This window comes from Streptacidiphilus alkalitolerans, assembly GCF_042511045.1.
Taxonomy (GTDB): domain Bacteria; phylum Actinomycetota; class Actinomycetes; order Streptomycetales; family Streptomycetaceae; genus Streptacidiphilus; species Streptacidiphilus alkalitolerans.
Genome location: NZ_JBHEZX010000002.1, coordinates 226,373 through 284,043 on the forward strand (window position 1 = coordinate 226,373; position 57,671 = coordinate 284,043).

43 protein-coding genes (2 of these 43 running past the window's edge) are annotated in these 57,671 nt (G+C 69.8%); 22 read left to right on the forward strand and 21 right to left on the reverse strand.

The features are described from left to right. A protein-coding gene (locus tag ACEZDG_RS04830) for a dihydrofolate reductase family protein (RefSeq protein WP_380502746.1) crosses the window boundary here: on the reverse strand, positions 1–144 show its start. It extends 501 nt beyond the left edge of the window; the window shows 144 of its 645 coding nt (coding positions 1–144); the start codon lies at positions 142–144; its stop codon lies off the left edge, out of view. A 334-nt stretch (positions 145–478) separates the two neighbouring features. Here ACEZDG_RS04830 and ACEZDG_RS04835 point away from each other — a divergent pair, with 334 nt between their 5' ends. From ACEZDG_RS04835 to ACEZDG_RS04845, 3 genes are all read left to right on the forward strand, one after another. Then, positions 479–955, forward strand: coding sequence for a hypothetical protein (locus tag ACEZDG_RS04835; protein ID WP_380502749.1), 477 nt, complete (start codon positions 479–481; stop codon positions 953–955). 137 nt (positions 956–1,092) lie between these two features. Then, positions 1,093–1,794, forward strand: a complete 702-nt coding sequence (locus ACEZDG_RS04840; RefSeq protein ID WP_380502752.1) for a DUF2625 family protein — start codon at positions 1,093–1,095, stop codon at positions 1,792–1,794. A gap of 96 nt (positions 1,795–1,890) precedes the next feature. Further along, positions 1,891–2,604 (forward strand): DUF6193 family natural product biosynthesis protein, encoded by a 714-nt coding sequence (locus ACEZDG_RS04845; RefSeq protein WP_380502755.1) that lies wholly within the window; start codon positions 1,891–1,893, stop codon positions 2,602–2,604. Positions 2,605–2,737: 133 nt separating this feature from the next. On the opposite strand, the gene ACEZDG_RS04850 is transcribed toward ACEZDG_RS04845, so the two are convergent. Then, positions 2,738–3,358 (reverse strand): dihydrofolate reductase family protein, encoded by a 621-nt coding sequence (locus tag ACEZDG_RS04850; RefSeq protein WP_380502758.1) that lies wholly within the window; start codon positions 3,356–3,358, stop codon positions 2,738–2,740. Positions 3,359–3,584: 226 nt separating this feature from the next. On the opposite strand from ACEZDG_RS04850, the gene ACEZDG_RS04855 reads away from it, so the two are divergent. Further along, a complete protein-coding gene (locus tag ACEZDG_RS04855) occupies positions 3,585–4,775 on the forward strand; it encodes a serine hydrolase domain-containing protein (protein WP_380502761.1) in 1,191 nt (396 codons plus the stop codon). A 48-nt stretch (positions 4,776–4,823) separates the two neighbouring features. Here ACEZDG_RS04855 and ACEZDG_RS04860 read toward each other — a convergent pair whose 3' ends face one another. Further along, complete coding sequence (locus tag ACEZDG_RS04860; protein WP_380502764.1) at positions 4,824–5,984, reverse strand: DNA gyrase subunit B; 1,161 nt, start codon at positions 5,982–5,984, stop codon at positions 4,824–4,826. A 333-nt stretch (positions 5,985–6,317) separates the two neighbouring features. Then, positions 6,318–7,520 carry a glycoside hydrolase family 75 protein gene (locus ACEZDG_RS04865; RefSeq protein ID WP_380502767.1) on the reverse strand — a complete coding sequence of 401 codons (1,203 nt, stop codon included), beginning with the start codon at positions 7,518–7,520 and terminating at the stop codon, positions 6,318–6,320. Between the two features lie 497 nt (positions 7,521–8,017). Between ACEZDG_RS04865 and ACEZDG_RS04870 the strand changes: the two genes are divergently transcribed. Further along, a complete protein-coding gene (locus ACEZDG_RS04870; protein WP_380502770.1) occupies positions 8,018–10,471 on the forward strand; it encodes a hypothetical protein in 2,454 nt (817 codons plus the stop codon). 119 nt (positions 10,472–10,590) lie between these two features. Here the strand turns inward: ACEZDG_RS04870 and ACEZDG_RS04875 are convergent, their stop codons facing one another. Beyond that, complete coding sequence (locus ACEZDG_RS04875; protein WP_380502773.1) at positions 10,591–10,833, reverse strand: WhiB family transcriptional regulator; 243 nt, start codon at positions 10,831–10,833, stop codon at positions 10,591–10,593. Positions 10,834–11,098: 265 nt separating this feature from the next. On the opposite strand from ACEZDG_RS04875, the gene ACEZDG_RS04880 reads away from it, so the two are divergent. After that, positions 11,099–12,403 carry a serine hydrolase domain-containing protein gene (locus ACEZDG_RS04880; RefSeq protein ID WP_380502776.1) on the forward strand — a complete coding sequence of 435 codons (1,305 nt, stop codon included), beginning with the start codon at positions 11,099–11,101 and terminating at the stop codon, positions 12,401–12,403. A gap of 101 nt (positions 12,404–12,504) precedes the next feature. On the opposite strand, the gene ACEZDG_RS04885 is transcribed toward ACEZDG_RS04880, so the two are convergent. Continuing rightward, positions 12,505–13,251 (reverse strand): hypothetical protein, encoded by a 747-nt coding sequence (locus ACEZDG_RS04885; RefSeq protein WP_380502779.1) that lies wholly within the window; start codon positions 13,249–13,251, stop codon positions 12,505–12,507. A 242-nt stretch (positions 13,252–13,493) separates the two neighbouring features. Between ACEZDG_RS04885 and ACEZDG_RS04890 the strand changes: the two genes are divergently transcribed. The 6 genes from ACEZDG_RS04890 (at position 13,494) to ACEZDG_RS04915 (ending at position 23,140) form a co-directional block, all read left to right on the forward strand. Then, a complete protein-coding gene (locus ACEZDG_RS04890; RefSeq protein WP_380502782.1) occupies positions 13,494–14,360 on the forward strand; it encodes a helix-turn-helix domain-containing protein in 867 nt (288 codons plus the stop codon). Next, positions 14,357–15,292 (forward strand): XRE family transcriptional regulator, encoded by a 936-nt coding sequence (locus ACEZDG_RS04895; RefSeq protein ID WP_380502785.1) that lies wholly within the window; start codon positions 14,357–14,359, stop codon positions 15,290–15,292. The genes ACEZDG_RS04890 and ACEZDG_RS04895 overlap by 4 nt, the downstream gene beginning before the upstream one ends. A 213-nt stretch (positions 15,293–15,505) precedes the next feature. Beyond that, positions 15,506–15,931, forward strand: coding sequence for a hypothetical protein (locus ACEZDG_RS04900; protein ID WP_380502787.1), 426 nt, complete (start codon positions 15,506–15,508; stop codon positions 15,929–15,931). A 258-nt stretch (positions 15,932–16,189) separates the two neighbouring features. After that, complete coding sequence (locus ACEZDG_RS04905; RefSeq protein ID WP_380502790.1) at positions 16,190–20,281, forward strand: discoidin domain-containing protein; 4,092 nt, start codon at positions 16,190–16,192, stop codon at positions 20,279–20,281. Positions 20,282–20,435: 154 nt separating this feature from the next. After that, the gene (locus tag ACEZDG_RS04910; RefSeq protein ID WP_380502793.1) at positions 20,436–21,968 is read left to right on the forward strand and encodes an FMN-binding glutamate synthase family protein; all 1,533 of its coding nucleotides are present in this window, start codon (positions 20,436–20,438) and stop codon (positions 21,966–21,968) included. A 356-nt stretch (positions 21,969–22,324) separates the two neighbouring features. Then, complete coding sequence (locus ACEZDG_RS04915) at positions 22,325–23,140, forward strand: alpha/beta hydrolase family protein (protein ID WP_380502796.1); 816 nt, start codon at positions 22,325–22,327, stop codon at positions 23,138–23,140. A 145-nt stretch (positions 23,141–23,285) separates the two neighbouring features. Here the strand turns inward: ACEZDG_RS04915 and ACEZDG_RS04920 are convergent, their stop codons facing one another. The 10 genes from ACEZDG_RS04920 to ACEZDG_RS04965 form a co-directional block, all read right to left on the reverse strand. Further along, complete coding sequence (locus ACEZDG_RS04920) at positions 23,286–25,538, reverse strand: hypothetical protein (protein WP_380502799.1); 2,253 nt, start codon at positions 25,536–25,538, stop codon at positions 23,286–23,288. Continuing rightward, complete coding sequence (locus ACEZDG_RS04925; RefSeq protein ID WP_380502802.1) at positions 25,523–26,206, reverse strand: hypothetical protein; 684 nt, start codon at positions 26,204–26,206, stop codon at positions 25,523–25,525. The genes ACEZDG_RS04920 and ACEZDG_RS04925 overlap by 16 nt, the downstream gene beginning before the upstream one ends. Positions 26,207–26,453: 247 nt before the next feature. Continuing rightward, complete coding sequence (locus ACEZDG_RS04930) at positions 26,454–26,678, reverse strand: hypothetical protein (protein WP_380502805.1); 225 nt, start codon at positions 26,676–26,678, stop codon at positions 26,454–26,456. 276 nt (positions 26,679–26,954) lie between these two features. Next, on the reverse strand, positions 26,955–27,248 hold the full coding sequence (locus ACEZDG_RS04935) for a hypothetical protein (protein ID WP_380502808.1): 294 nt from the start codon (positions 27,246–27,248) through the stop codon (positions 26,955–26,957). 113 nt (positions 27,249–27,361) lie between these two features. After that, a complete protein-coding gene (locus tag ACEZDG_RS04940) occupies positions 27,362–27,928 on the reverse strand; it encodes a hypothetical protein (protein WP_380502811.1) in 567 nt (188 codons plus the stop codon). Between the two features lie 280 nt (positions 27,929–28,208). After that, positions 28,209–28,550 (reverse strand): ferrous iron transport protein A, encoded by a 342-nt coding sequence (locus ACEZDG_RS04945; RefSeq protein WP_380502814.1) that lies wholly within the window; start codon positions 28,548–28,550, stop codon positions 28,209–28,211. A gap of 225 nt (positions 28,551–28,775) precedes the next feature. Then, positions 28,776–29,498: a MerR family transcriptional regulator gene (locus tag ACEZDG_RS04950; RefSeq protein WP_380503834.1), complete on the reverse strand. Its 723-nt coding sequence runs from the start codon at positions 29,496–29,498 to the stop codon at positions 28,776–28,778. A 122-nt stretch (positions 29,499–29,620) separates the two neighbouring features. Continuing rightward, positions 29,621–30,562 (reverse strand): SDR family NAD(P)-dependent oxidoreductase, encoded by a 942-nt coding sequence (locus ACEZDG_RS04955; RefSeq protein WP_380502817.1) that lies wholly within the window; start codon positions 30,560–30,562, stop codon positions 29,621–29,623. Positions 30,563–30,644: 82 nt separating this feature from the next. After that, positions 30,645–31,256, reverse strand: a complete 612-nt coding sequence (locus tag ACEZDG_RS04960; RefSeq protein ID WP_380502821.1) for a TetR/AcrR family transcriptional regulator — start codon at positions 31,254–31,256, stop codon at positions 30,645–30,647. A gap of 153 nt (positions 31,257–31,409) precedes the next feature. Continuing rightward, entirely contained in the window at positions 31,410–34,451 is a 3,042-nt protein-coding gene (locus ACEZDG_RS04965; protein ID WP_380502824.1) for an alpha-L-rhamnosidase-related protein, read from the reverse strand. Between the two features lie 331 nt (positions 34,452–34,782). Here ACEZDG_RS04965 and ACEZDG_RS04970 point away from each other — a divergent pair, with 331 nt between their 5' ends. The 3 genes from ACEZDG_RS04970 (at position 34,783) to ACEZDG_RS04980 (ending at position 37,816) form a co-directional block, all read left to right on the forward strand. Beyond that, positions 34,783–35,973, forward strand: a complete 1,191-nt coding sequence (locus ACEZDG_RS04970; RefSeq protein WP_380502827.1) for an FAD-dependent oxidoreductase — start codon at positions 34,783–34,785, stop codon at positions 35,971–35,973. Positions 35,974–36,089: 116 nt separating this feature from the next. Continuing rightward, positions 36,090–36,677, forward strand: coding sequence for a TIGR03086 family metal-binding protein (locus ACEZDG_RS04975; protein ID WP_380502830.1), 588 nt, complete (start codon positions 36,090–36,092; stop codon positions 36,675–36,677). 89 nt (positions 36,678–36,766) lie between these two features. Then, entirely contained in the window at positions 36,767–37,816 is a 1,050-nt protein-coding gene (locus tag ACEZDG_RS04980; protein ID WP_380502832.1) for a sigma-70 family RNA polymerase sigma factor, read from the forward strand. A gap of 13 nt (positions 37,817–37,829) precedes the next feature. On the opposite strand, the gene ACEZDG_RS04985 is transcribed toward ACEZDG_RS04980, so the two are convergent. After that, entirely contained in the window at positions 37,830–39,212 is a 1,383-nt protein-coding gene (locus tag ACEZDG_RS04985) for a glycoside hydrolase family 6 protein (protein ID WP_380502835.1), read from the reverse strand. A 341-nt stretch (positions 39,213–39,553) separates the two neighbouring features. Between ACEZDG_RS04985 and ACEZDG_RS04990 the strand changes: the two genes are divergently transcribed. Next, positions 39,554–40,612 (forward strand): LacI family DNA-binding transcriptional regulator, encoded by a 1,059-nt coding sequence (locus ACEZDG_RS04990; RefSeq protein ID WP_380502838.1) that lies wholly within the window; start codon positions 39,554–39,556, stop codon positions 40,610–40,612. A gap of 81 nt (positions 40,613–40,693) precedes the next feature. Here the strand turns inward: ACEZDG_RS04990 and ACEZDG_RS04995 are convergent, their stop codons facing one another. Continuing rightward, positions 40,694–41,422 (reverse strand): glycoside hydrolase family 16 protein, encoded by a 729-nt coding sequence (locus tag ACEZDG_RS04995; protein WP_380502841.1) that lies wholly within the window; start codon positions 41,420–41,422, stop codon positions 40,694–40,696. Between the two features lie 484 nt (positions 41,423–41,906). Here ACEZDG_RS04995 and ACEZDG_RS05000 point away from each other — a divergent pair, with 484 nt between their 5' ends. Then, complete coding sequence (locus ACEZDG_RS05000) at positions 41,907–42,740, forward strand: S1 RNA-binding domain-containing protein (protein ID WP_380502844.1); 834 nt, start codon at positions 41,907–41,909, stop codon at positions 42,738–42,740. 36 nt (positions 42,741–42,776) lie between these two features. On the opposite strand, the gene ACEZDG_RS05005 is transcribed toward ACEZDG_RS05000, so the two are convergent. Next, entirely contained in the window at positions 42,777–44,375 is a 1,599-nt protein-coding gene (locus ACEZDG_RS05005) for an MFS transporter (protein ID WP_380502847.1), read from the reverse strand. A gap of 253 nt (positions 44,376–44,628) precedes the next feature. Here ACEZDG_RS05005 and ACEZDG_RS05010 point away from each other — a divergent pair, with 253 nt between their 5' ends. After that, positions 44,629–45,330, forward strand: coding sequence for a TetR/AcrR family transcriptional regulator (locus tag ACEZDG_RS05010; protein ID WP_380502850.1), 702 nt, complete (start codon positions 44,629–44,631; stop codon positions 45,328–45,330). 141 nt (positions 45,331–45,471) lie between these two features. Here the strand turns inward: ACEZDG_RS05010 and ACEZDG_RS05015 are convergent, their stop codons facing one another. Beyond that, positions 45,472–49,653, reverse strand: a complete 4,182-nt coding sequence (locus ACEZDG_RS05015; RefSeq protein WP_380502852.1) for a beta-galactosidase — start codon at positions 49,651–49,653, stop codon at positions 45,472–45,474. Between the two features lie 211 nt (positions 49,654–49,864). Then, positions 49,865–53,278, reverse strand: a complete 3,414-nt coding sequence (locus tag ACEZDG_RS05020) for a lectin (RefSeq protein WP_380502855.1) — start codon at positions 53,276–53,278, stop codon at positions 49,865–49,867. Between the two features lie 291 nt (positions 53,279–53,569). Here ACEZDG_RS05020 and ACEZDG_RS05025 point away from each other — a divergent pair, with 291 nt between their 5' ends. The 4 genes from ACEZDG_RS05025 to ACEZDG_RS05040 form a co-directional block, all read left to right on the forward strand. Next, positions 53,570–54,256, forward strand: a complete 687-nt coding sequence (locus ACEZDG_RS05025; protein WP_380502857.1) for a M15 family metallopeptidase — start codon at positions 53,570–53,572, stop codon at positions 54,254–54,256. After that, a complete protein-coding gene (gene alr, locus ACEZDG_RS05030; RefSeq protein ID WP_380502860.1) occupies positions 54,253–55,425 on the forward strand; it encodes an alanine racemase in 1,173 nt (390 codons plus the stop codon). Before ACEZDG_RS05025 ends, alr begins: the two co-directional genes overlap by 4 nt. Before the next feature lie 72 nt (positions 55,426–55,497). After that, entirely contained in the window at positions 55,498–56,523 is a 1,026-nt protein-coding gene (locus ACEZDG_RS05035; RefSeq protein ID WP_380502863.1) for a D-alanine--D-alanine ligase family protein, read from the forward strand. A 149-nt stretch (positions 56,524–56,672) separates the two neighbouring features. Next, positions 56,673–57,671: the 5' portion of a sensor histidine kinase gene (locus ACEZDG_RS05040; protein ID WP_380502866.1), read on the forward strand. Its footprint extends 249 nt past the window's final position; 999 of the gene's 1,248 nt are visible here — the first part of the coding sequence; it begins with the start codon at positions 56,673–56,675; the stop codon falls past the right edge of the window.

A 57,671-nucleotide genomic window follows, 5' to 3' on the forward strand; every position in this document is an offset into this window, starting at 1 on the left:
CATCTCATTGAAGGCACGGGTGTGCAGGAACCACTCGACCAGCCGGGTCCCTGCATGCCCGAACGGAGCCTCCAGCTCCTGCCCCTCCCCGGCGGCAAACCCGTCCAGCGACACGCTGAGATTGTGCACTCGAACACGCGACACGACACTCACATCCCTACTCGGACTCCATCGTCGAACCGAGCCTAGACGCGCCCACTGACACAGACCCCCTTCCGCGCGCGCGACACAGCCACCGCCCGGGCCGAGGGGAGGCGGGCGGGTGGCCGGGCGAGCGCCGCAGTCTCCGAACCACCCAGCCCCCGAACCCGCCACTTGTCAGATACATGACCGTCACGCGAAATTCACAGGCCCGGGTCTACTCGCATAGACAGCACTGCGCCATCCTGGTTCCGCGCCGCTTTCCGCTTTCTGTTTTCCGCCTTCCGCTTTCCGCGCGGTTCTTCGCGCTGACCTCACACCCCCCACAGGAGAGCAGATGAAGCCCCGCACCGCAGTCACCGTCGTCGCCCTGGCCATGGCCGCACTCGCCGTCTCGGCGCCCACGGCGGGAGCCAGCGGCACCAAGGAGTCGCAGTCGACAGCCGCCAGTCAGTTCAGGAGCGCCGGCATCACCTGGAGCTCCAGTGGCGGCTGCACCACCCGGTCCAACCCCACCTGCACCTCGTTCGACCAGATCAACTCCGGCACGGTGAGCACGATCATCACCCTCAAGCAGGCCAGCGGCTGCGCCATCAACATCACCGGCGGCACCGAAGTGGGCCACGCCTCGGGGACCTACAGCCACTACAACGGCTACAAGGTCGACGTCTCCCGCAACTCCTGCATCGACGGCTACATCCAGAACAGCTTCACCTACATCGGCTACCGCAGCGACGGCTACCCGCAGTGGCAGGCCGCCTCCGGCAACCTGTACTGCAACGAGGGCAACCACTGGGACATCCTGGTCTACTGACCTGGTCTCAGCCGATGCCGGTTACAGAGCAGATGTCCCCAGGGGCCGGACGTCGGCCCCGAGCCCCTGCCGTATTAAGCCTGGCCCGTAGTGGCCCACCGAGTAGGGCACGAACACGTCCGTGGCCTTCCAGCGCTGTGGACGATCCTGCATGGCCAGAGCTGCAGGAGCTGTTCGTGACCAGCGCCGCTCCGTTGGAGGTACTGCCGGTCGACCCAGCAGAAGGCCGCCGTTGTCTGCTTCAGCTGCAGGTCACTGCGCGATCGGCGCTGGGCAGCTTGGTGCTGAACAGCGGTGGCTTGGTCCTGGACGGCGGGTGGGTGCGGGTGTTCGGAGGCGGGACAGCCTCGGATGGCCGCACAATGCCTAGCCTGGCCCACGTCAACGCCTTCCCGGAGCGCTTCGACCCTGCTTGGAGTCCCACCGTCGGCCTTGTCGTTGGGCACGACGTCCTCGGTGGGGTGTTCGCCCTCAACGGCCACAACCCGGCGGCTGCGGGGCGCCCCGGGGCCCCGGGGCAGATGGCCTACTTCGCTCCTGACACCCTTGCTTGGGAGGCATTGGAGATGGGGCACTCGGCTTGGATCTCCTGGCTGCTTTCGGGTCGTCTGGAGACCTTCTACGACGGGCTGCGGTGGCCGGGCTGGACTGAGGACGTCGCTGCGTTGACATTCGCGCAGGGAATCAGCGTGTATCCGTTCCTGTGGACGAAGGAGGCCCACGCGGATCTCGCTGGCACCAGTCGCCGGCCAGTGCCTATGCGCGAGATACTCGGAGTCGCCACCGACTTCGCCCGACAGATGGGCACCGCCGACCCAGGATTCCTCAGCGCCGCGTAGACCTGCAACGGGGCCAGGGCTGTTCACGATCCGGCCGAACTGGACATCCGCTGGTCGCGGCTTCCCTTGATGGCGCTGTGACGGCACACTGCGGAAGTGGATTCGAACCTTTACCCCGACGTGGCCGCTGCGGGCAGCCTGGCCGTCGCTTTGGAGCAGTTGGCGGCCGGACTGGACATCCGCCTGGTGACGGTGCCCGGCCGCCCTCCGTCAGTCCATTCGGCGGGCATCGTGGCCTCGGTTCCCGATCGTGGACCCCTGTTCGTCCACACCGGAAGTCAGCGCCGCTCGTTCGGTGTCTCCGGCTGGAGCCAAGGGGTCCAACTCATCACTGGGGACACGGCGGACCTGGGGGACGTCGTGAAGGCGGGAGTAGCGTGGGGGGAGGGCAGGAGCCTGCGCGAGTTGCACGAGTCGCTGCCGTTCTTGGGCTCCAGTGAATTGGCCCAGGCACACGAACGCGGGCCGGCCGCAGCCGTCGCCGTGCAGTGGGGCCTGATGCGGGAGCAGGCAGCCGGGGCACCGGACTTCCCGGAGTTCGGCCTTCTCGTTGATGCGGCCCATGCCGAACCGCGCCTGCGCGAGTTGTACCCGTTCTCCAGCCACTGGACGCTCGGCTTCCGAGTTGCCACCGTCTATCCGTTCTGCGCCGTGGTTGCCATCGCCCCCTCGCACAACGAGCGCCCCTACCGCGTTGAGGAGTCTCCCCGCGGCGACGTGATCGGTGAATCCGCCACGGCGGAAGGGGCTGTCGCCTTGGCCGTGGCCTACCTGGCTGCCGTCGCGGAGACCGCCGAATCGGATGCATGACGCACGCCGCAGGGCACACGCCGCATGGCGCATGGCGCCGGGTCCGTGGTCGGGCACCGGCCGGGCAGCAGCAGGCCGTGGCCGTCCAACACTGCTGCTGCCACGGCCGGGGACCGTGACGAAGGTCAGGGGCTCACGCCGTTGGGTACTGCGGGCGCCCGGCCGGCCGGTAGACCTGGATCGCCACGCCCTTGGAGTCGACTCGCGACTCGACCAGGTCGAGCGCGAGATCCGGGCCGGCGTCCGGGAACAACCGCGTGCCTTGGCCGAGGACCAAGGGAATGACAATAAGAGTCATCTCGTCGACCAGATCGTTCTCCAGCAGCCAACGGATCAGGGTGCCGCTTCCGTGCACCTGCAGCTCACCCCCCGGCTCGGCCTTCAGAGCGGCGATGGCGGTCGCCAGCTCGTCCGTCAGGACGGTGGTGCCGGACCATGCCGGATCGGCGAGTGTGGCTGACGCCACGTACTTGAGCCGCGTGTTCAACGCCCGCAGGACGGGCTCCCAGCCAGGGACGTCCCGGACCGTCAAGGAGCCCCACGAGCGGGCGAACAGCTCGTAGGTCCGCCGCCCGAGCAGGAAGGCGTCGGCGCGCTGGTAGGTCTGGTTGATGAACGCCACGGTCTCGTGGTCGCCCCTTCCCAGGGCCCATCCGCCGCGCTCGAACCCACCCCTGCGGTCCTCGTCCGACGCGCCGCCGTTTCCCTGCACCACTCCGTCGACGGTGATCTGAGTCATGGTCGTCAGCTTCACGATCCGCCCTTCCCCTTGCCTCGGTGCCGCCCCTTGCGGGAGGCCTCACCCCTCCTACGAACGCCACCACCCCGATCCGACAGCACGACACTCCCTCCGCGACTGTGCCCCGCTGCATGGCTCCGAACGAGTGGACTTGTCGGGGGGTGGGGCGGATGGGGGCGTCCGTCCGGGGCGGGGGTGGTGATGTGGGCGTCTACGTCCCTGACTGGAAGAAGCGCCCGAGATGCAGAGTCCCCTCTCCCGCCGTGCGTTCACCGCTGCCCTGCTCACAGCGCCGTTGCTGGCCCCGATGGCATCGACGTCCGCCGCTGCCGTCGACGGCGAGAGCGAGAGCAGGAGCAAGAGCAGGAGCGCGAGCCTCGATCCCGCGCTGGCCTCGCGGCTGGACACGGCCGTCGAGGACGTCCGCGTGCAGGCCGGGATTCCGGGCGTCGTCGTCGGACTGTGGCTGCCGGGCCAGGGAAGCTACGTCCGTGCGACCGGTGTCGCCGACACCGCCGACCGCAAGCCGATGACCGCCGACCTCTTCACCCGGATCGGCAGCGAGACCAAGACGTTCACCGTCACCGCACTGCTCAAGCTTGTCGACGATCACCGGGTCGGCCTGGACGACCCGATCTGCGCCTACGTCGACGGCGTGCCCAACGGAGACCTGATCACGCTGCGCCAGCTCGCGGAGATGCGCAGCGGCCTGTTCCCGTACAGCGCCGACCCGGACTTCGCGCAGGCGCTGCTCTCCGACCCGAACCGTTCGTTCACCCCGCAGGAGGTGCTCGCGTACGGCTTCAAGCACTGCAACACCTTCGCGCCGGGCGAGGAGTTCCAGTACTGCAACAGCAACCTGATCCTGCTCGGCCTGGTGATCGAGAAGGTCAGCGGCCTCGATCTCATCGACTTCATCCACCAGCGGGTCCTCCGACCGGCCCGGCTGCACCACACGCTGTTCCCGCGCGGGGCCGAGTTCCCCGCGCCGCACCCGCGCGGCTACACCAACCAGACGCTGAGCGGTGAGGTCGAGGACTCCACGCAGTGGAACCCGAGTTGGGCCTGGGCGGCCGGGGCGATGATCTCCAACCTGCGGGACCTGCGCCGCTGGGCCGAGATCCTCGCCACCGGCGCGCTGCTGAGCCCGCAGACCCAGCGGGAGCGGCTCAAGCTGCTTCCGACCGGCTTCCCCGGCACGAGTTACGGCCTCGGGATCTTCGAGACCGGCGGATGGATCGGACACAACGGCTCCATCCCCGGCTACCAGAGCGTGACCGTCTACCTGCCCGCGCGGAAGGCCACCCTGGTGATCCTCACCAACACCGACGTCGGCTTCCAGGGCCAGGAGCCGTCCTCACTGCTCGCGCGGGCGATCACCGGGATCGCGACCCCGGACAACGTCTACGACGGCACGGTCCCCCCGAGCTGACGGCTGCCGCGGTGCACCGCACCGCACCGCACCTGCCCCAACACCTGGTCATCGCCCGATGATCCGGTCGAGGACGGCTGCGGCGTGCTCCGGGTGTGCTTCCAGCCACCCGCCGAGGCGCTCCTGGACGGCTTGTCCGACGCAGGCGCGCACCGCGGTATTGCCCAGCACGCCGCAGGTGGAGCCCAGGAACTCGGGATCGTCCAGCTTCACCGACACCACCGCTGTCAGACCCTCACCGACGCGCTCGGCGACACGCTCGGCGTCGAGGTCGGCGTCGGCCGTGGACAGCAGCTGCCGCTGCCGTGCGTACGCGGTGACCGCTGCCGCCACTCCCTCGCGGAAGCCGCGCTCGTGCGTACCCCCGTCAGTGGGCCGGCTGTTGGCAAAGCTCCGGACCCGCTCCCCTGCGCCGCCGCACCACCGCAGGGCCACCTCCACCGTCCCCGCCATCCGCGGCTCCTCCTGCTCGAAGCCGATCACCTGCGGATGAACAGGCGCCTCCCGCTCGTCGAGGAGGGCTACGAAATCCCGCACGCCGTCCGGGTACCGGAACCTCACCGCCCGCGACTCCCCCGGGCGGCGCCGGTCGGTCAGCGAGACCTGCAAACCCCGGTTCAGCAGGGCCAGTTCCCTGAAGCGCCCGGTCAGCGCCTCGAACGAGAGCTCAGCGGATCCGAAGATCTCGGCATCGGGCCAGAAGGTGACGGTGGTCCCGCTTCCGGTCGACGCACCCGCCTCGGTGAGCGGGGTCAGGGCCACCCCGCGCGCGTACTCCTGAATCCAGCGCACTCCCCCGCGCCGCACCTCGGCTGTCATCCGACTCGACAGGGCATTGACGACAAAGGGCCCCACCCCGCAAAGGTCCATTTCCACGTCACGCCGGCTGCAAGACCACGTCCTCGTCTGCATGCGGGTAAACAGGGCTTCGAGGCCGGGCATACCAGTGCCGCCGACCTCGTCGACGCCGTCGCCCGGCCCGTCGTCGGCGAGGCACACGCCTCCGTCGGGCATGAGCGTGATGTCCACGTGGCTGGCGCGACCGGCCAGAACATCGTTGACAGCCCGGCCTGCGGCCTCGAACACGAGCTGACTCAAGCCGCGTTCACCGGTCGAGCCGATGTACATCCCGGCCCGTTTCCTGATCGCCTCCCACCCCTCCAGCACCTGGATCTGACTGGCGTCATAGTTGGTGGCTTCCTCGCCCACGAGCGTCCCCTCCGGTGCAGTCCAGCAGAACTCCCCAGCGTAGGCGAATCCCTGAAAAACACCAGCTCAGGCAGTGTTTACCGAGGGCTGGACGGGCGACTGACAGCCTCCCCGCAGGCCGCCGCCCCCGAGGTTGCGAACCGGTGCGAAATCGCTGCGGCGGGCCCGGCGAAGCCGTGTACGACACCGTTTCCAGCGGCTCCGAGGTCACCAATTCACATTCCCGCCAGGGGCCGCCCCGTGAGGCTGACGGGGCCTCACCCCGGGAGACACCGGCGCCGGACGGCGGGGGTGGGCCGCCGGCCGGCGCCGGTGCGTATCCGGACGGTGGGTCTACTGGGAGACGGTCACCGAGTCGATGTTGGCCGGGCCGTCCGCGACGGTGCCGGTGACCCGGACGGTGTTGGCGCCCGCGTTCAGGGGCACCGAGATGGTGGCGGTGGACCAGGTGTCCCAGTTGGCGGTGACCGGGAAGTTCAGGGTGCCGCGGGAGGTGCCGTTGACCGTGATGGTCGCGGGCCGCGCCGCGGTGGTGCCGTCGGAGTAACGGAAGCTGAGGGTCTTGGTGCCGGCGGTGGTCGCCGTGACCGGGATCTGGACGTAGGCGCCGACGGCGTTGGCCGGGTTGGCGAAGCCGGTGCCGGTGAAGCCGAGGTGGTTGGAGTCGAAGGTGCCACCGGAGGACAGGGTCCCGGTCTCCGCCTCGAACAGGGTGCCGCTCGGCGGCGGCGGAGTGGTCGTACCCCCCGCCAGGCTCGCACCGAGGGTGTTGAGGGCGTTTTGGACCAGTGCTTGGGCGTTGTCGCTGAGGTTGGCGTTGGTGCCGTTGACGACCCAGGAGGGGCCGGAGAAGATCGCGACGGTGACGCCGTTGTCGACGCCGCCGGTGGTGCCGCTGCTGGGGATGCCGAGCAGGCTGGCGGTTTTGACGGAGGCTTCGCCCAGTTCGCGGGAGTCGTTGTCGGAGGTGGTCTGGGAGTTGCCGGTCTGGGTGTCGCCGAAGATCGCGCCGATGGCCTTGCCGTTGTAGAAGACCAGCGCGAACTGGCGGCCGGAGATGCCGTGTTCCTTGTAGAAGAAGTGGGGGCAGGGGGTCTTGTTGTCCCAGCAGTCGTCGCCCAGGACGTAGAACGGTACGTGGTGTGCGGCGAGTTGTTTGCCGCTGCTGTCCTGGAAGGTGGTCTCGCCCTGGTGGTCGGGGTCCGGGTCCGGGTCGCTGCCGTCGTCGTCGATGGCCATGCTGGAGGTGTAGACGAAGACGCCGGAGGCGGGCTGGTACACGTTGACGTTCTGGGCCCGGGTCATGGTGTTGATGTGGGGCTTGGTGTTGACCTGGGTGGCGGAGGTGGAGTGCTGCTGGATGGCGGCCAGGACCTGGGCGGCCGTGTACGTGGTGGCGGCCGGTGCCGCGGCCGGGTGTGCCGCGAGGACGGTGGGGAGCGTCGTGGCGGCGTCGGCGTTCGCGATGGCCAGTGGGGTGGCGAGCGCGAGGGCCGCGGCGATGCCTATGGCGAGGCGGGTACGGGTCGATGACATGGCGGTGGGGGCCTCCGTCAATCATTGGTAAGATTACTTAACGAATCGAAGCACCTCCGACCCCCGGTGCGCAATCATCTCGTTAATTAGATTTACGAAATCTGCACCTCCAACTCGACGTGCAATTAACGATCTTGACGTGCCGTCCGGAAGCAGTCCGGCGGCGACCGCACCGGTAGGGGTCGATTCTAGTTAGGAAAGTTTCCTTACGAGAACCCTTGACGGTTACAACGGCCGGGGGTTAACTCTCGAACGAGAGGTTAAGCGAGCGTTCTCCGGCCGTTGCGGCTGCTGTGCTGTGAGGCCAACCCCCGCCTGCGGCACGGGCTCGGCACCATCCTGCTCAGCCGCCGAACGCGGCGAATCCCACGTCGGCACGTCGATCTCCGTCTGTCCGCATGGCCTGCCTGCGCTCCCCGCACCGTGACCGGAAGCTCTTTTGCGGTGTCCGCTCCACCACCCCCGCCCCCTTCATGTTGGGACCTCCCATGCCATCGATGAAAAGACGCCGTTTAGCGTTCGGTGCAACCCTCGCCCTGCTGCTGGCCAGTGGCGTCGTGGCGGTCGGTGGTGCCTCCGGGACCGCCGCCACCACCACCGGTGCGTCCGCCGTGCCCCCGGGCGTCACCCCCACGCCCGTGCTGCGGGCACTCGACCTGTCGGCTGCCAACCGCCGCGCCCCGCTGCCCGGGCTGCCCGACTGGAGCAAGGCCGGCTACCGCGGCGGCCAGCCGCTGCCCGACGCCACCGACATCAACCCGTCGGCGTCCTGCCAGATCACCCCGGCCCAACTGGCTTCCACGTACGGGGTGGTGCCGAATGACGGCAAGGACGACACCAACGGCATCCAGGCCGCCATCGACAAGCTCAAGAGCACCTGTTCACCGACCAACTCGTACACCAAGCTGTCGCTGATCACCTTCCCGGCCGGTGTCCTCAACGTCACCCACGAGATCGAGGTCGACGCCAACTACACGATCCTGCGCGGCTCGGGCAGCGATCCGGCGACCGGCACCTCGTTCGAGTACCGCCCGGATGCCAACACCCTGTACGACACCCTGACCCCGGACGGCACCGACTCCGACGGGGACAACATGACCTCGGGCGACGGCACCATGGGCTGGGCCTGGCCCGGTACCGGCCTGTTCCGGGTCAGCTCCCGCACGGTCGACCCGTCCTACCAGTCGGAGTACAACGCCGCGCCGGCCAACCGCAAGGAGATCTTCCTCGGCTCGATCAACCAGCACTGGAAGGCCGGCGTCAAACTGCGGGCCAAGCCGGGCGAGACCACGTACGCCGCCCGGCAGGGCGACACCGTCGTCTACCTGGCGACCAACGCCAACATGACCAACTTCAAGGTCGGCGGCTTCGTCAATATGATGGCCGCCAACTCGCAGAAGTTCTACGCGTCGATGGACGCGGTCAGCACGACGTACCCCGAAGAGAACCTGCAGATGCGGCAGCAGATCTTCACCATCAGCGCGGTCGACACTACCAACCACACGGTCACGATCGACAAGCCGCTCGAGTACGACATGCCGATCGACTCCACCTCGGACGGTTCGGCGCCGATCGACGGCTCGGTCTACGCCAGCCAGGCGTCGCCGATCGTGGAGCCGGTCGTCGGGGTCGGCCTGGAGAACTTCTACATGACCCAGCCGATGTCGAACCTCAACCAGGCCGACTCGGTGCAGAACTACGGCAACATGGACCCGCACGCCGAGATGAACGGCATCGTCCTCAAGTGGGCGGTGAACGACTGGGTGCAGGGGATCCGCAGCTATATGACCGGCTCCCACCCGATCGTCACCGAGGAGGCCAAGAACGTCCAGATCCAGGACAACTTCCTGGACGGCTCCTGGAACAAGGGCGCCGGCGGCCGGGGCTACTTCCGCGGCTCGCGGGTCTGGGACTCGCTCTACGCCGACAACGTCACCCGCAACCTCCGGCACTTCACGTTCCAGTGGTCGGCATCGGACAACGTGGCGATCGGCAACGACATCGACTCCGACTTCAACCTGCACGGCGGCTACGAGCGCCGCAACCTGATCGAGCTCAACACCCAGGCCGTGCCGTACGACCACCGGGCCGGCAACTGCAAGTCCAACTGCGGCGACGACGGTGGCGCCACCACCACGCCCGACACCTCCAACTGGTTCCCGATCTACTGGACCGCGGGCCAGAAGGGCATCAAGTGGTCGGGCGCGGCCGGACCGCAGAACGTCTTCTTCGACAACACCATGACCAAGCAGTTGTCCGCGGGCGGGCCGTACCAGCCGTACTACCCGCTGAAGAACACCATCTACCAGTTCGGCGTGGCCGGCCCGTCCGGCGGCGTCTACCACCCGCTCGACGTGGGCGGCACGCCGATCACCGACTGGGCCAAGAACGAGCAGAACGACTACACCGGCGGGCACGGCGTCGACGCGTCCCGGACCGACACCGGTCAGTCGCTCTTCCTCAAGACGGTGGCCCCGGTGACCAGTGGACCGACCACCTCCCCGACACCCACGCCCACGCCCACCCCGACACCCACCTCGACGCCCACCTCGACACCGACGTCGACTCCGCCGAGCAGTACGCCGCCCACCTCCCCCGGGAAGTCCTACGAGGCGGAGAAGGCGACCCTGGGCACCGGGACCACGGTCACGAGTTGCGCGCACTGCTCCGGCGGCAAGAAGATCAGCTTCCTGGGCAGCGCCACCTTCTCGGTGACCGCACCCACCGCCGGCACCTATCCGATGACCATCTACTTCATGAGCGTCGGCAGCGTCCACACCGCGACCGTGACCGCAGGCGGCGTCACCCAGACCGTGAACTTCCCGGCGACACCGGACTACAACACCGTGGTCACCCTGAAGGTCCAGGTCACCCTCAAGGCCGGCACCAACTCCCTCGCCATCGCCAACACGGCGGGCACCGGCCCCAACCTCGACCGCATCGTCATCTGACCCAGCCAATCAACGACCCAGCGACCCACGACCCACGACCCACCGACGCCCCGGGGCCATCCGCGCCCCGGGGCGTCTTCGGCCACCGCCCGCGGCGGCGCCGCGCCAACGCAGGGCGCCTACGCGGCGGCCGTCGTGCCCGGCTGCTGCGCGTGCTCGGCCTGCGCCGCCTCCAGCAGCGCCCGCCAGGATTTGACGGTCGGGCGGCGGCGCCGCAACTGCCGCCGCTCCCGGGCGGTCAGCCCGCCCCAGACCCCGTGGTCGATCTGCTCGTCGAGGGCGTAGCCCAAGCACGCGGTGCGGACCTGGCAGCCCGTGCACACGGCCTTGACCCGCTGCTGCTCCGCTCCGTCCACGAACATCACGTCAGGATCTTCCAGCTTCCGGCACAACCCCTGCGCCGCCCAGCCCTCTGCGTCCACCAGCGCCGTCCTCTCCCCTGATCCGGCCCTTGACCTCACACTCTACGCAGAACAAGGGACGGCAGGGAATGCTGATGACCGCGGCTCCGTCAGATGCAACCCGGTCACGCCCCGGGACGTGTGTACGAGTAGTGATCGACAGCCGCTGCGGCGGCCGACCCGATCGTCCCGTCAGAATCGTCCCGTCAGAGAACTGGAGCTCGTCTTGCCTTCCCGCTTCCTCGGCTCTCCCCGTCCATCCGCCGGCACCCGGCGCCGCGCCCGTGCCGCCGCCTCCGCGGTGGGCGCGCTGGCGGCCACCGCCTCGGTCCTGCTCGCCGCCGGTCCGGCCGGCGCCGCTTCGGCGGCGTCCGGTCCGGCGCCCGACTACCCCGGTCTGCGGCAGGCGCTGGCGAGCGTGGTCGCGGCCGGCTCGCCCGGGGCCTTCGCGCTGGTGAGCGACCGGGGCGGCGCCGGCGGGACGGTCAGCACCGGGACCGGCGACCTGGCCACCGGGGCGCCGGTGGATCCCAGGGGAAGGTTCCGGGTCGGCAGCATCACCAAGAACTTCACCGCCGTGCTCACCCTGCAGCTCGTCGCCCGCCATCAGGTCGACCTCGACGCGCCCGCCGTCGGATACCTGCCCGGGGGCGTCCTGCCGGCCGGCTCCCCGATCACCGTGCGGCAACTGCTGGACCACACCAGCGGCCTGTACGACTACAGCAACGACCTTCCCGGCATTCTGGTCGGCGACACCGTCACCGGCTACCAGCAGTTCCGCTACCGCACCTACGCCCCGGCCGACCTGGTGGCGGGAGCCCTGACCCACGGCTCGCAGTTCACACCCGGCAGCCAGTACGCGTACTCCAACACGAACTTCGTGGTGCTCGGCCTGCTCGTCGAGCACGTCACCGGGAAGCCCTACGCCAAGCTGCTCACCGACCGGATCCTGCGGCCCGCGGGCATGACCGCCACCTCGTTCGTGGTTCCCCGCACGGACATCGCCGGCCCGCATGCTGTCGGCTACCTCACCCAGGACGACCGCTCCGAGCCGCTGTTCGACGCCACCGAGCAGACCGCCTCGTGGATCTGGACCGCGGGCGCCGCCATCTCCACCACCGCCGACCTCAACCGCTACTGGCGGGCCCTCACCTCAGGGGCGCTGCTGCCCGCCGCGCAGCTCGCGCAGATGGAGACCACGCAGCCGGCCGACACCACCGGCACCTCGTTCTACGGCCTGGGCATCCGCCAGTACACCCTCTCCTGCGGCATCCAGGTGTACGGCCACGACGGCATCCTCCAGGGCTACCAGACCTACTCCTACACCACCAAGGACGGCTCCCGGCAGCTCACGGTCTCGGCCGACGCCTCCAACAACTCCACCGTCTTCGCCGCCGAGCGCACCGCGCTCGACCCGGTCTTCTGCGGAGCCCCGGCGTCCCCCTCGGCCACCCGCAGGTCCGCCGCGGCGGCCGTCAACGTCGCCCGGGAGGAGACCACCGGCCTCACCCCCTACTCGCTCCACCGCTGATCCGACCGCGCGCCGCCGACGCGGGCCCCACCGTCCCCACGGCGGGGCCCGCGCTTGACGCCCCCTCAGACCTCCAGCACCCGCCGGGCCCGGTGCAGCGGCTATGCCGGGCGGCGGGTGGTCGAGTGGGCTGCCGGCTTCGGTTTCGGCTTGGGCTTCGGCTTGGGGACGGCGTGGTGGGCCGCCGATGCGGAGGGCGAGGCGCTGACGCCCGAGGGCGGGGTGCTGTGGCTGTCCTTGCCGGCGACGGAGGCGTAGATGATCAGTCCGATGAACGACAGCACGAACAGCGAGACCAGCGCGCATCCTCCGGCCGGGCTGATGCCGATGAAGCCGACCAGCAGCCCGAAGAACAGGAGCAGAGTGCCAAGGCCGAGTGAGGCGGTCAGGTACTTCGAGTCCGCCACTGCCGCCGGTCCGCCGCCGAGGTCGCGGACGAAGGTGGCGCGGATCTCGTTCGGCGTGTGATTGAAAAAGAATCCCCAGATGAACGTCGCAACAACGAAGATCTTCGCTCCAATATCACCCAGTTTCAGGACCTTCGCCAGCCCCACGGCATCTTCGATATCGATTCCGGTGACCATGACGAGCAGCCCGATCCCGAACATGACGCAAATAGCAATGAATGCGCCGTGGAAGTCGGCAGGTCCGCTGAATCCATTGAAGACCCCACCGGTCGGAGAGCTGACCGTACCTTTGAAATCCTTCAGCTTGGTCAGGTCGACGGCCGCTGCGGCCGAGTGTGCAGGCGGGCTGTAATCGATCCCGTACAGCCCGGGAAATGCTAACCACAAAAGGGCGAAACCGCTCCCGCCCATGAGGAATCCCGCTCTGGCTCTGCTTTCCATGACCGCGTCCCACCCCCGAGAGAAAACGTGCCAACGCTGGTATATCAGTGCCGGTACGCCCCGCGGAGCAGAAGTCAGACTTTGGTCGGGCAGGTTTCTTCGGCAGCGCGTCCCGGCTTGGAGCGGAACTCATGATCCTTACCGCCTCCGGGCCGCTGTTCGAGGGCTCGGCCGATGCGGCTATTATCGCGGACCGAGGCCATGGGGTGACGCCTCGTGGATTACCGGAACAGGTGGGGGATATGACGCGCTGGAAAGCGCTTCCTGCAGGGCTGGACCCGGCAGTGGTGCAGTTCATCGGGGTATTGCGCCGGCTCAAGGATGACAGCGGACTGACCCACCGGCGCCTGGCGGCCCGCACCGGGTACAGCGCCTCCTCCTGGGAGCGCTATCTGGGCGGCAAACAGCTTCCCCCCAGCGGCGCGGTCGAGGCACTGGCCGCGCTGGCGGGAGCAGATCCAGTGCGCCTACTGGCACGTCACGAAGCCGCGGTCGACGCCTGGCGCCGCAGCACCTACCCCGTCCCTCCCGACCAGGGGCAGGAGCGGGAGCAGGAATCAGGCAGTGCCGAGGGCACCACGGCCGATGACGGGCCCGACCGGAGCGACCCGAGCGGGTCGGCAGCCACGGCCGGAGGTAGGAAGTCGGTATGGACGCGGGTGCGGTCGCGGGCACCGCGCCGACGCGGCCCGACGCCGCGGTTGGTGCTGACGGCCGTGGTCTCGGCGGCGATCGGGGCTACCCTCTCCGGGCTGATCGTCAGCTCCGGGCAGGGCAAGCCCACAACCCTGGCCGTCCATCCGGTCGCCGCCCACCCGGTTGCGCTGGTGCCCAGTCAGATCCCCTACACCTGCACCTTTGTACGCCGGGACGGCCTCTGGTACGCGGGGAACAGCAACACCCGCACCGCGAACGTGGTCGTCGACAACACCGGACCCGAGGTGGCCGAGCTCCAGTGCCTCCTGGAGCGCATTCACATCTCCCCCGGCGGCATCGACGGCGACTTCGGCCCGCTGACCTCCTACGCCGTCATCCAGGCCCAGAAGACCCTGCACCTGGACGTCGACGGCCAGGTCGGCCCCAAGACCTGGGCTGCGCTGCGCAAATGACACAGACGCCTCCCCCCGAATGCACCCGGCTGGCCCTGGAGTTGCGCGCCCTGCGGGGACGCGCGGGCCTGGCCCTGTCCGCGCTGGCCGCCGACTCGCCGTACAGCAAGTCGTCCTGGCAGCGCTATCTGTCGGGCCGTTCGCTGCCGCCCTGGCCGGCCGTCCAACTGCTGTGCCGTGCGGCAAACGAGCCGGACGCACGAGCGCGTGCCCTGTGGGAACTGGCCGAGGCAGCCTGGAGCCGGCGCACCACCACCCACCCGCAGGCCCCCGCCACCACTCCCGAGTCACCGGCGCACAGCAGTCTCCCCCAGCCCGCCCAGCCGGACCCTGCCGACCAGCCCGACGGCTCGGCCGCCGACCCGCCCGTCGACTCTCCGGACCCGACACTGACCCGCCGCCGACGGGCCCGGCAGCGTCCGCGCACCGCCGCCGCGGCCCTCGTCGTCGCCGTCGTGGTCGGGCTGTTCGGCTGCGTGGCCCTGGTCCTGACCCTGGCCGCCGTGCACAACCGGGGCCGGGCCCCCGCCCCGGGCCACACCGTCAGGTCCGCCGCCGTCTCCACGGGCTTCCATGTCGCCTGCACCGGCACCGCCTGCACCGGGGACGATCCCCAGACGACCGGCTGCGGTGTCGAACCGCAGACCCTTCTCCACACGCAGCAGCCGGGCGGCTTCGGCTTGGAAATCCGTTACAACCCGCAGTGCCGGGCGGCCTGGGCCCGTGTCTGGAACGCGCACCCCGCGGACCGGCTCACCCTCACCACCGCGGGCCAGCCCACCCAGCACGTCGAGGTCACCCACCCCGGCGACATCGATCCCTTCGTCTACACCCCACTGATCGCCACCACCACCCCAGGCCCCGCCCTGACCGCCTGCCTCACCACCCCGTCCGGGGCGAAACTCGGCTGCTACACCGCCCCGCGGCCCTGACCCGCGAATCCCAGGACCCACCCGAACACGCACCACGCCCCTGCCCGTTACGCCGGACGCGACCCGCGGCACCGTCAAATCCACCGGCATCATTGCAGGTCAGTACAGGTGATGACCCGTAAGGTCGGCACTTGGCTGACCGTCATGGCCTCCGGCACGCCCAGGCTGCAAGCTCGGTGCCGCAACCACTCACCACCACTGTGGAGAAGGTCCATGACCCGCACCAAGAAGAGCGGCCTCGCGAAGACGATCGGCATCCTGACCGCCGCCACCTCGCTCGCGCTGATCGGCTCCGGCATCGCCCAGGCGAGCACCAGCTCGGTCTGGTACGCGAAGCTCTCCTACGGCCAGGAGGGCAACTCCAACCTCGTCCAGGCCTCCACCAACGCCCAGTCCTGCTGGTCGTGGCGCAGCGCCACCTCGGACGCGAACATCTACATCATCCTGTTCGACGAGACCGCCAACACCCGTCTGTGGCAGAACGACTACGAGAAGATCGCCCCCGGCGGCCACCCGGCGTTCATCTGCTCGCCGATCGAGGGCGTCCGCTCGGGCGACAAGGTGCAGACCATCGTCAAGGAGGAGAACACCAACAACTCCGTGTCGGGCGTCTACTCCTGGGTCCAGACGGACCAGTGAGGTCAAGCGCCCCCTGGTGACTGCGGTCCGAGACAGCCACCAGGGGGCGCCATCGCTGTCCTGCTGCGCCGGCAGCAGCGGCAGCCGTCGCTGTCACGGTCCTGACCTGCCGTCCGATCGATGGCGGCGCGGTCGGCCTTGACAGCGGCGGAGCGAAGGCGGAGCGTATGGCAACGTTGTCATAGGTTCACACCGCCAGGCGGAGTCGAGTCGGGATGCTCGCTCCGTCGCGGCCGCTCGGGAATGGATCTGCCGCATATGTCGCATCAGCCGCCTCACCTCACCCGCCGGTCGGTCGTCGCCACCGGATCGACCCTGCTCGCAGGTTTCGGCCTGGGGCTGGCGTTCCCCGGGAGCAGCTTCGCCGCGGACCCGGCGCGAGCAGTCACCGGCGTCGGGCCCGAGGGCGCAGCCGCGTCCGGGGAGTTGGCCGCCTACCGCCCGGTCGCGGTGTCGTCCACCGACTACGCGCCCACGCCCGGCGCCTTCGTGGTGGACAAGCTGAGCTCGGTCGGGGTGAAGGGCAGCGGGTGGCGGGCCGCCGCCGGCGACCCGCAGTGGATCTCAGTCGACCTCCAGGCCGACTGCGCGGTCGACTCCCTCCGCCTCACCTTCGAAGCCGCCCAGGGCGACCCGGTGTTCCTCCCGTCCACCAGCGGCAACTGGTCCGACGGCACCACCGGCCAGGAGATCCTGTCGAGCTACGCGGTGGACTTCGTCGTCGAGACGTCCCGGGACCAGCAGGCGTGGACCAGTGCGTACCGGACCACCTCCGGCACCGGTGGCGTCGTGGACATCACCCTGGACAAGCCGGTCACGGCCCGCTGGGTGCGGCTGACCGTGCGCAAGCGCTCGACCACCAACCCGCTCGGCCTCAACGGCTTCGAGGTGTACGGCACCGCGCCCGGCCACCGGCCCGCGGCCACCGGCTGGACCGACTGGGGCACCCACGACCACCAGGCCCCCGAGCTGACGGCCGCCGCGGACGGCACCGTCCCGCTGGAGTCGGGCTGGACCCTGACCATGGACGACTGGGCCGGCGGCGAGGGCGCCGACCTGTCCCGTACCACCGTCGACACCAGCGGCTGGCTTCCGGCGACCGTGCCCGGCACGGTGCTGGCCTCACTGGTCGACCAGGGCCACCTGCCGGACCCGGTCTCCGGCCTGAACAACCTGCTCGTCCCCGAGGCGCTGTCGCGCCACTCGTGGTGGTACAAGCGCGACTTCCGCCTTCCGCACGGCCTGGACACCGGCGCCGGCCGCCATGTCTGGCTGGAGTTCGACGGGGTCAACCACCAGGCCGACATCTGGCTCAACGGACAGCGGGTGGGCGGCCTGACCTACCCCTTCGCCCGCTCCGCGCACGACATCACGGCGCTGCTGGCCGACGGCGAGCAGGCACTGGCCGTGAAGATCACGCCCATGCCGATACCGGGCAGCCCCGGTGACAAGGGACCGGCCGGGCAGTCCTGGGTGGACGCCGGGGCGCAGCAGATGAATCTCAACTCACCGACCTACCTGGCCGTTTCCGGCTGGGACTGGATGCCGGCCGTGCGCGACCGGGTCTCCGGGATCTGGAACCATGTGCGGCTGCGCTCGACCGGACACGCCGTCATCGGCGACCCCCGGGTGGACACCAGCCTCCCGGACCTGCCGGACACCGGCAGCGCCGAGGTGACGATCGTGGTGCCGGTCCGCAACGCGGACACCGCCGACCACCGGGTGACCCTCTCGGCCGCGTTCGACCACGTGTCGGTCTCCAGGACCGTCACCGTGCCGGCCGGCCAGAGCGTCGAGGTCGCCTTCGCCCCCGACGCCTTCGCGCAGCTGAAGCTGCGGAATCCCCGGCTGTGGTGGCCCAACGGCTACGGAGACCCCGACCTGCACGACCTGACGCTGACCGCCTCGGTCGACGGGCAGCAGAGCGACCGGCGCGAAACCCGCTTCGGCATCCGCCAGTTCGGCTACGAGTACGAGGTGCCGCTGCCCTTCGTCGCGACGGGCGACGCATACACCCAGTCCGTCGACCTCGGCCCGCAGCAGGCCGCCCACCTGCGGATCAGGTGCCTGACCCGGGCCACCGGCTGGGGCAGCTCGCTGTGGTCGCTGTCGGTCTTCGACAGTTCCGCGCCCGGCACCGACCTGGCCCTGCACCGGACCGCCACCGCCTCCAGCTTCGACGAGGACGACCACCAGCCCGGCAACGCCACCGACGGGGACGCCGGCACCCGCTGGTCCTCGCAGTACGCGGACGACCAGTGGATCCAAGTGGACTTCGGCTCCTCGGTCGCCTTCGACCGGGTCGACCTGACCTGGGAGCAGGCGTACGCCCAGACGTACCTGGTGCAGGTCTCCGCGGACGGCTCGACCTGGACCGATGCGAAGTCGGTGGACAACTCGGTGGTACCGCTGCCCTTCAACAGCGGTGACGCGAGCCTGCAGACCGAGGACTTCACCGCGCGGACCGCCCGCTACGTGCGGCTCCAGGGCGGCATCCGGGCGACCAGCTGGGGCAACTCGCTGTGGTCCCTGTCGGTGGTCGACAGCTCCGCGCCCGGCACCGACCTGGCCCTGCACCGGACCGCCACCGCCTCCAGCTACGACGAGGACGACCACCAGCCCGGCAACGCCACCGACGGCAACCTGGGCACCCGCTGGTCCTCGCAGTACGCGGACGACCAGTGGATCCAGGTGGACCTGGGCTCCTCCCGGTCCTTCGACCGGATCGTCGTCGTCTGGGAGGCGGCCTTCCCCAAGGCGTACACGATCCAGGTGTCCGACGACGGCAAGGCCTGGACGGACGTGAAGTCCGTGAACAACGCCCCCGTGCCGCTGAAGATCAGCGTGAACGGCGTGCGGGTCTTCGCCCGCGGCGGCAACTGGGGCTGGGACGAACTACTGCGCCGGATGCCCGCCGCGCGGATGGACGCCGCCGTGCGCATGCACCGCGACATGAACTTCACCATGATCCGCAACTGGGTCGGCTCCAGCAACCGCGAGGAGTTCTTCGCCAGTTGCGACGAACACGGCCTGCTGGTGTGGAACGACTTCCCCAACGCCTGGGGCATGGACCCGCCGGACCACCAGGCGTACAACGACATCGCCGCGGACACCGTGCTGCGCTACCGGATCCACCCCTGCGTCGTGGTCTGGTGCGGCGCCAACGAGGGCAACCCGCCGGCCGCGATCGACACCGGCATGCGGACCGCCGTGCAGTCGCAGGCGCCCGGCATCCTCTACCAGAACAACTCGGCCGGCGGCATCATCAGCGGCGGCGGCCCCTACAACTGGGTCGAGCCCGCGCAGTACTACGACCCGTCCACCTACGGCAGCGGCGGCTTCGGCTTCCACACCGAGATCGGCATGCCCGTGGTCTCCACCGCCGCGAGCATGCGCAACCTCGTCGGCGACGATCCGGAATGGCCCATCGGCGGCGCCTGGTACTACCACGACTGGAGCATCCACGGAAACCAGGCCCCGCAGAACTACCAGGCCGCCATCGAGACCCGTCTCGACACCGCCACCGGCCTGGACGACTTCACCCGCAAGGCACAGTTCGTCAACTACGAGAACACCCGCGCCATGTTCGAGGCCTGGAACGCCCACCTGTGGGAGGACGCCAGCGGCCTGATGCTGTGGATGTCCCACCCGGCCTGGCACAGCACCGTCTGGCAGACCTACGACTACGACTTCGACGTCAACGGCACCTACTACGGCGCCCGCAAGGCCTGCGAGGCCGTCCACGTCCAGGCCGACCCCGACAACTGGCAGGTCCTCGCCGTCAACCACACCCCGCAGGCGCTCAAGGGCGTGACCGTCACGGCCCGGACGTACGACCTCGGCGGCCGACAGCTCGGCTCCGCCCGGCAGACGAAGGTCGACCTCGCCCCGTCCAGCACGGCAGCGGCGTTCACCGCGGACTGGGCCGGCAGCCTGCCCGACTTCCACCTGCTGCGGCTGAGCCTGCAGGGCAGCCGCGGCGAACTGCTGTCGGAGAACACCTACTGGCGCTACCGCGACCCGGCCGACATGAAGGCGCTCAACAGCGCCAAGGCGGCGAAGGTCTCCGCCACCGTCGGCCGACCCTCCGGCTCGGGAACACGCCGCACCCTCGACGCGACGCTCCGCAACCGCGGCACAGCGGTCGCGGTGATGGTGCGGCTGTCGCTGCTGGACGACCGCAGCGGGAAGCGGGTGCTGCCGACGCTCTACGGCGACAACTACGTGTGGCTGCTGCCCGGCGAGTCCCGCACCGTCACCCTCTCCTGGCCCGCGGAGGCGCTGCCCTCGGGCCGGCCCGCCCTGCAGCTGGAGGGCTACAACGTCCCGCGGGCGGTGGTGCGGGCCTGACACCGTCCAGGACGTCCCCGTGGGCCGCCGCGACCTCCTCGGCGCGGCGGCCCACGCGCGCCCGCACGGGATCAGCACCCCGGCCACGGGCCCGTCCACATTGCCTCCTACGATGCACACGGCAACGGTGCCGTGCCTCAAGGAGGAAACGTTCATGCACGCCCGGAAGATCGGCGCGGTAGCCGCAACCGCAGTGGCCCTGGTGGCGGCCCGCGACCTCGTCCAGAAGAGACACGCACTGCTCCGCAACTTCCCCGTGCTCGGGCACGCCCGGTACCTGCTGGAGACGGTCGGGCCCGAGCTGCGGCAGTACATCGTGACCTCCAACGAGGAGGAGCGCCCGTTCAGCCGCGACCAGCGCAGCTGGATCTACGCGTCGGCGAAGGAGGAGAACAACTACTTCGGCTTCGGCACCGAGGTCGACGTCGAGCACGTACAGGGCCACGCCTACATCAAGCAGCGCACCTTCGCCGCCGGCGCCCTGCCCGACGCACACGACCCGCAGGCCCACCTGCCCTCGGCCAAGGTGCTGGGCGGCCCGCGCGGGCGGGCCAAGGCGTTCCGGCCGTCGAGCGTGGTGAACATATCGGCGATGAGCTTCGGATCGCTCTCCGGCGCGGCCATCACAGCGCTCAACAAGGGGGCAGCGCTGGCGGGCACCATGCACAACACCGGCGAGGGCGGCCTGTCCGAGTACCACCGAAGCGGCGGCGACATCGTCCTGCAGATCGGCACGGGGTACTTCGGCTGCCGCAACGAGGACGGCAGCTTCAACCTCGACAAGCTCAAGGAGGTGGTCGCGAGCGCGCCGGTCAGGGCGATAGAGATCAAGCTCTCCCAGGGTGCCAAGCCGGGTCTGGGCGGGATGCTGCCCGCCGCCAAGGTGACCCCGGAGATCGCCGCGATCCGCGGCATCTCCGTCGGCAAGGACTGCGCCTCGCCGTCACGGCACTCCGCCTTCGGCGACGTCGACTCGATGCTCGACTTCGTCGAGTTGCTGGCCGCCGAGACCGGTCTGCCAGTCGGGGTCAAAAGCGCGGTCGGGGAGATGGGCTTCTGGCAGGAGCTGGCCACGCTCATGGAGCACGGTGACCGCGGCGTCGACTTCGTGACCGTCGACGGCAGCGAGGGCGGCACCGGCGCCGCGCCGCGGATCTTCGCCGACTCGGTGTCGCTGCCGTTCCGGATGGGCTTCTCCCGGGTCTACGGCACCTTCGCCGAGCTGGGGCTGACCGACCGGCTGACCTTCATCGGCTCCGGCAAGCTCGGCCTGCCCGAGAACGCCGCGGTCGCCTTCGCCCTGGGCGCCGACATGGTCAACGTGGCCCGCGAGGCGATGCTGTCGATCGGCTGCATCCAGTCGCAGAAGTGCCACACCGACAAGTGCCCCACCGGCATCGCGACCCAGAACCCGTGGCTGGCCCACGGCCTGGACCCGGCGTCCAAGTCCGCCCGGGCCGCCGCCTACCTGCGCACCCTGCGCAAGGAGCTGACGAAGGTCTCGAGCGCCGTCGGCGTCGCCCACCCCGCCCTGATCACCGCCAACGACATCGAGATCCTGAACGGCGACTACGAGGCCCGCACCCTGGCCGGCGTCTACGGCTACAAGGACGGCTGGGGCGAGCTCGGCCCACACCTCGCCACCGACCTCACCGAGCTCCTCACCGCCGCGAGGCCGACACTCTGACGCCCCGTCTGCCGGGGCGGCCAGCTGCCGGGGGCGGCCGCCCGTCTGCCTGGGCCGGCCGCCCGTCTGGCCTGACCGGCCACCGGCCCGGGCTGGCCACCCATCTGCCCTGGTCCCCCATATGCCCTGGCCGCCCACCTGCCCTACCCTCCCGCCTGCCTACCCCTCCAACGGTGCCCTCCCGCCCTACCGCTTGCCCTGGACCTCCCACCCTCTGCCCACCTTCCCGCCAGTGCATCTGCCCTCCCGGCCGCCCCCTCCCCCGCCTGCCCGCACCCCCGCACCCCCGCACCCCCGCACCCCCGCACCCCCGCACCCCCGCACCCAGCCAACAGTTCCACCGGAGTGATCACAACGTGCCCGAAGAAGTGAGATTCAAGAGCGTCGTCGGCCCCGAGCTGGCCGGGTCGATCGACCTGCCGGAGGGCGAGATCCGGGGCTGGGGTGTCTTCGTGCACGGATTCACCCTCGGCAGGCACTCTCCGGCCGCCTCGCGTGTCAGCAAGCAGCTGGCACGCGAGGGGATCGGCATGCTGCGCTACGACAACCTGGGCATCGGCGACTCCGACGGTGACTGGGGAGACGGCTCCTTCACCGTCAAAGTCCAGGACACCCTGCGCGCAGCCGCTCTGATGGCCGGGCGGGGAACACCGGCGGATCTGCTGGTGGGTCACTCCTGGGGCGGCGCAGCCGCCATCGCCGCGGCGGCCGAGGCGTCCGGCGTCCGCGCGGTCGCCACGATCGGGGCGCCCTCCGACCCCAGCCACGTCGAGCGACAGTACGACGCGGTCGTGGACCGCGTCCTCAGCGAGGGCTCGCACGAGTGGTTCGTCGGCGGCAGGACCCTGGTCCTCAAGCGGGCCTTCGTCAACGACGTGCGCGAGGCCCGCCTGCGCGACCGGATCCGTGAGCTGGACCTGCCGCTGCTCGTGATGCACTCCCCGACCGACGACACGGTCGACATCGCCAACGCCGGAGAGATCTTCCGCGAGGCACGCCATCCGAAGAGCTTCATCTCACTCGAAGGGGCGGACCACCTCCTGACCGCCCGAGGACAGGCACAGCGAGCCGCCCACATCATCAGCGCCTGGGCCGACCAGTACATCCACGAGCCGACGACCCATCAGGCCCCCGCCCCACCCGTCAAAGCCAACAGCCACACCCCCCGCTGACCCAAACCCGATGAGCCGTTCGTGATGATGTGAGCGCAGGGGTACGACAGCGCAGACCTCCGCTGGGAACGCCGACTCGACCTTCACGACGCCCTTGTCACACTGGGTTGCACATCCATCCGCTGGCCACGCCGCGGAACGAAGCTCAGAAGATCACGCTCTGCAGATGGTCAAGGGCTGCCTTCGCAAGATCGTGGGAACCGTCACCAGCACCCAGCGCGGCCTGTACGGCGACTGGCTGAAGGAGCCCTCGCAGTGCTGCGAGAGCCCGGCGGATCTTGCCTCGATCTGGTGAGGAGGACACAACCTCGACGAGGATCTCGTTGGCACTCGCCGACACGTCCTCGCATTCCTCGGCGGGGAGGCCGAACTGGGGCAACTGTGCGAGTGTTCGCGTCACTGCTTCCGCTAGCGCTTCGAACCCGGGAGCTACCTGCTCCAGGCGTGTCTGACTTTGCGACACATCATGGTTGCCCCAGGCTATCTGAGCCCCATTCATGTTGCCGTGGAATACCGGGGCGCTGTAGTTGTTGGTCGTGCCGGCACCACTCCTGGCTGAGTTCACCGCGAAGTCTTCGGCGCTCGAGCTGCCCGACATTGCCATGTCTTCGCCTTTCGAGGTGAGGCGCGGGAACGATGTGCCGATCGCATCCGGGGAACCCGCCCCGGCGACGATGTACCCCACGTCGCAGAGATACGACGCCTGCTTCGCGATCTCAGCGGAGGTATAGGTAATGCCGGTACGCTGCACCGCACCGGACCCGACGAAGCCGTCCCAGCCAGGCGGGTTCTGGTTCGCTGCCTCCTGCTCGCGCAGCCAACTGATCATCGCACTGCGCAGGGACACCGTTCGAGCAGTGGGATCGTTCCTCTTGACGTCCAGCTCGCGCGGACTCAGGCCTGACTGGGCCAGTAGGAGCGACGCCCGGGCGTAGTCATTGATGATGGAGGCCTGAATGGCCTCGTCGATGGTCTGCAGCTCGCAGGGAACCCAAGTGGACTCATCCTGCGGAATAGTGACCACGCGAGCGTACGACTGGCCAGCATGGCCCACAATGAACTCTCCGACTGGCAAGACTGCCAGCGACCACCAGGCGGGGCCGTTGACTGGGCCCGGCCCATCGATGAGCCGTGCGTACGACGGCGCGACCTCTTCGGCCATCCCGAGGATCGGCGACATCGACGTGTCCATGATGATGATCAGACTGATCCCTGCCCGGGTGCTGCTGTTGGAGATCTGTCTCAACAGTTGCGCCGAGGACTCCCGAAATCCGACTGGATATCCGGCCACGACAACGACCTGGTGAGCCTCCGGTGCAACACCGTGCTGGGCGTTGTAGGCGCTCAGGTTGTTGAACTCGTTCTTCAGACAGGTGCGTTCGATGGCGGCTATCCGGTCGACCACGCGCAGTAGGGCTGCTTCGATTCTGCCGGGATCCGACCACACCTGGCCGTCAATGATGTGCGAGTCGCTCTCGGCCAGGCGGAGAAACGCTCCGGCGCTTCGACCGTTGTGAAGGGCATCGATCCAGGTAATTCTGAGCCGGTTTGGTGCGGTCCTCGACATCTGGTCTGCGACGATCGCCTGCGCCGCCGCAGTCGCCTTCGTATAGGACAAGTTCGAACCGTCCGGTACGAAAACCAAGTTGGTGTTGCACACGTCGATCTTGGGGAGACTGGCCCACGGACGGTGCGGCAGTACGTTGAGCCGCATGAGCCAGCGAGAGGGCGTCCGTCCCATGTCGGCAAAGGCCGGGTCTGCGGCCAGGTTGTCGCCGATGTATGAGTCCTGCGGGAACGCGAACGGTGCGAGATAGGAATCATCGCCTGGCCGCAGGCGATCGGCGTACGGCTCGTAGCCGTCGAATGCCGCCTGCGCCCCCCGCACCGATTCCTCGAATGTGGAGATCGCGGCTTCCAGTGCCCGTTGCCAGCCTGCCGCCGCCTCGCTGAAGGCCCGGTCGATCTCCGGTGAGCGGCTCTCGGTGCGGTCCAGTCGCGACACACTCCACCGGCCCGCTCTGATCCCTTGCTGAATGGCCGTATTGATGCCTTCCAGGGGGACCTGCGCAGCGCGCAGCGCTGCTGCGGATGATGATCCAAGTACCCGCCGGGCCATGTCGGCACGAACAGCAGCATCCGCACTCCTGAGATACGCGAGCTGTTCGTGCATCTTTTCGAGTCGCCGATAGAGGTCCAAGTACTGACCGGCTATTAGCGCCGCGAGCCCGTTGGGATCCTCCCGGGCTTCGATCACCCATTCCGGGACGGTGCCCTCACCGGGCATGACGGGGGTCAGCTCGGATTCTCCGACTGGAATACCTGTCATGGTGGCTTCCTCAGCGTAGCCGTCACGGATCAGTAAAGGAGTGCTCAGCGTCGTCAGGCCAGCCGACATAGTTCGACGTAGAGCCCGCACACTTCTTGCTGGAGAGCCTCTATCGTCGGATCGAGGGCCTTCTCTGCAGCATACGGGGCGAGATTGCCGATAGATATCTGCTTGGCGTCGAAGTCTCCCGGGCCGTTCGCCCAGTTCACGATATAAGGCCAGACGCTATCGAGACTGCAGGTCAGAGTCAGCGCGGTCACACCTTCCAGGGCCACGTCGATCTGCGCTGCCAGATACTCGTCGAGGAGGACTGATGCCGCCGCGTCGGCGACTGCGGCTCCAGCCGAGGCGACGATGGCTTTCGACGATGCCTGACGTGCGACCTTGACGGCAGTACGTTCGTAGAAATTATCGTCCTTGTAGTTGGCCGCCACGAACCTCTCTGCATTGTCTGCACTGCCAGACAGCGTCCCGATAAGATTTCCCGCCGCCTCCGCCGTCTGGAGGTCATGGACTGGAGGGAGTCCGACCAGGGACGAAGCTACCTGCTCCCCGACGTCCGGTATGAGAAGCGACCAGTGCGGCACCCACGATCGGGCGAGCCAGTCGAGTGCACGGCCGGCGCGCAGCCTCTCGTGATTCGCTGTCATCGGCGCATTCGTCGCTACCTGAGAACATATTCCCGTGATCATTTCCTGCGGAAGCGCGCTGTTGAGCTCGCGTCCGAGGATATTCATGATCGGCGACGGAGTGTTCTCCTGAAGCCTCCGTGGTGGTGGCGGCTGACTCGGGACTGGGTTTCTCTGACGAAACAGCGGCACTGACACTCCCACCCTGGATTGGGGCTGTGCGGAGTTCGACCCTACAGCGGAGGGCAGATCGATAAGGCGAGGATTGACAAATCGTCACCTTGATCTTTTTGCCAACTCACCTGCGAGAAAGCACCTTCCGATTGATCGGCTGTGCGTAAGGCTCGCAACATGATCATGCGGTGGCCATCTTGAGGCGTCGCCGGCAGATGAGTGTGCAGCCAAGTGCAACGAAGACGTTGTGTAGGTCGAGTCGGCGTTCCCAGCCGACGGCGAGGCGTTTGAATTGGTGCAGGAGGGCCAAGGTCTGCTCGACAACGTAACGGAGTTTGTCCAGGCCGTGGATGTCGGGGAGGCCGCGTCGGGAGATGACGGGCAGGATGCCGCGGTAACGTAACACCTGGCGAACGGGCTATCGTATCCCTTGTTGCTGAGCAGGGACCTCGGAGCGCTTGCGCAGGGACCGACCCGGCCGGCGACCGTGGGGAAGTTGTCGACCAAGGTGAGAGGTCAGGACGCGTGGTCGCGAGACAGGGGGGAATGGGTGAGATGTTCCCAGCGGCTCGCTTGAATATCATCCAACGTCAGCGCCTGACCCTGGAGGTCAATTGATCACAAGTCCAGGCGACCGTCACGAGGCCCCCAACCCGAAATGCCCTGCAGGGGCCCCGATGCGTCAGCGCCAGTTGTAGCTGTAGTAGAAGCCGAGAGCGGCAATCGCATCTGGGCCAAGCTCCGGATGCCGACTGCTCATGATCACCTCTGCCGCCCGCGTCCCGACCCACAGGTCGCTGTCCACGAACGGCAGTGCCATCATCTCCGCCGCCAGCGCCTCCAGCCGCGGCCGAAGCTCTCCAGCGGCATCCCCGAACTCCCTTTCGAGACCCTCGGGATCCAGATGCGGGTAGCCATAGGGCTCGCGCGTCACGAACACCACCACGGCCCGGCTCAGCAAGTCATCCACCGACACGCCCCCGAGCCTAGCCCGCCCAACGCAACAGCACCCGCGACAACGTCAGACGACATCAAAATGCCCGGTCGGTGCCGGCCTGACCACCGCATCACCCAGCCATCAGATTTTTCCTACCGGCAGGCGTTGAGGGCTCCAAGCGCCTCCTCGGCCGTAGGAAACACCGACGTTTCGGGAAGCGAAGGGGACTCCGCACTGCCGCGCCACGTTGGATGGACCACCGCATACAGCGACGCCAGGAACGACGGCCCCCATGGCCCACGGGGGTAAGCACGGACCAGGACGTCATCGCACTGGCCGCACTCCAACCAGACCACGAGTTCGAGCCCATGCAACACATGGCCCTGTTCGATCTCACGAACGAGTTCGCCACCGATCATCTCCGCTCGACCGGGACGGACAAGCCACCATGGTGGATTCTCTTCATCAGCGGCCTCACACTCCCCAATCCGATCGCCGACCGAATCCCATACTCCCCACGTCTCCGCGAGCACAGCCAGCTGAACACGGGATCGTTCCGTCAGCCGCACACGCTCATGCAGAAGCGTGTCGACCAGGCCAACGATCGCGTTCTCCTGCTCGCCGATGTCCCACAGCTCCAGCGCCGTCACTTCCTCGGGGGCGGACAGCAGAGAGGAAAGCACGGCAAATCGTGGGCGATCCTGCAAGGAAGTGGCCACGCGGGTGACACCTCGGGGAGAACGTGGGAGCGGTGGGTGGGACGCCTAAATCCTACGCACCCCGGAGGACCGCGGATTCCCTGACATCCTCCCTATCGCCTACCTGCGCCGGCTAACCGTCTACGCCTACTTCGCCCGCTGACAGGGGAACCAGATATTCGACGCCATGCGGCCTCCGCCTCGAACCCTGCTCCTCGTAGCCGAGTTCAGGATCATACGAAGGCCGCCCCAGCGTCCGGCGAGCCCCCATGTGGGCGATACGGCGGGGGCACCGCCTGGTCTATGCCTCGGATTGCAGGTAGCGGTCCCAGATCTGGGCCTTGCGGTAGGGACCGTCTCCGGCGGCGTCGTACTGCGGTTCATCGAAGCTGACCCAGTACGCCAGCTCCCCGCTATGTGCGTGGGGATGCCGGACAGGCTCGGAGGCGCCGCGACCATCGATCGTACCGAGGAACTCGCGCTGCCACGGCCCGTCCCACTCTGCGTCGCGCAACACCCTGACCCGACTGCCCGGAGCCCACACGTCGACCGACCATTCCTGGTCGAGAGGGTGACCAAGAATGTGCTCGACTGCTTCACGATCCCGTGCGCCCGCTGGATCAGGAAGGAATGTGGAGGTCATACGCCCATCCTCCCGTTCAACCCCGCAGGGCCCCACAAGTTAAACGGCAAGCTCAGTACCTGTCTTTGATCCTGTGCTTCACGATCGCTGTAGGCCTCGGTTGGGTGTCGGGCTGGCCCCTGCGTTGTTGTCGATCGGTCATGCTGTGTGTATGAAACGCGTGACAGTCGCGATCCGCCATCTCCATACGCCGGACATCGACCCGGCCACGTTTCAAGCGTCACCTCAGGCTGGTGTGCCGAAGAGGTCGTTCAGGAGCGTTGCGGCATCCGAGGGTGCGCGGACTTCGAGGTAGAGGGTCGGTGCGCGCAGGCGCAGACGGAAGTCGAAGAAGGGGCAGCACTGCTGCTCGGCCGCGGCCAGCGCGGCGACCTCCCCGGCCAGGGTCGCGGGGAGGTCCAGCAGCAGTCCGTTGGGGATCGTCGTGCGTCGGGCGCCGTCCAGGAGTTCGTGCCACCTGCGGGTCCGTTCGCCGAGGCTGTCGGACGACAATGAGCAGGCGACGGGCGCAGGTTGTGGCCGCTGCTGGAGGCTCTCATGGGTCGGGTGTTGCTTGCCGAGGGCCGGGCACTGCGGATCGCAGGGCCCGGACCGGTCCGGCATCACGTCCAGGTGTTGCGAGGCCTGCCGCAACGACGCGGTGAAGGCGTGCAGTTCCCCGATCCGGCGCTGGGCCTCCCGTAGGCGGGCGTCGATGCGCGGCTGCAGATCGGCCTTCACGTCAGCACAGTCCCCCGCCTCCCGCACACTCAGCACCTCGACGATCTCCTCCAGCGGAAGGCCCAGGTGCTTGGCGGCAGCGATGAAGGCAAGCCGCTCCACCGCATCTTCGCCGTACATGCGATAGCCAGCGGGGGTTCGTTCAGCCGACAGGAGACCGGCAGTCTCGTAGAACCGCAAGGTCGTCACGGGAACGCCAGCTCGCTCGGCCAGCTGGGAGATACGCATCGTGCTCACGCGAGCACGGTAAACCCTTCACTGGACTCGAAGGTCAAGCAGCGACCTCGTCGCACCGGTTCGGGACGGAGTCGGCAGTAGGTGTCAGGCAGTTGGCGTCACTGACAGACCGGTCACGCTTCTGATCCGGAGTGGGGAGCGTCCTGGGCGAGCCTGGTGAGCAGGGCGCGGGTCTCGGCGACGACGCGGTCCTGGAACGCGGTGTCGCGCACCTGAGTGGAGCCGAGCATCGAGTTGCCCTTCTCGTCGTGGTAGACGCCGGTGCTGTCGGCTTCCTCGGTCAGCACGCGGGTGATCATGCGGGCAGCGCGCTTGGGCGTGCTGCCGCCGGGCATCAGCGGTGCCAGCGGGCCGAAGACGTAGGTCGCCAGCAGCTTCAGGACCGCGTTGGCGTCGCGGCTGAGCCCGGTGCCGGGACTGAAGCCGGGCTCGACGGCGTTGAAGCGCAGCCTGGGCGTCTCGCGTGCGAAAGCCAGGACGGCGGCGAGGTTGGCCTGCTTGGAGGTGGCGTAGGCGTCGAGGCCGGGCCTGGTCGAGCCCCCGGGCTGCCAGCGGCCGTGCAGGCTGTCTTCGGCGGAGAGGTAGCGTGCGCCGCGGAACCCGGCCATGACGGCGGGCTTGCGTTCGGGGTCTTCCACCGCCGAGCAGGTGAAGACGACGTTGGCGCCGTCGGGCAGGTGCGGGATCAGGGCCTGGGTGAAGGCGAACGGGCCGAGGTGGTTGGTGGTGAAGGCCAGGTCCCATCCCTGGGCGGTACGGTCGGTGCCGATGGGCATGATGCCCGCGTTGTTGAGCAGACCCGCGATCGGCAGACCGAGTGCGGTGATCTCTTCGGCCGCGCGCTGAACGTCGGCCAGGTCGGAGAAGTCGCAGACGACCGAGACGGCGTGGCCCTCGGGCCGGGCGTTGATCTCCGCCTCGACCTCCTTGAGCTTGGCCGGGCTGCGGCCGACGAGCACGAGGGTGCCGTGCGCGACCAGCTCCAGGGCGGTGCGGTGGCCGATGCCGGACGTCGGCCCGGTGATGATCCATGCCTTGCGGGGCTGGGTAGTCATGATGATGAGTCCTTGTCGCATGGTCGCATGGTCGCGTGGTCGAGCGATCGAATAGTCAAGTGGTCGCGGTGGTTGTCCAGGCTCAGGCGTCGGTCGGCGAGGCGGCGTCGGACGACGGGGCCGTGCCGGCCAGGACGCGCCAGAGGGCTTCGAAGGCGGTGTCGGCGTTGGCCTGGGCCCGCTCGGGGTCGCGGATCATCTCGTCGATCGCGGCCTCCGCCAGGGCGTTGGCCAGGATGAGGGCGAAGCCGAGCGGCACCTCCTCCATGGGGCCGCCGACCCGTGCTCGTTCGAGCAGTTCGGCGATTGCGACCGAGGCGAGGCCCACCTGCTGGTGGCTCTCGGCGGTGATGTCGTCCGCGACCTGGAGCTGGGCCAGGGCCCGCCGCTTGGCGGGGTTGCCGGTCGCCCAGCGCGCCCAGTGCGTCCACATGTGGCGCACCTGCTCGCGAGGTCCGCTCTGCGGCGGAAGGCCGGCCATCGCCGCTTCGGCCATCTCGGTCTTGAGCGCGACGAACAGCTCGTTCAGCAGCCGCGCCTTCGTATCGAAGTACACGAACAGCGAACCGTTGGAGACGGCCGCCTCCTTCGCGATCACTGCCGTGGACGCCGCCCCGATCCCCTGGGAGGCGATGACGCGGGTGGCCGCCGACAGGATCGCGAGGCGGCGGTCCTCACTTCGTGGTCTGGGCATGCCCCCACTCTATAGAAGAGTGACTAGTCGCTCAACTTCATCGACAAGGAGACCCGGCACGGACGCCCCCCAGCCCCCGCATCAACCAGGTGTCCCGCCCGCACCACTGCCCGGGCGGGACACCGGAACCGAAGGAGGCCGGAGAGACGGTGCTCAGCCCGCGACCAGGAAGCAGGACTTGACGGTGCCGGGCACGGGGTCGCCGAACACGGCATTGGTGCAGGGGGTCCCCCCGCTGAGCGACTTCGTGGTGAAGGTCGCACCCGCCCCGTAGGCGACCGTGCGGGTCCCGCTGAACGCGCAGAGGCCGTTCTCCGGGCCGCAGAAGGTCGATCCTGCGGGCCCGTTGACCACGGGTCCGGTGTAGCAGGACTTGACGAAGCCGAAGTCCGGGTCGCCGAGCGTCGCGTCGTCGCAACCAGTGCCGCCGGTACCGCCGGTGACGGTGCGGTAGCTGTAGATGCCGTCGGCGCCGTAGGCCACCGACTGGGTGCCGGTGAACGTGCAGGTCCCGTTCTGCTGGGCGCACTGGGTGTAGCCGGCCGGTGGCGTGCCGCCGGGATTCGCCGCGACCGTGTAGCTGCCCGCCTGGACCCCGGTGAGGTAGACGTAGGCGCCGTCGCTGTGGGCGCCGCCGATGCCGCCGGCCGCGGTGAAGGCGCCGTTGCTCCAGACGACCTGGCCGTTGACCGCGACGACCGGGTTGGCGGCCCCGCCGGTGGGAACCGCGACCGTGCCGCTGGTGCCGGCGGGCGCGGTCAGGCTCATCGAGAACTGGCCGTCCCCGCTCTGCGCGGCCCAGGACACCTTGACCGCGCCATGGGGTGTCGGGGCCTGGCCCTCGGCCCAGGCCAGGTCGCCGGGGTGGGGCTGCACCGACCAGGTGGCGTATCCCGGGGACGCGGGCTGGATGCCCAGCACATAGCCCGACAGGGCGCTGGTCGGCGCGGTGGACCAGCCGTGCGCCAGGCTGGTGCTGTTCCCGAGACCGGGCGTGCCGTCGGCGGCCGAGACGTCCTCCCACATGGTGCTGCCCGCGTAGTCGCCCGGGGCGATCATGTGGCCCCAGACGGTGGAGAGCAGCTGCTCGGCGTCGGCGGTGTCGTTGTTCGCCAGCCGCGCCTGGAGTTCGTAGCCGCTGACGAACGGGCTGATCGCCGCCTTGTTGCCGGTGTCGGAGGAGAAGGGCAGCGGACCGTAGGGGCTCGTCCAGAGCTTGCTCTTGAGCGAGGCCAGAATCGCGGCCCGGTTGGCCGCGGGCGCGACCCCGTCCAGGACGGCCAGGGCGTTGGCGTCCTGCGCGACGCCGGTGGTCTGGGTGTTGCTGATGAGGTAGAGGCCGGTGCCGGTGTTGAACAGGTGGGCGTTGATGGCCGACTTCAGCGCGGCGGCCTGCTGGGTGTACGCGGCGGCCTGGGCGCTCTGGCCCGCCCCGCTTGCGAGTTGGGCGCCGTCGAGCAGCGCCTGGTAGTAGAGGACGTTGTACTCGGTGACCTCGCCGGACTTGTTGCCGTCGTAGAAGTCCCAGTCGGCCCCGTCGGCGCTGGGTGTGTTGAGCAGCCCGTTGCCGTCCACCTGGGAGGCGTTCCAGGCGAGTTCGCTCTGGACGGTGGGCCATTCCTGCTGGATGAACGCGGTGTCGCCGGTGTAGAGGTAGTAGGACGACAGGGCGAGCACCCAGTAGACGGAGTACGACGCGGAGTAGCTGCCGGTGCTGCCGGACAGGGGCCCGCTGGTGTTCAGGGACGTCCCGGGCGGCAGCGCGCCGGCCACCGACCCTCGGGAGAGCTGGTAGCTGCCCAGCAGTTGCAACGCACCCTTGAGGTAGGCGCTGTCACCGGTGGAGTAGTAGGTGGCGGGGCCCTCGACGTTCAGGTCCCCGCTCCAGATGGCGCGGTCCCGGGCCGCGCCGTCGAGGATCGAGGGCAGCGCGTTGCTGCCCGGGACGTTGAAGTCCGCCAGCGCCGAGCTGCTGCTCAGGGGGTTGCTGTAGACGGTGGCGCCGGAGGAGCCGACCACGGTCAGGTTGCGGAACTGCGCTTCCTCGCCGTTGAACTCGCGCAGGCCCACCGTGCCGACCGGGTAGGCGCCGGCGCCGGACGGGAAGGAGCCGCTGTCGAGCGTAGCGATCCTCTGGTTGTCCAGGGAGACCGTCAGCGCGCTTCCGGACACGGTCGTGGTGACGGTGTGCCAGGTGTTCGGCGCCAGGCTCGCCGGCAGGGGCGCGCTGCCGACACTGGTGTACTGCCCGTTGTGCAGGTCCAGTTCCTGCAGGGTGTTCGGAGTGCCCGCGGTGTCGCCGGCGGCGTTCAGGATGAACACATAGCCGTTGTTCGCGTCCTGGCCGCGGACAACCCACCCTGCCTGGTTGGCGATGATCCTCGTGTCGAACGTGGTCGTGTAGTCGCCCCAGAGGCTGCCCTGCTTGAGCAGGCCGACGCTGCCGCCGAAGTCGTCCAGCACACCGCCGGTGACCGTCCAGTTGCCCGGCAGCGAACCGGCGGGGGCGGAGTCGAGCTGGTCGGTGTAGGCGCCGTCGTACCAGATCTTGTTGAACTGGTCCGAGCTGGACACGAAGTAGCCCTGGTACCCGTCCGCGCCGGTGCGGTCGGCGATGTAGTTCAGGCCGGCTGCGCCGAGGGTGACGGTGCCCGGGGAGGTGAGGGTGATCTCCTCGTAGCGCTCGCCGCCCTGCACGTAGCGGGCGGTGATGGTGCCCGGGGCGGAGACCGGGTACGCGTCGTGGCGGGCCGGGTCACCCTCCGCCCACGGGGTGGCGGCGTCGCCGGTCGGGGTCAGGTACCCCTTGGACTGGCTGTACCCGGCCTGCAGCGTCGGCGAGCCGGACTCGGACTGGACGCTGAAGTAGGGCACACCACCGACGTTCCGGCCGTAGTCCAACACGATGGACGGGGCGGCACCGCCGGACACCAGCGACAGGGTCGCGGTGCCCGATCCCCCGCACACCAGGTTCTGCGCCCCGCTGACGGTGCCGGAGGTGCTCAGCACCGAGGCCGGGCAGACCGTCGCGCTCGCCGGCGTCTGGACGTAGCTCTGCCAGTCGGGTGCCGCCGGCCACGGCGTCCCGGCCACCGCGGCGGCGGACGGGACGGCGGACGTGCCTAATGCGGCCGGCACGGCGACGGCAGCGGCACCCGGCGCGGCGGCCAACGCGGCCGGTACCCAGGCGGCCAATCCGAGAGCACCGCCCAGGGCAACGGCTGCGATGCGCCGCCAACGGGCTCGCCGGTCAGGGATCATGATCGACTCCAGGGTGGAAGGAGGGCGCGCAGGAACCGTGCGGGCCGCGTCCCGCGAAGGCGTGGAGCGTCGGCGGCCATGCAAGCTGAATCGATTCAGTCCACTCGTTCACTCAACCACGGGCCGCGCACGGATGACAAGACATCGTCACACCCGAACCTGATCGGCTCTGAAAGTAGAACATTATGCTTTCAGCATGGTTCTGCTTTACCGTGGAGGCAACCCCGGCACGGATCCCCGCACCCAGCGAACAGGAGCCTCCTCCATGCACTCCCCCGCAACCCCCTCCACAGCCATCGCCATCGCCATCGTCGGCGCCGGCCTCGGCGGCCTGGTCGCCGCCCGGATCCTGCAGGTCCACGGCATCGCCTGCACCGTCTACGAGGCCGACGCCGCCGCCGACTCCCGCACCCAGGGCGGCTCGCTGGACCTGCACGAGGAGTCCGGCCAGCACGCCCTGCGCACAGCGGGACTCTTCGAGCAGTTCCAGCAGCTGACGCACCCTCAGGGCGAGACCATGCGGGTCCTGGACAAGACCGGCACCGTCTTCATCGACCAGGCCCCCGGCGAGGGCGGCGGCGCAGGCCGGCCCGAGATCGACCGGACCGCCCTGCGCGACCTGCTGCTCTCCTCCCTGGCCCCCGGCACCGTCGTCTGGAACCACAAGGTCACCGCCGCACGGGCGCTCGAGGACGGCCGGCACGAACTGGCCTTCGCCAACGGCACCGCCACCACGGTGGACCTGCTGATCGGCGCGGACGGCACCTGGTCCAGGATCCGGCCGCTGCTGTCCGGCGCCGTCCCGCAGTACTGCGGGATCTCCTACCTCGAACTGCGGCTGTCCGACGCACCTACGAGGCACCCGGACGCCGCCGCGGTGGTGGGCCCGGGCATCCTGTTCGCCCTGTCCGACAACAAGGCGCTGATGGGCCACGGCGGCCAGAACATCCACCTCGGCGCCTCACTGCGGGTCCCGCAGGACTGGATCACCGCGAGCGGCGTCGACTGGTCCGACACCGACGCGGCACGCAACGCCCTGCTCAAGGAGTTCGGCGACTGGAGTGCGGAGTTGACCGACCTGATCCGCCACTGCGACCAGGGCATCGTCCCCCGCCTGATCTTCGCTCTGCCCATCGGCCACCGCTGGGAGCCCAGCCCCGGCGTCACGCTGCTCGGGGACGCGGCCCACGTCATGTCACCCTACGCGGGCGAGGGCGCCAACCTGGCCATGCTCGACGCCACCGAACTCGCCCTGGCCCTGGTCGAGCACGGCATCAACACCGGCCAGGCACAGACCAACCAGGCACAGACCGCCCTGGCCCAGTACGAGGCGGCGATGTTCCCCCGCGCCCGGGCCGCGGCCGAGGCCTCCGCCGCGGGCCTGGACCTGTGCTTCGCCGACGACTCCCCGCGCGCGCTCCTCGACTTCTTCACCGGCATGCCGACCAGCCCCTGAGGCACGACGGTGGAGTGTCCGCGCCGGGACCGATTCCTTTGGGCGGCGCGATGAGTCTGCACAGGAGAGGACCCCGGTCGACCGATCGGGTCGACACCACCCGCGGAGGCGACACCGTGAACCTTTCCCTCAGTCTCAGTCAGCTCGACCAGCTCGACCAGCTCGATCGTGCGTTCGCCAGTACCCGGTCCGTCCTGGCCAAAGTCGGTCCCGAGCAGCTGGGCGACCCCACGCCGTGCGCCTCATGGGATGTGCGCGGGGTGATCGACCACATGGTCGGCTCCGCCTACTGGGCGGCGGCGGTCGTCGGCGCGGGCGGCGAGAGCACCGGGGCGGACCTGGCCTCCGGTGACCTGCTGGCGGGCTACGACGAGTGCGCCCGCGTCACGCTCGCCGCCTTCGGCGCCGAAGGTCCGCTTCGGTCGACCTTCCAGCTTCCGTTCGGCGAGTTCTCCGGCGCCGCGCTGCTGGGCCTGGTCGCGAACGACCAGTTCACGCACGGATGGGATCTCGCCCGGGCGATCGGACTGCCCACCGACCTGGATCCCGAACTCGCGGAGGTGTTTCTCGAGCGGAGCCGGGACACGGTCACCGAGTCCTACCGTGGAGCGGACGGCGAGGCCCAGTTCGGACCCGAGCTCCCGGCTCCGCCCGGCGCCGGCCCGGCCGACCGGCTGGCCGCGTTCCTCGGCCGCCGGGTCTGAACCGGCCGCCGAGGAACGGGCAGGCCCCGGCTGGCGCGTCCTTGCTCGGGACGGCGGGCACGGGGATCGGGAACGGGATCGGTACGGACATGAGGACGAGGCAGGGAGCCGTGTTGTCGGACGACGGGACATTCGCCGGGGAGACCGAGCCGTACCGGCGGGAGCTGCTGGCGCACTGCTACCGGCTGCTCGGCTCGGTACAGGACGCCGAGGACCTGGTGCAGGAGACCTATCTGCGGGCCTGGCGCGGCTACTCCGCGTTCGAGGGCCGGTCGTCGATCCGCACCTGGCTCTACCGCATCGCCACCAACGCCTGCCTGACGGCCTTGGAGCACCACAGCAGACGGGTTCTGCCGTGCGGCCTCGGTGGTCCGGAGTCGGACACCGGGGCCGCCCAGCAGCCGGCCGAGGCGGACACTGCCTGGCTGCAGCCGCTTCCCGACGCGCTGGTGACGCCCGGTTCCGAGGACCCGGCGAGCATCGTCGTCGAGCGCGAGAGCCTGCGTCTGGCGCTCGTCGCCTGCTGGCAGTACCTCCCGGCGCGGCAGCGCGCCGTACTGATCCTCCGGGACGTGCTGGCGTTCCCGGCGGCCGAGGTCGCCACGATGCTCGACACCACCACCGAGGCGGTGAAGAGCACGCTCCAACGCGCCCGGGCCAGACTCCGGCAGCTCGACGGGGCCGCCGACTCCGGGCCCGAGGGTTCCGGGTTCCTCGGGATCGCCGAACCGGCGGCCCGCGCGATGCTGGACCAGTACATCGACGCGTTCCAGAACGCCGACACCCAGCTGCTCGAGAAGCTGCTCTGCGAGCAGGTCACGCTGGAGGCCACGCCGTTGCGGACCTGGTTCGCCGGTCGTGCCACCTGCCTGCCCTTCCTCGGGACGCATGTCCTCGGGGCTCCCGGCGACTGGCGCATGCTGCCGACCAGCGCCAACGGGCAGCCCGCCGCCATCGGCTACCGCCGGGAGCAGGACGGCGTCCACCGCGCCTACGGCGTCGTGGTGCTCACCGTTCGCCCTGCCGGAGTCGTCGGCGTGGTCTCGTTCGGCGACCCGGGCCTGGTCCCCGCCTTCGGCTTCCCGCTGACGCTGACGCTGCCGGGCCGGAGCGGCAGCCCAGCGGCCCCGCCCTCTTGACCCGGCTCGACGGTCAGCGTCCCTGCCCCGCAAGGAGGTTGAGGCCCAGGGCGGGATTGGCGTTCTGGGCCAGGGACAGGGCCTGGGCCGGGAACCACGCTCCGGCCGCCGGGTCGACACGCCCCCAGAGCGGGTCGAACAGGTTCTGGCCGGCGGCGTCCTGCGGCCAACCGGGCTGGGTGTAGGCCGAGTAGTCCCAGGTGCGCACGCCACCGGCCGCGTCGCACTGGCCGTCGGACTGGCCGGGCGTCTTGACCCACAGGTCGGCGTCGAGCAGCGGGACCCCGGTCCTGGCGGTCGGGCGCGCGCCGAGGCCGGCTTCGGTCGGGTTGCACCAGGCCCCGAGCTCCAGGGCGGTGGCGGTGGCCTCGCTCTGGTTGTAGGGGGCCTTGGTGTAGCCCTGCATGGTGTTCTGACCCAGCCCGTTGCGGCTGGTGTCGATCACGTAGTGGGTGGTCGCCACGGCACCGGCCATGTTCTGCGCGTACCAGGCCGTGGTCTGGCTCCAGGTGCTGAAGTCGGAGAAGGTGGCGGGGTAGTACTGGCTGGCGCAGTAGTCGGGGCGGTTGTAGGCCCAGTTGGACGGGTCGCTGATCATGGCGATGCAGCTGGAGATCCAGGACCCGTAGTCCTGGGACGCGGCGTCGGTCTGGAAGTTGGAGACGTTGAGGAAGAAGCCCTGAGCCCGCTGCACGCCTGCCTGCAGCAGCCGCGAGGAGATGTTGCCGACCGCCTGCCAGTGGGAGTTGGTTCCGTCCAGGTAGACGGAGGTGTTCGCATCGCGCTCCAGCGAGGTCACCGCGTAGTCGACCTCCGCTGTGCGCTGGGCGTCGGTGTAGGGGTAGGAGCTGGTCGGCAGGTTGCAGTCGGACGGCATGTTGCCCAGCGCGTCCGGCTCGACCAGCAGCACGGCGCGGGTACCGCCGACGGCCTTGGCCACGGCGTCGACCCAGGTTCCGTACGCGGCCTGGTCCGCCGCTCCGCCGGCGGAGTACTCGGAGCAGTCGCGTCCCGGTATGTCGTAGACCACAAACACCGGCACGGTCCGCTCCAGCGCGGCCTCGGCCAGGGTGGTCCGGACCTGCTTGGCGACCTGGGCCGGGGTGCCGCCGGTGAGCCAGACCGCGGAGGGGACCGTTTCCATCGCGGCGAGCAGCCCGGCGTCCTTGATGTCATGGGACTTGAGCAGCCCGGCGATCTGGCTGAGCGAACCGTCGGCGGGCGGCGGCACGAAGAACCGCGTGTTGCTCGGCAGGACGTGGGAGGCCTGCGCGGGGCGCGGCGCGGTGGCACCTCCGATGGCGCTGGCGCTGGCGGTACTGACGCCGGCGGCGCTGACGAGCGTCAGCGTGAGCGCGCCCGTGAGGACGAGGGATCGGCAGAGGCGAGATCGCACGGGAGTCCTTCGGTCAAGGTGGGGACGGGTATTCGGCCGCCGCACTGCGTGGCCGGGGTGAACTGGAAGAACTGGAAGCGCTTCCTGTTCTATGCAAGTTGCTCCGCGTGAAGGATGATTGGTCCAGAGGTGCGAGCGTGTCAATGGATTCAACAGCTGCACTTTTCCCCGCCCGGCTTGAAGTAGGCTGCGACAGAGGGCCCTATGGAAGATGGAAGCGCTTCCGTTGGCCTCGTCCGCCATCGTGGTCCGGGCCTGATGCAGCACCTGGGGATATGCGGCCCCGGGCACGTGGGATCATGGCGCTGTCCGCCTGCAGAGCCCGAGGGAGCAGCAGTTTCATGGAGCCATCGCCCAAGCGTCCGCCGACTCTGGACGAGGTGGCCGCACGCGCTGGTGTCTCGCGGACCGCGGCATCCCGCGCGATCAACAACACCCCGAATGTCAGCCGCGCCAAGCGGGAGGCCGTCGCACGGGCGGTGAAGGAGCTCGGCTTCGTCCCCAACCCCTCAGCCCGCGCCCTGGCCACGAGCAGGGTGGGCGCGGTGGTGCTGGCGGTGTCGAGCGATGAGCCGGGGCTGTTCGCCGACCCGTTCTTCGCCGAGGTCACCGTGGGCGTCAGCGCCGGACTTGAGCAGAGCGACTTCGAGTTGATCCTGCTGCTGGCCAACACCGTGCGCGGCAAGGAGCGGCTTCAGCGCCTCCTGCGCTCCCGGCGGGCCGACGGGGTCATGCTGATGGCACTGCGCGGCGACGATCCGCTCGGCCGCCTGGCCGAGGAAGCCGACCTGCCGGTCGTCTTCGGCGGGCTCCCGCTCAAGGGGGAACCGCGTTGGTACGTCGACGTCGACAACCGGGGCGGTGCCCGACTGGCTGTCGAGCACCTTGTGCGCGGCGGTCGTCGGCGGATCGCGATGATCACCGGTCAGACCGACACCCGCGTCTCGGTCGCCCGCCAACTCGGCTACAGCGAGGGCCTGACCCTGGCCGGGCTGCCCACCCTCACCGTCGAGGCAGGCGATTTCACCGAGGAGGGCGGGACCGTGGCCATGGAGCGGCTGCTCAGTGCCCACCCGGATCTCGACGCCGTCTTCGCGGCGTCGGACAGCATGGCCATCGGGGCGCTGAGGGTGCTGCGGCAGCACGGCAGGCGTACCCCCGAGGATGTCGCCGTGGTCGGCTTCAACGACCTGGCCAGTGCCCGGTACTCGACACCTCCGCTCACCACCGTTCACCAGCCCGTGCGGGCCCTGGGACAGGAAATGGCCCGCATGCTCGTAGCCGCGATCGAGGGCCAGGACCCGAGCCCGCTGATCCTGCCGACCCGTCTCACGGTCCGGGAGTCGGCCCCCGCGGAGGGGGCGTCGCCGACATCGGCATCGGCATCGGCATCGGCCTGACGACAGCGAGCTGCCTGCGGCCTGCGGCCTGCTGGTGATCCTGCACGCGGGGGCGCCCGCCGCTCGGGCGCCCCCGGCGCGTCACGGGTAGTACGGGGTGTAGGTGATGGCGGAGACCTTCAGGTATCGCGCTCCGTCGGCGGTGGCCCAGGTGGATGAGTCCGGGTTACCCGGCCAGTTGCCGCCGACCGCGGTGTCGACGATGAAGTGGATGCCGACACCAGGGGCGGTGGTGTACCACTTGGTGCCGGTGAAGACTCCGTCCACGCTGAAGTCGATGTGGTCGGGCCACCAGGTGAACGAGTAGGTGTGGAAGGTGTTGGTCCAGCCGCCGGAGTTGTTCAGCGACCACTGGGTCTGGGCGTTGCTCGGGTCGTGGAAGGTCTGGTAGACGGTGTTCGGGTTGGAGCCGACGATCTCGGCAGCGTCCATCTCGGGAAGCCATGGGTTCAGGTAGGCGCCCCACACCGCGGGCAGCAGGCCCTTGCCGTTGGGCATGTTCGCGGTGAAGCGGTAGGTGCCGTAGCCGTAGAGCGCCTTGGACTCCACGCGTCCGGACTTGTACACGCCGCCGCCGGCGTTGTAGGTCTTGATGATCAGCGTGCTGCCCTCGTACCAGACGCAGTCCGAGGAGTAGGTTTCCAGCTCGTTGTTGGCCGTCCACCTGCCGCTGATGACGTTCCAGGAGTTGACCGTCTGGGCAGCGCCCCAGGAACTGGCGTGGGCGGGGATCGCCGTCAGCGAGAGCAGCAGGCACGCAGCCAGTACTGCTATCAGAAGCCGGGTCGGTTTGGGGCGGGTGAGGATCACAGGGCCTCCCGATGCTTGAGCCGAAGGGTGGTTCAGGCTGCACCGCGACCGTCCGACGGACGGACGGACGGTCAAGGGTGGTCTGACGGGCCAACCGGAAGCGCTTCCGGCCGGCTGCATGCGATGCGTCGTCTGCGCATCCAGGCATCACGTGGCGGCAACACCTGCTGCGAGCGCAGCGGCGTGCCGGAACCTGGAAGCGCATCCATATTCCTATGATGATTAAGTGCACATGACGAAGTGTCAAGGCAGTCAGCACGAGATTGTCCGCAGGTGAGAGCCAGGCGCTTTCCTCTCGCGTGCACATGGAAGCGCTACCAGATTGAGTGGGCGACTGAGGGTCGGTCCCCGCTCCCCTCGGACAGCACCCACCACGCCTTCCTCAGCGCGGCTCCCACCGCGGCGATCGCAACGGCCGTGCTCCACCCGGCCTTTCCGCGGTGGCTGCCACCAGGCGATAGCTCCCTGTGAGAGTCTGGGCGGCATGAGCAGCGCGTCGCAGGACAGGACGTCCCAGGAATTCCTGGCCACGCTCCACGTCGGTGACCTCTGCCACGGGACCGTAGCGGAGGTCACCCGGTCCCGCGGGGTCGCAGTGACCTTGGACGGATACCCGGCGCAACCGCTGGGGACGGTCGGGCCGCTGGACCTGACGTGGCGCCAGTACCCTGCCACGGCCGTACGGGCCGGCCAGCGAATCACCGCTGCGATCATCGCCATCGACCTCGACCAGGGCCAGGTGCAACTGTCGCTGGCCGCCGCCGAGCACCCGGAACTCTGGGCGTTCCTCAAACCGCTGCGCTCCGGCGAGATCCTCTCCGGCACCGTCACAGCGATCGAGCGCTTCGGCGTATTCGTCGACTTGGACGACGGCCCCGAGCATCCGGTCCTGCCCGGCGTCGGCTTCATCACGATCCCCGAACTGGCATGGCACCACTTCGAATCGGCCACCGACATCGTCCGGGTCGGACAGCACGTCAGCTGCGAGTTCCTCTACTTCGACACCTGGAACGGAGAAGCCAGGCTGTCCCTGCGGGCAACACAGCCGGACCCGTTCCAGGTATTCGCCGCCACGGCCGCCGTCGGCCAGACGCTGCACGGATACGTCACCAAGGTGATCCCGTTCGGCGCCCTCGTCCGGGTCGCCGACGGCGTTGAGGGGTTGATCCACCTTCAAGAACTCGCCGCGACACCCGTGGAAGCCCCCGAGGACGTCGTCCAGGTGGGCGACGAAGTCATCACTCTCGTCATCGGCATCGACCGGCAACGACGCAAACTGGCCCTCTCCCGACGACAGGCCCTGCACGACTCGCGATAGCGCCCAGCGGTTGCCCTCTACAGGGTCGACGCCTGATCATCGGCCGGCGATGCTCCCGGCGAGCTCTGCCTCGGCCGCCGGGGCCTCGGGGGCTGAGCTCCTCGGACCGCGCAGGACGATGTAGGCGAACAGGACGCCCATCAGGGCGACGCCCACCCACATGGCCTCATGCCATCCGTCGACGAAGGACTGCCGGGCGGCGGCAACCAGGTCCTGCCCGTTCGAGCCTGCGCTGCCCGCGGCTTCCAGGGCGTTGGCGATGCCTTGCCGTGCGGTGTCCGCCGTGCCCTGCGGGAGGCCGTGCAGCTTGCCGCCGATGGCGTTGCGGTAGCCGGCCGACAGCAGCGCGCCCAGCAGTGCGACGCCGAGTGCGGTGCCGAACTCGCGGGTGACGTCGTTGAGGGCGGAGGCGACCCCCTGCTTCTCACGCGGCAGGGAGCTGGTGATGGCCTCCGTGGAGGGCGTCATCGCCAGGCCGATGCCGAAGCCCAGGGCGAGCAGGCCCGGCAGGACGGACAGGAAGCCGCCGTCGACGGAGACGAACAGGGCCATGAGGGCCAGACCTGCACCGACCAGCGCGACCCCGGTGGCCAGGGTCCAGCGGACGCCGATCCGCGCGGCCACCCTGGGAGCCAGGCTGGAGGCCGGAACCATCGCGGCCATGGGCATGATGCCCAGCGAGGACAGCAGCGCCGACCAGCCCAGCACCGCTTGGAAGAACGGGAAGAGAACCACGGTGATGCCCGCCTGCACACCGAAGGCCACCAGCAGGGTGATCGCACCGCCGGCCAGTCCGCGCTCCCGGAACAGCCGCACGTCCAGCAGCGACGCGTCCCGGCGGTGCAGTTCCCAGGCCACGAAGCCGACTGCGGCGATGAGGCCCACGGCGAGGCTGATCAGGGTCACCGGGGCGGTCCAGCCGCGCTCCGGCCCCTCCTGCAGGACGAAGATGAGGCCGACCACCGCGACGACGGAGACCAGCGCGCCGACGGTGTCGAAGGAATGGGCCGATCGCTCAACGGAGTTGGGAATCGACTTCAGCGTCATGGCCAGGGCCACGACGGCCAGGACCACCGGCAGCGCGAACAGCCAGCGCCAGTTGGCCGCGTCGACCAGGAACGCCGAGAGGAACAGGCCGAGGACGCCGCCGCCCCCGGCGACACCGGTCCACACCCCGATCGCCTTCCCCCGCTGCTCCTCCGGGAAGGAGGAGGTGATGACGGCGAGGGTGACGGGCATGATCATCGCTGCTCCGATGCCGGCGACCACCCGCGCGCCGAGCATCACCTCGGCGGTCGGGGCCAGCGCGGCCACGACGCTCGCGGCGCCGAAGACGGCCAGCCCGGCGATCAGCATGGGCTTGCGGCCCAGACGGTCGCCGACGGCGCCGAGCGGCAACAGCAGGGCGGCCAGGGCAAGGGTGTAGCTATTGATGATCCACAGGACGGTGCTCTGCGAGGTGCCGAACGAGACGGCCAGGTGGGTCTGGGCGACGCTCAGACCGGCCGACGAGGCAATCACGGCCATCAGCGCGATCGAGACGGCGATCAGGATCGTCCGCAACCGGCGAGCGTCAGGCGCGTTCCCACTGCTCGCGGCGATGGCTGCCAGCTGGGGATGTTGACTCGTGGTCATGGAGATGGATACCTCTCAAAAAGGACACAAAAAGGGCATGGGGCGTCAGCGCCGGTGCATGGCCGGTCGCCGGACGAGGGGGCGGGGGTCCGGACGCGGCGGCACCCTGGGGGTGCTCGTCCGAGTCCGGGTTTTGAGCGGTGGCGGTCGCGTCCTGTGCTGCGGAGAACGCCGCGAAGGGATCTTCCCGCTCACTCATCCACGTTAACGCCCTAAATGGGCGACACCTTCCACTTACCCTAAAGTGGGAGACATGCCTGCTCAGACCTCTCGGAAGCCCGCTCGGCCGCTACCCGCCGCCGTCGACGGGCCCCCGCAGCCCGCCGCGGCCCATGGGCTGCGCGCCGACGCCCGACGCAATCGCGACCGCATCCTCGAAGCCGCCCGCGAGGCATTCACGCTCCAGGGAATCGACGTACCCATCACGGCGATCGCCCGCCGGGCGGGGGTCGGCGCGGCCACCCTCTACCGCCACTTCCCCACCCGCGCCTCGCTCGTCAGCGAAGCCTTCGCCACCCAGCTCACCCGCTGCGTCTCCGTCCTCGACGATGCGCTGGAGGACCCCGATCCCTGGCACGGGTTCTGCAGTGTGATCGAAAAGGTGTGCGCCATGCAGGCCGTCGACCGGGGCTTCACGGCCGCCTTCCTCTCCCAGTTCCCTGACGCCATCGACTACCAGCACAAGCGCAGCCGCGCCGAGCACGACTTCGCCCAACTGGTGCAGCGGGCCAAGGACACAGGGAAACTGCGGGACGACTTCGACCCCACCGACTTCACTCTGCTGCTCCTGGCCAACAGCGGCGTCGTCGGGGAGTCGAAGGAGGTCTCGCTGGCCGCGTCCGCCCGTCTGGCCGCCTACCTCCTCCAGTCCTTCAGGGCCGGCCGCACCGAGCCGCTGCCGCCGCCCGCACCGCTGGCACTGGACCGCATCCAACCGTCCCCGCACCGCCGCTGAGCCGTCCGCGCGCCGCACCCGGACGGCTCAGCGGCGGCGCGCGGACGGCTTGTCGCAGCCAAGCGTGGGGCCCGGGACGGCAAGGTCCCGGGCCCCACGCACTGACGGATGTTCAGATGATCCTCGACGCTGTCGCGCGCCTCAGCTGCAGGCGAGTTTGGCGTCGGCCCAGTCGGCGTGGTCGTTGCCGTTGCCGTCGCCGCCGTCGCCGACCACCAGGTCCAGCAGTTGGGCGCCGGTGGTGTCGACGTCGATGGACACCGCCGCGCCGTTGCCCTTGAGCACCGGGGTGGTGACCAGGTTCCGGCCGTCCGCGAGGACGCTGAAGGTGACCGTTCCGGCGCCGCCCGACTCGGCGTCGACGCCGACCGTGGCGGTGAAGCGGGTGCAGTGGCCGCCGAGGTAGAGGCCGACGTCGCTGACCGCGTTGGTGCCCAGGCCCGAGGCGTAGACCTTGCCGCCGACGGTGATCGGCTTGCCGTCCCCCGCGGCCTGCTCGCCGTTGCTGGTGTTGCGCTCCACCGGACCCCAGCCGTTGGACGAGGTGAAGAACGGCAGTGCGCTGACCGCCGTGTCGGCGGTCGGGGGCACCGGCACCGCGCGCACGTTCCGCACATCGCTCAACTGCTGCGTCCCGCCGCCCTGCTGGTGGTAGTCGGCCACCGCGGTGAGCTGCGAGAACGTCGGCAGGGTGCCGTCCGGCGAGGTGACCGTCCAGCTCCCGGTGAGCGAGCTGCCGCCCTTCACCTTCGCTGCGGTGGCCGGACCGGACGGCTGGGCGGTCCAGCCGCTGGGCAGGGTCAGTCCCAGCCGGACCCCGGTGGCCGCGGGCGCCCCGGCCGGGACCGCGAAGGTCGCGGTGACCGGGTAGGCGGTGCTCGCATCCGCGGTGTCGGGGGCGTCCAGGGTGACCGCCGCCCGGTGCGCCTTGGGCTGGGCGTAGGTGGCGGCGTTGTAGCGGGGGCTGTCCACCGCCGCGGTCTGCAGCGAGGAGGCGGTGCTGCCGAGGTTCACCAGGGAGACCGCGCCCAGGCCGCCGGTGCTGCCGTCGGTGTTCCAGACCGCGATGGCGATGCTGTTGGCGCCGTTCGCCTTGAGGATGCCGTTGGGGATGGGGAAGACGTGCTGCGGGCCGACGTCGTTGACGTAGCGGCCGAGCTGCCAGCCGTTGACGTAGATCAGCGCCCGGTAGTGGCGTGCGGCGTCGTCGGTGATCTGGAGTCCGACCGAAGTGTCCTGGCCCTTGGGGAGGTTGAGGTTCGCCGTGGTCCGGTACCAGGAGACGCCCGGGGTGGTGTCGCTGGTGGGCAGGGTTGCGGTGGACCAGGAGCTGTCCTTGAACCCGGGCAGGCTCCAGCCGGCCCGCTCGCCGTAGAGGCCGCCGGTGTTCATCGGGCCGCGCACCGGGTCGACCAGGTCCTCACCGCCGCTCGACCCCTGGATGCGCCAACTGAGCGTCGTCAGCGGGGAACCCGCGACCACGGCGCCGATCAGACCGCGCGCCTCCTTGTTGCTGTCGGCCTCGTTGTAGTCCTCGTTGTGGCCCATGTTCTCCACCAGCACCGAGACTTCGTTGTCGGCCCCGGCTTTCAGCGTCCCGGCTGGGAAGGTGAAGGTCTGCGAGACGCTGCCGCCGTTGTTGGGACTGCTGCTGCCCAGGAAGGTGCCGTTGAGCCAGACCGAGTAGACACCCGCCTTGCCGGTGATGGCGGACAGGGTGATCCCGGTCGCGCCGGTGGAGCCGTTGAAGCGTCCCCGGTACCAGACGTCGCCGTGGTGGAAGCCGTAGTCGTCGGCGAACAGCACCGGCAGGGTGACCGGGGTGGTGGTGCTGTTGGAGGTCGCCTTGTTCGCCACCTGCCAGGTGGAGTCGTCGAATCCGGGCTGCGACTCCGGGGACTCCTGGGTGTGCTTCCAGTCGGTGAGCGCGGGCAGGGTGACCGCGGCGGCGCCGGGCAGGGTACTCAGCTCCGAGCCGCTGCTGGTCGCCCTGGTCTGCAGCCGCTTGCCGTTCCAGGTGATGTTGTCAGTGGTGGCCGGGTCGGCGAACACCTCGACCGGCTGGGCGGTGGCGCTGTCGCCGGTCAGGTCGAGCCGGCCCTTGCCATCACCCTTGTTCCCGCCCTTGGCGTCCGAGACGGCGGTGCGCAGCAGGTCGCTGCCGTAGACCAGGACCGGCCCGGAGGCGGTCTGCGCCTGCCAGAACTTCTCGGCGGTGGCGTCGTCGCCGAGCAGCAGGAGCAGCGGGCGGGCCCCGCCGGTGATCAGCACCCGCTCCAGGCCGCCGTGGGTGTAGTTCAGCCGCAAGTCGCCGGTGCTGGGGTCCCAGCTGCTCTGCACACTGCCGGAGAGGACCTGGACCGTGGGCTGCTTCGGGTAGTTGAGGACGGTCTCACCGTCCTGGCCCTGGCGTCCGTAGAGGACGGCGACGTCGCGGCCGCCGATCTGCGCCTGGGTCATGATCTCCGAGGTGGAGTACTGCAACTGGCTGGCGCCGAGCTTGTAGTTGGCCACGATGGTCTTGGAGTCCCGCCCGGCGAAGGTGAGTTGGGTGCCGGGCTGCTGCGGGACGGTCGGGTAGGACCGGGCGCCCGCGGTGGGCAGGTCGATGGCGTCCACCGAGACGAAGGTGCCGCTGGCCGCGGCGTCCTTCTGGCCGGTGGCGACGATCTTGAGGGTGTGCGTGCCGTCGCTGAGACCGGAAGCGGCGTACTGGACCTGCTGGTTGGCGGTGCTGGCCGCGTAGCCGTCGACGGTGGTGACCTTGACGCCGTCCAGGTAGACGTCGGCCAGGCCGTGGTTGGCGGCCTTGGAGGCGATCCAGCGGATCCCGGTGCCGGTGAACGGAATGGTGACGCTGTCGCCGGCGGTGTTGGTGAAGGACTCGGTCCGCTGGTACTCGCCGCTGGTGTAGCTCTGCTCCGAGCCGACGTGCGACCAGGCTCCGGTGTAAGCGAGTTGGGCGGAGGCGTCGTCGTAGCTGTAGCCGGAGTGCGCGCCCAGGTCGATAGCGATATGGGTGGAGTCGGTGCTGGTGGAGGTGGAGTCGGTGTGCCGCAGTACATGGAACTGGGTGCCGTCGTCGGGGTTGATCCGCGCGGTGTCGACGATGGCCTTGTTGTCGGTGGGGGCGGCGGCCAGGGTGTCGGTCTTGGTGATCGGGGTGACGCTCTGCAGGAAGTAGCCGATCAGCTTGTCCTGCTGGTACTTGGCGGTGAGCTGGCGGTCCTCGGAGATGGCGGCGCCGTAGTCGTAGGACGTGTAGACCTGGGACGGGTCGGCCTGCCAGCCCCAGGAGGTGCCGCCGTAGGCCATGTAGAAGCTCTGCAGGGTGGCGCCGACGGCGATGTTGTTCTTGTAGAAGACACTGGCGAAATCGGCGCCGGTCAGCTGCCCGCACTTGGCGTAGCCGGGGCCGCCCCAGGGGTCGAACGAGCCGCCCTGGAACTCCGCCGTGTACAGCGGCTTTCCGGCGACATGGTCGTAGGAGATGTCCGGGACGCCGTTCCAGGACGTCGGGTTGGAGCAGTTGAAGCCCTGGGGGTAGGAGTCGGCGCCGTCGATGTCCAGGGCTCCGGCCCCGCTGTTGAAGGTGCCGTTGTTGTTGCCGGTCAGCGGGACGGTGATGCCGTCGGCGCGGGCCTTGTCCTCCAGGTGGGTCATGTAGGCGCGGCCGGCGGTGGAGCCGTCGTAGAACTCGTTCTCCACCTGATAGGCGATCACCGTGCCGGTGCCATTGGTGAGTTGGTGCCTGGCGAGGATCGGGTCGATATGGCTGAGCCACTCGTCGGCGGCGGCCAGGTAGGTGGGGTCGGTGCTGCGGTCCTTGCCGGGCTCGGTGCCCAGCCAGGCCGGGAAGCCGCCGCTGTCGACCTCGGCGTTGATGTACGGGCCGGGGCGGGCGATCACATAGATCCCGGCCTGGGCGGCGAGGTCGAGCAGGTGGTCCACGTCCCGTACGCCGGTGAAGTCGTAGACGCCCTTCTTCGGCGAGTGGTAGGCCCAGTCGAAGTAGATCGAGACCGCGTTGAAGCCCGCCGCCTTCATCTTCTGCAGCACGTCCAGCCAGAGGGCGGGGCTCGGCAGGCGGCTGTAGTGGAACTCGCCGGACCAGACGTACAGCCGCTTGCCGTCGATCATCAGCGAGTAGCCGTCGTAGGTCACGGTGTGGGTGGTGGGGGCCTTGGTGGTGCCGGTGCTCTGCAGGACCGCCGGCGCGGGGGCGACCGAGGCGTGTGCGGTGGCCGGGAGGCTGAGCCCGGTGCTGGCCGCGGCGAGGGCCGCGACCAGGGCGGCGAGGGTTCTGGGGACACGACGGGGCATCTACTGCTCCAGCAGGGGTCGAAGGTTCACGAAGCGGAAGAACGATTCAACTCAACGGAGTAGAGCAGGACCTCACAGAGAGCGTCAATAAATCTTTCAGAATCCACCATGAACGCTCAGATGATGCCGCGACCCCGCATGGTCCCGAACGCGGGCCGGGCGCGCCCCCCGAGGGGACGCGCCCGGCTCAGTGCTCCTGCGTCGGTGCCGTTTATCCGCCGAAGCCGAGGGCGAACAGGTGCACCGTTCCCGACGCGCCGGTCACCGGCAGGGTCACCGACGCCACGGTCTTCGTCGCGTCCAGCGGCACCTTCACCGAGAAGACATAGGCCTGCACGGTGTCCTTGGCACCGGCGCCGGTGTTGCGGTAGGCGGTGGTGACGGCCGTGGTGTCGCCCGCCACCGGCTTGCGGGAGCCGCCGTTGAGGGTCCAGTCCGAGAACGTCACCGTCGCCGTCGTGGTGCTGCCGTCGGTGTAGGTGACGGTGAGCCGGCCGGGGACGCCGGTGCCGTCGGTGGGTGCGTCGGTCGCGGCGCCGAGCAGGCCGAGGTACGCGCCGGTGGTGCCGTCGGGTTGCGGGATGGTCTGGCCGCCGACCTCCAGGTTGTCCGGTTTGCCTGCGGCGGTGGTCGGCCAGGTGTAGCTGATGCCGTCCGCGCTGACCTTGGCGCCGCTGCCCACTCCGGCCGTGGTCAGGGCGTTCTGCGAGTAGGCCCATCCTTCGTCGTCGAAGCCGCCGGAGAAGTGGGTGCCGTCCGGGTAGACGCCCTCGTTCGACTCGTAGGGCCACAGTTCGCCCGGTTGGGCCACCGACACCCGCAGCGTGGCCGCCGCCAGTGCGGCGCCGCTGGTGTGGTCGGCGACCGCGAACGTCACCGGGTACGCGCCTTCGGTGCTGCCGCCGGTCACCGGCACCTTCACCTCGGTGCTGCCCGACGCCGGCACGGTCACCGAACCCGAGAGGGTGGCCAGGGTGACGCCCGCGGGGGCGGTGGCGGTCCAGTCGGCGGTGACCGCCTGGGCGCCGAGGTTGGTCAGCCGCAGTGTCGCGTCGGCCGAACCGCCCGGTGCGACGATCAGCCCGTCACTGCTCGGCCCGGTGGCCGCGAGCAGCCGTCCCCCGCCGGTGCTGTCGGACGGCGGCGCCGCGGCGTCCGACGCCGCCCAGCTGGTGTTCGGCACGGTGTTGAGGCTGTAGTCGAGCGTGCCGGCCTGCTCGAACTGACCGAACGTCAGCCACGAGTTGTTCCACTCCTTGCCCTTCACGTCCAGGGCCTGGACGTAGGGGGCGTTCGGCGCGGCCTGCGGGGCGTTGATGGTGGCCTGCTTGCCGTTGCCGAAGGTCACGTTCACCACCGGGAAGGCCGGGCTGCCCAGCACCAGGGTGTCGGTGCCCGGCGTCTCCGGGTACATCCCGAGCGAGGACCAGACGTACCAGGAGCTCATCGCCCCCAGGTCGTCGTTGCCGAACGAGCCGACCGGCGCGTTGAAGTAGAGCTTCTGCTGCGCCTGGCGCACGGCGGCCTGGGCCTTCCAGGGCTGCCCGAGGTAGTCGTACTCCCAGGGGATCTCCAGGCTCGGCTCATTGCTGAGGTCGGCGTTGGTCCCACCGGGGTCGGTGATATTGCCCAGCAGGCTGTCCAGGTAGGACGAGTAGGCCGCGTCCCCGCCGCGGGCGGTGATCAGCTGCCGCAGGTCGAACGGCACCATGGGCGTGTACTGGGCCGAGGTGCCCTCGACGAAGCCGTTGGAGGTGCCGGGGGTGAAGCCGCCGGCGAACCGGCCGTCCAGGTCCTTGCCCTGCATGTAGCCGGTCTGCGGGTTGAAGACGTTCATCCAGTCCTGGGCGCGGGTGGCGAACTTCTGGTAGCCGGCGGTGTCGCCGAGCGCCTTGGCGAAGGACGCCAGGGCGTAGTCCGCGCTGTCGTACTCCAGTTGGGTGGAGACCGCGCCGTAGAAGTTGCAGCAGCCGTAGTCCGACTCGTCCAGCGGCAGATAGCCCTTGGCGTCGCGCACCGCCTCGCCCGGGCGGTCCTGGTTCGGCGCGGTGGCCTCGTGCACCATCGCGTCCAGGGCGTGCGCGGTGTCGAAGTTGCGCACCCCGAACGCGTACGCGTCGGCGATGATCGAGGCGCCCGGGTCGCCGACCATCACATAGCTCTCGCCGTTGTTGGACGCCCACTTGGGCAGCAGGCCGGTCTGGTCGTAGCCGTTGAGCATCGAGGTGACGATGTCACCGGTGACCTTCGGCTCGACCATGGCGATCAGCTGCGTCTGGGAGCGGTAGGTGTCCCAGCCCGAGTAGTTGGCGTACTGGGCCTTCTGACCCTTGCTCAGCTTGTGGACCTGGTTGTCCATGCCCATGTACTGGCCGTTGTCGTCGGAGTACACATTGGGGTGCAGCAGCGCGTGGTAGAGGGCGGTGTAGAACTGCACCTGCTGGTCGTTGCTGCCACCGCCGACCCGCAGCTTGCCCAGCACGGTGTTCCAGGCGTCGTGGTTGGCCTGCCGCATGGCGTCGAAGTCCCACCCCTTGACCTCGGTGGAGAGGTTGGAGGCGGCGTTGGCGTCGCTGGTGTACGAGATGCCGACGGCCGCGGTCACCGTGGTCGACGCGGAGGTGTCGAAGGTGAGGTACATGCCGTTGGCGCCGGTGACCGGGGCGGAGGAGGCAGCCTTGCCGCTCTTGTCGGTCGAGGGTTTGGCGCCCACGGCCTTGGCGCCGCTGGTCGGGTGGATCTTCGGCGACGGGACGGCCGGGACGGTGAAGTGCTTCTCCTTCAGCGGAGTGCTCTGCGGCGCGGCCTGCGTCTGCTGGGCCCGGCCGAGGCTGAGCGACTTCGCGTCGGGGTTGATGGTGCTGCCGACCCAGGTGCCGCTCTGGGTGAACGGCTGGTTGAACTTGATGTCGAAGTGCAGCGTGTAGCGGTTGTCCGCGCCGCAGAAGTGGCCGCTGTCGACGGAGCCACTGACCTCGGTGTCACTGACCACCTTGGCCCGGGTGCCGTCCACCTGGGTGGCGCCGCCGCTCAGCTTGAGCAGCAGGTCGGCCTGCGCGCCGGCCGGGAAGGTGAACTTCCCCAGGCCCGCCCGGGTGGTGTCGGTCAGCTCGGTCTTCACGCCCGCGGCGTCGGTCAGGCCGTAGTAGCCGATCCCGGTCTGCTCGTTCGCGTGGCTGAAGGTGGAGGTGGCGTTGGAGAGGTTGCCGGTGAGTGCGCCGGTGAGCGGCAGGATCGGGATGTCGCCCGCGACGGGGCAGCCGGGGCCGGAGACGTGGGTCAGGCTGTAGCCGGAGATCTTGGTGCTGTTGTACTCGTAGCCGCCGCCCTCGGTGCGGGACGGCGTGGTGTCCGGGCCCCACTGGATCATGCCGTTGGGCATGTCGGGGCCGGGGAAGGTGTCCACCGCGCCCGAGGTGCCGATCAGGGGGTTGACCAGCGCCGCCGGGTCCGCGACGAGCTGCGGGCCGGACGCGGCCAGCGCGCCGGCGCCGGCGAGGGTCTGGAACGGTACGACCGCGATGGCCGCCAGGGCCACGACGGTCAGGCGTCGACGGAGTCTGCTGCTGATGCGGCTGGTGCCGCTGCTGATACGGGGCCCGTCCGGGCGCGGCCGTGTGGCCATCGGTTGCCTCCGCGTTTTGTGCTTTGGACATGGCTGTGCCAGGGACCGGTGGTGTCCTCGATCGGCATCGGCGGCAGCCCCGTCCGAGGGTCTGACAACGTTGCCAACGGCACGAGGCACGAGTAGAGCGCGGAAGCTGAGTACATGTCAATGGGGCCTCGTGCATCCCCTGTGGCCTGAGCGATGACGGACCGTCGACGGGGATGACCCTGAGGGGTCTCCGCCTCAGGTATCGGGGGTCGGCACCTCAGGCGGAGGCGCGGGGTCGGCCCCGCTTCCTAGGCTCCGGACATGAGCAGCGCGAGCACCACTGTCACCACCCGCCCCGGCCCCGACGCCGACGCCGGGCCGACCCTGATCGGGGATCCTCGGGTGGCCCTGATCCCGGTCCGGGACAATCACGAGCGGCTGGTCGCCCTGGACTGGATGTCGGGCCCGGCCGCCGGCGCCGCCCGGCTGGTCCGGGCCGGCCTCGCCGACCGGCTCGCGGCGGCGCAGCAGGCGCTGCCGGACGGGATCACGCTGCACCTGTCCGAGGGCTTCCGCCGGGCGTCGCAGCAGCAGGCCATCATCAGCTCCTACCGCGCGCTGCTCCGCCGCGACCGGCCCACCGCCCCGGACGCCGAGCTGGACCGGCTGACCAGCAGATACGTCGCTCCGCTCGCCGTCGCCCCGCATGTCGCGGGCGCCGCGGTGGACCTGACCCTGGCCGACGCCGACGGCAACCCGCTCCCGCTGGGCTGCGCCCTGGACGCGACGCCGGAGGAGAGCGACGGCGCCTGCTATTTCGCCGCCCCCGGCATCAGCGCCGAGGCCCGCCGGAACCGCGAGCTGCTGCAGCGTGCCCTGGGCGGGGCCGGGCTGGTGAACTACCCGACCGAGTGGTGGCACTGGAGCTTCGGCGACCGCTACTGGGCCTACCGCACCGGCGCCGACCAGGCCTGCTACGGACCGATCCGCACCGGAGCCGACGCGTGACCGCACCCGTACCCGCGCCCGTACCCGCATCCGTACGCGCCGCCGGACCGGCCGGACCGCGGCTGCGGATCGACCTGGGCGCCGTCGCCGCCAACACCCGGCTGCTGGCCGACCGCGCCGTCGCGCTGATGGCCGTGGTCAAGGCGGACGGCTTCGGCCACGGCGCCGCGGACGTCGCCCGTACCGTCCTCGCCGAGGGGGCGACCGCGCTGGGGGTGACCACGCTGCAGGAGGGGCTTGAGCTGCGCGCCGCGGGCATCACCGCCCCGGTCCTGAGCTGGCTCAATCCGGTGGACGCCGACTTCGCCGCGGCGCTGCGGGCCCGGCTGCACCTCGCCGTGCCGAGCCGGGAGCACCTGGACGCCGTCATCGCCGCCGCCGCGCGGACCGGACGGCGGGCGCAGCTGCACCTGCACATCGACACAGGGATGGCCAGGGACGGCGCCGACCCGGCCCGCTGGGGCGAGCTGTGCCTGTCGGCCGCGCAGGCCGAGCGGCGCGGACTGGTCGAGGTGGTCGGCGTGATGAGCCACCTCGGCTGCGCCGACACCCCCGGCGACCCCTGCACCGACGCGGCGCTGACCGCGTTCCGGGCCGCGGTCCGCACCGCCCGGGCCGCCGGGCTGCGGCCCCGGCTGCGCCACCTGGCCGCCACCTCGGCGACGCTGACCGACCCGCGCACGCACTTCGACCTCAGCCGGGTCGGCGCGGGCCTGGTCGGGATCGACCCCTCCGGCAGCGTCCGGCTGCGGCCCGCGCTCACCCTGACCGCGCCGGTGGTGTCGGTCCGCGAGGTGCCGGCCGGGGTCCGGGTCGGCTACGGCCACGCGTACACCACGTCCCGGCGGACCCATCTGGCGCTGCTGCCGCTCGGCTACGGCGACGGCCTGCCGCGGGCCGCGACCGGGCGGGCGGAGGTGCTGCTGCAGGGCCGCCGCTGCCCGGTGGTCGGCCGGGTGTCGATGGACCAGATCGTCGTCAGCACCGGCGACCGCCCGGCGGCGCCGGGCGCCACGGCCGTGGTCTTCGGACCCGGCGACCGGGGCGAGCCGACCACCGCCGACTGGGCCCGCTGGGCCGGGACGATCGAGCACGAGCTGGTGACCGGCCTCGGACGCCGGATCCACCGCACCGTCTCCCACGCCGACCTGGCCGCCTGCGTGTCCTGAACGCAGGCCCTCACCCGCTCGCATCCCCACCGAACCGAACACGCAGCAGACGCAGACAAGGACGGCCCCGCCATGATCGACACCCACCTCTCCGCACTCCCCCGGGGCATCCGGGTCGCCGTTGTCGGCGGCGGCCAGAACAGCGAGCACGAGGTCTCGCTCGCCTCGGCCGCCTCGGTCCGGGCGGCGCTCGACCCCGCCGTGTTCGAGGTGCAGTCGCTGACCATCGACCGGGACGGCTACTGGCTCCGCGCCGACGGGCAGCCGCTGGCGGCGAGCCGCGCCCGCAGCTTCGCCGCGGCCGTCGCCCTCATCGCCGACTGCGACGTGGCCTTCCCGGCCGTGCACGGTCCGCTCGGCGAGGACGGCTCGCTGGCCGCGCTGTTCGAGCTGGCCGGGGTGCCCTACGTCGGCGCCGGGGTGCGCGGCGGGGCGCTGGCGATGGACAAGTGGGCCACCAAGCTGGTCGCGGCCGACCTCGGCATCCGCACCGCGCCGGGACGCCTGGTCGACGCCGGGACCGCGGCCGGTCTGCGTCCGGACCGGTTCCCGGTCGTGGTGAAGCCGGTCGCGGCCGGTTCCAGCCACGGCGTCGGCCTGGTCCACCGGATCGAGGACCTGGACGGCGCGCTGGCGAACGCCCTGGCCCACGACGACCGGGTCCTGGTCGAGGAGTTCGTGACCGGCCGCGAGGTGGACCTGGCCGTCCTGGAGCGCGCCGACGGCAGCCTGCTGGTCGGACCGCCGCTGGAGATCGTGGTGGCCGGGGCGGCGGAGGGCACCGCGCTCTTCGACAGCGAGCAGAAGTACGACGGCAGCGCCGTGTTCCGGATACCGGCCCCGCTCGCGGAGACCGAGGAGAAGGCCCTGCGGGAGGCGGCGCTGGCCCTCTTCTCCGCGCTGGGCTGCCGCTCCGTCGCCCGCTTCGACTTCTTCCTGACCGCGGAGGGGCCGGTGCTCAACGAGGTCAACACGATGCCGGGGATGACCGCCCAGTCGCAGGTGCCCAAGATGTTCGAGAGCGTGGGCCTGTCCTACCCGGCCCTACTGGACGAACTGCTGCGCAGCGCGCTCGACGGCGGCCCCGACCGCCGTTGACCGTCGACCGTGGTTCGATGGTAGGAGCAACCGCACCCCCCGTTCACAGGAGACTTCCCATCACCAGGCCCGACCCCAGCGCCGCGACCCGTGCGGCACCGGCCGACGGGCCCGCGGGCGCCGGCCGCCCGCCGCGCCGACCGGTGTCCGTGCGGCTGTGGAGGTACGGTCCCGACCTGCTGCTGGGCCTCGCCGTCGCCGGGTACGGCTTCAGCGAGGCGAACCGGTTTGTCGTCGAGTCCACCACCTCGATCCACCGGGTCGAGCTGGCTGTGGTGCTCACGGCCGCATCGGTCGCGCTGTTCCGGATCCTGCCCGGCGCCGCGCTCGGCATCGCCTGGGTGACCGCGCTGTTCCAGTTCACCGGCGGCCCGCCGGCCCTGATGGCGCAGCTGTCCTTCGGCCTGGTCGCCTACGGCGCCGCGCGCCACGGGGACCGGACGGTGCTGTGGCTGAGCGGTCTCTCACTGCCCTGCGGCGCGGTGATGGCGATGCTGCTGATCCTGCGCCGCGGGATCGACCTGACCAGCCCGCTGGCCGACCTGGTCAGACCGCTGGGCGCGCTGCACCTGGCGTCGCTGACGCTGGTCGGCGCGGCGCTGCTGGCCGTGGTCGCGGTGCCCTGGCTGATCGGCCTGCTGCAGCGGGTCCGGATCAAGGCCGAACGCGACCAGGCGCAGGCGGAGGCCCGTCGGCTGCGGGCCGAGATCGAGCGCACCCAGGCCCAGGAGATCGCGGAGCTGAGGGACGGTCAGGCCCGGCTGGCCCGGGACGTGCACGACGTGGTCGGGCACTCGCTCGCGGTGATCCTGGTGCAGGCCGAGTCGGCCCAGTTCCTGCCGCAGACCGACACCGCCGCCATGCGCCGGACCATGGAGAACATCGCGGCCTCGGCCCGCCAGTCGCTCCGCGAGGTGCGCGAGGTGCTGGCCAGCACCATGGACGACGGGCAGCACCCGGCCGCCGCGCCGACCGGCAGCCTGGACAGCCTGCTCGACAGCGTCGGCACGGCCGGCAGTCCGCTGCGGTCGACCGTCCAGGGCCGCCCCCGGCCGCTGCCGCCGGAGCTGGAGGCGGTGGCCTTCCGGGTGCTGCAGGAGATGCTGACCAACGCGCTCAAGCACGGCCGCCGGGGCGAACCGGTGCTG

Coding starts and splice junctions, on each gene's coding strand:
- ACEZDG_RS04970 (WP_380502827.1), top strand. CDS start 34,783: ATGCACTCCCCCGCAACCCCCTCCACAGCCATCGCCATCGCCATCGTC.
- ACEZDG_RS04990 (WP_380502838.1), top strand. CDS start 39,554: ATGGAGCCATCGCCCAAGCGTCCGCCGACTCTGGACGAGGTGGCCGCA.
- ACEZDG_RS04895 (WP_380502785.1), top strand. CDS start 14,357: ATGACACAGACGCCTCCCCCCGAATGCACCCGGCTGGCCCTGGAGTTG.
- ACEZDG_RS05020 (WP_380502855.1), bottom strand. CDS start 53,278: ATGGCCACACGGCCGCGCCCGGACGGGCCCCGTATCAGCAGCGGCACC.
- ACEZDG_RS05015 (WP_380502852.1), bottom strand. CDS start 49,653: ATGCCCCGTCGTGTCCCCAGAACCCTCGCCGCCCTGGTCGCGGCCCTC.
- ACEZDG_RS05035 (WP_380502863.1), top strand. CDS start 55,498: ATGATCGACACCCACCTCTCCGCACTCCCCCGGGGCATCCGGGTCGCC.
- ACEZDG_RS04855 (WP_380502761.1), top strand. CDS start 3,585: ATGCAGAGTCCCCTCTCCCGCCGTGCGTTCACCGCTGCCCTGCTCACA.
- ACEZDG_RS04950 (WP_380503834.1), bottom strand. CDS start 29,498: ATGCGTATCTCCCAGCTGGCCGAGCGAGCTGGCGTTCCCGTGACGACC.
- ACEZDG_RS04955 (WP_380502817.1), bottom strand. CDS start 30,562: ATGACTACCCAGCCCCGCAAGGCATGGATCATCACCGGGCCGACGTCC.
- ACEZDG_RS04960 (WP_380502821.1), bottom strand. CDS start 31,256: ATGCCCAGACCACGAAGTGAGGACCGCCGCCTCGCGATCCTGTCGGCG.
- ACEZDG_RS04870 (WP_380502770.1), top strand. CDS start 8,018: ATGAAAAGACGCCGTTTAGCGTTCGGTGCAACCCTCGCCCTGCTGCTG.
- ACEZDG_RS04875 (WP_380502773.1), bottom strand. CDS start 10,833: ATGTTCGTGGACGGAGCGGAGCAGCAGCGGGTCAAGGCCGTGTGCACG.
- ACEZDG_RS05000 (WP_380502844.1), top strand. CDS start 41,907: ATGAGCAGCGCGTCGCAGGACAGGACGTCCCAGGAATTCCTGGCCACG.
- ACEZDG_RS04900 (WP_380502787.1), top strand. CDS start 15,506: ATGACCCGCACCAAGAAGAGCGGCCTCGCGAAGACGATCGGCATCCTG.
- ACEZDG_RS05005 (WP_380502847.1), bottom strand. CDS start 44,375: ATGACCACGAGTCAACATCCCCAGCTGGCAGCCATCGCCGCGAGCAGT.
- ACEZDG_RS04865 (WP_380502767.1), bottom strand. CDS start 7,520: ATGTCATCGACCCGTACCCGCCTCGCCATAGGCATCGCCGCGGCCCTC.
- ACEZDG_RS04890 (WP_380502782.1), top strand. CDS start 13,494: ATGACGCGCTGGAAAGCGCTTCCTGCAGGGCTGGACCCGGCAGTGGTG.
- ACEZDG_RS04920 (WP_380502799.1), bottom strand. CDS start 25,538: ATGTCGGCTGGCCTGACGACGCTGAGCACTCCTTTACTGATCCGTGAC.
- ACEZDG_RS05025 (WP_380502857.1), top strand. CDS start 53,570: ATGAGCAGCGCGAGCACCACTGTCACCACCCGCCCCGGCCCCGACGCC.
- ACEZDG_RS04910 (WP_380502793.1), top strand. CDS start 20,436: ATGCACGCCCGGAAGATCGGCGCGGTAGCCGCAACCGCAGTGGCCCTG.
- ACEZDG_RS04945 (WP_380502814.1), bottom strand. CDS start 28,550: ATGACCTCCACATTCCTTCCTGATCCAGCGGGCGCACGGGATCGTGAA.
- ACEZDG_RS04980 (WP_380502832.1), top strand. CDS start 36,767: ATGAGGACGAGGCAGGGAGCCGTGTTGTCGGACGACGGGACATTCGCC.
- ACEZDG_RS05010 (WP_380502850.1), top strand. CDS start 44,629: ATGCCTGCTCAGACCTCTCGGAAGCCCGCTCGGCCGCTACCCGCCGCC.
- ACEZDG_RS04905 (WP_380502790.1), top strand. CDS start 16,190: ATGTCGCATCAGCCGCCTCACCTCACCCGCCGGTCGGTCGTCGCCACC.
- ACEZDG_RS04925 (WP_380502802.1), bottom strand. CDS start 26,206: ATGAATATCCTCGGACGCGAGCTCAACAGCGCGCTTCCGCAGGAAATG.
- ACEZDG_RS04885 (WP_380502779.1), bottom strand. CDS start 13,251: ATGGAAAGCAGAGCCAGAGCGGGATTCCTCATGGGCGGGAGCGGTTTC.
- ACEZDG_RS04835 (WP_380502749.1), top strand. CDS start 479: ATGAAGCCCCGCACCGCAGTCACCGTCGTCGCCCTGGCCATGGCCGCA.